General features: G+C 65.0%; 55 protein-coding genes and 2 pseudogenes (2 of these 57 only partly in view). 38 read left to right on the forward strand and 19 right to left on the reverse strand.

Going from position 1 to position 56,319, the window contains the following annotated elements:
- The 3 genes in view from MUK72_RS06455 to pyk are tightly spaced (at most 52 nt apart) and all read left to right on the forward strand, a layout consistent with a single transcriptional unit that may run on beyond the window.
- A protein-coding gene (locus MUK72_RS06455) for a 2-oxoacid:acceptor oxidoreductase subunit alpha (RefSeq protein ID WP_244704966.1) crosses the window boundary here: on the forward strand, positions 1–543 show its 3' portion. It extends 1,353 nt beyond the left edge of the window; only the last 543 of its 1,896 coding nucleotides appear in the window; its start codon lies beyond the left edge, outside the window; its stop codon occupies positions 541–543.
- Positions 544–546: 3 nt separating this feature from the next.
- Positions 547–1,494: a thiamine pyrophosphate-dependent enzyme gene (locus tag MUK72_RS06460; protein ID WP_244704968.1), complete on the forward strand. Its 948-nt coding sequence runs from the start codon at positions 547–549 to the stop codon at positions 1,492–1,494.
- 52 nt (positions 1,495–1,546) lie between these two features.
- A complete protein-coding gene (gene pyk / locus MUK72_RS06465; RefSeq protein WP_244704970.1) occupies positions 1,547–3,301 on the forward strand; it encodes a pyruvate kinase in 1,755 nt (584 codons plus the stop codon).
- A 105-nt stretch (positions 3,302–3,406) separates the two neighbouring features.
- Here pyk and MUK72_RS06470 read toward each other — a convergent pair whose 3' ends face one another.
- Positions 3,407–4,300 (reverse strand): NAD(P)-dependent oxidoreductase, encoded by an 894-nt coding sequence (locus MUK72_RS06470; RefSeq protein WP_244704972.1) that lies wholly within the window; start codon positions 4,298–4,300, stop codon positions 3,407–3,409.
- Positions 4,301–4,502: 202 nt separating this feature from the next.
- Between MUK72_RS06470 and MUK72_RS06475 the strand changes: the two genes are divergently transcribed.
- Both MUK72_RS06475 and MUK72_RS20195 read left to right on the forward strand, forming a co-directional pair.
- A complete protein-coding gene (locus MUK72_RS06475; RefSeq protein WP_244704974.1) occupies positions 4,503–4,949 on the forward strand; it encodes a peroxiredoxin in 447 nt (148 codons plus the stop codon).
- A gap of 173 nt (positions 4,950–5,122) precedes the next feature.
- A complete protein-coding gene (locus MUK72_RS20195) occupies positions 5,123–5,254 on the forward strand; it encodes a hypothetical protein (protein WP_280518318.1) in 132 nt (43 codons plus the stop codon).
- A gap of 60 nt (positions 5,255–5,314) precedes the next feature.
- Here the strand turns inward: MUK72_RS20195 and MUK72_RS06480 are convergent, their stop codons facing one another.
- Positions 5,315–6,592 carry a M20 family metallo-hydrolase gene (locus MUK72_RS06480; protein WP_244704976.1) on the reverse strand — a complete coding sequence of 426 codons (1,278 nt, stop codon included), beginning with the start codon at positions 6,590–6,592 and terminating at the stop codon, positions 5,315–5,317.
- Between the two features lie 119 nt (positions 6,593–6,711).
- Positions 6,712–8,076 (reverse strand): cytosine permease, encoded by a 1,365-nt coding sequence (locus MUK72_RS06485; RefSeq protein ID WP_244704978.1) that lies wholly within the window; start codon positions 8,074–8,076, stop codon positions 6,712–6,714.
- A 191-nt stretch (positions 8,077–8,267) separates the two neighbouring features.
- Between MUK72_RS06485 and MUK72_RS06490 the strand changes: the two genes are divergently transcribed.
- Positions 8,268–9,644 carry a dihydroorotase gene (locus MUK72_RS06490; protein WP_244704980.1) on the forward strand — a complete coding sequence of 459 codons (1,377 nt, stop codon included), beginning with the start codon at positions 8,268–8,270 and terminating at the stop codon, positions 9,642–9,644.
- Positions 9,645–9,801: 157 nt separating this feature from the next.
- Here the strand turns inward: MUK72_RS06490 and MUK72_RS06495 are convergent, their stop codons facing one another.
- Entirely contained in the window at positions 9,802–10,218 is a 417-nt protein-coding gene (locus MUK72_RS06495; protein WP_004055326.1) for a DUF3830 family protein, read from the reverse strand.
- A 238-nt stretch (positions 10,219–10,456) separates the two neighbouring features.
- On the opposite strand from MUK72_RS06495, the pseudogene MUK72_RS06500 reads away from it, so the two are divergent.
- The 3 genes and pseudogenes from MUK72_RS06500 to MUK72_RS06510 form a co-directional block, all read left to right on the forward strand.
- Positions 10,457–11,035 (forward strand): annotated as a pseudogene (locus MUK72_RS06500) (malate synthase); the annotation flags it as partial.
- Between the two features lie 48 nt (positions 11,036–11,083).
- Positions 11,084–11,914, forward strand: coding sequence for an IS5 family transposase (locus MUK72_RS06505; RefSeq protein WP_244699519.1), 831 nt, complete (start codon positions 11,084–11,086; stop codon positions 11,912–11,914).
- 211 nt (positions 11,915–12,125) lie between these two features.
- Positions 12,126–12,896: pseudogene (locus MUK72_RS06510) on the forward strand (malate synthase); the annotation flags it as partial.
- 134 nt (positions 12,897–13,030) lie between these two features.
- Here the strand turns inward: MUK72_RS06510 and MUK72_RS06515 are convergent.
- From MUK72_RS06515 to MUK72_RS06540, 6 genes are all read right to left on the reverse strand, one after another.
- Positions 13,031–13,477 (reverse strand): universal stress protein, encoded by a 447-nt coding sequence (locus tag MUK72_RS06515; RefSeq protein ID WP_244704982.1) that lies wholly within the window; start codon positions 13,475–13,477, stop codon positions 13,031–13,033.
- A gap of 95 nt (positions 13,478–13,572) precedes the next feature.
- Positions 13,573–14,943 carry a uracil-xanthine permease family protein gene (locus tag MUK72_RS06520; RefSeq protein ID WP_244704984.1) on the reverse strand — a complete coding sequence of 457 codons (1,371 nt, stop codon included), beginning with the start codon at positions 14,941–14,943 and terminating at the stop codon, positions 13,573–13,575.
- Positions 14,944–15,156: 213 nt separating this feature from the next.
- On the reverse strand, positions 15,157–15,507 hold the full coding sequence (gene uraH / locus MUK72_RS06525) for a hydroxyisourate hydrolase (protein WP_004055321.1): 351 nt from the start codon (positions 15,505–15,507) through the stop codon (positions 15,157–15,159).
- Positions 15,508–15,511: 4 nt separating this feature from the next.
- On the reverse strand, positions 15,512–16,492 hold the full coding sequence (gene pucL / locus MUK72_RS06530; RefSeq protein WP_004055319.1) for a factor-independent urate hydroxylase: 981 nt from the start codon (positions 16,490–16,492) through the stop codon (positions 15,512–15,514).
- A 262-nt stretch (positions 16,493–16,754) separates the two neighbouring features.
- Positions 16,755–17,258: a 2-oxo-4-hydroxy-4-carboxy-5-ureidoimidazoline decarboxylase gene (gene uraD / locus MUK72_RS06535; RefSeq protein WP_004055317.1), complete on the reverse strand. Its 504-nt coding sequence runs from the start codon at positions 17,256–17,258 to the stop codon at positions 16,755–16,757.
- 866 nt (positions 17,259–18,124) lie between these two features.
- A complete protein-coding gene (locus MUK72_RS06540) occupies positions 18,125–18,883 on the reverse strand; it encodes an IclR family transcriptional regulator (protein WP_004055316.1) in 759 nt (252 codons plus the stop codon).
- Positions 18,884–19,182: 299 nt separating this feature from the next.
- Here MUK72_RS06540 and MUK72_RS06545 point away from each other — a divergent pair, with 299 nt between their 5' ends.
- On the forward strand, positions 19,183–20,883 hold the full coding sequence (locus MUK72_RS06545; protein ID WP_244704986.1) for a thiamine pyrophosphate-binding protein: 1,701 nt from the start codon (positions 19,183–19,185) through the stop codon (positions 20,881–20,883).
- 48 nt (positions 20,884–20,931) lie between these two features.
- Positions 20,932–21,903, forward strand: a complete 972-nt coding sequence (locus MUK72_RS06550; RefSeq protein ID WP_004055313.1) for an NAD-dependent epimerase/dehydratase family protein — start codon at positions 20,932–20,934, stop codon at positions 21,901–21,903.
- 18 nt (positions 21,904–21,921) lie between these two features.
- On the opposite strand, the gene MUK72_RS06555 is transcribed toward MUK72_RS06550, so the two are convergent.
- Positions 21,922–22,521, reverse strand: a complete 600-nt coding sequence (locus tag MUK72_RS06555) for an HD domain-containing protein (RefSeq protein WP_244704988.1) — start codon at positions 22,519–22,521, stop codon at positions 21,922–21,924.
- A 1-nt stretch (position 22,522) separates the two neighbouring features.
- Positions 22,523–23,254, reverse strand: coding sequence for an EthD domain-containing protein (locus tag MUK72_RS06560; RefSeq protein WP_244705290.1), 732 nt, complete (start codon positions 23,252–23,254; stop codon positions 22,523–22,525).
- Positions 23,255–23,401: 147 nt separating this feature from the next.
- Here MUK72_RS06560 and MUK72_RS06565 point away from each other — a divergent pair, with 147 nt between their 5' ends.
- The 5 genes from MUK72_RS06565 to MUK72_RS06585 all read left to right on the forward strand — a co-directional run bounded on the left by MUK72_RS06565 (position 23,402) and on the right by MUK72_RS06585 (position 30,183).
- The gene (locus MUK72_RS06565) at positions 23,402–24,670 is read left to right on the forward strand and encodes a M24 family metallopeptidase (protein WP_244704990.1); all 1,269 of its coding nucleotides are present in this window, start codon (positions 23,402–23,404) and stop codon (positions 24,668–24,670) included.
- An 86-nt stretch (positions 24,671–24,756) separates the two neighbouring features.
- Positions 24,757–25,761 (forward strand): LLM class flavin-dependent oxidoreductase, encoded by a 1,005-nt coding sequence (locus tag MUK72_RS06570; protein ID WP_244704992.1) that lies wholly within the window; start codon positions 24,757–24,759, stop codon positions 25,759–25,761.
- 1,106 nt (positions 25,762–26,867) lie between these two features.
- A complete protein-coding gene (locus MUK72_RS06575; protein ID WP_244704994.1) occupies positions 26,868–28,250 on the forward strand; it encodes a dihydroorotase in 1,383 nt (460 codons plus the stop codon).
- Positions 28,251–28,335: 85 nt separating this feature from the next.
- The gene (locus tag MUK72_RS06580) at positions 28,336–28,809 is read left to right on the forward strand and encodes a VOC family protein (RefSeq protein ID WP_244704996.1); all 474 of its coding nucleotides are present in this window, start codon (positions 28,336–28,338) and stop codon (positions 28,807–28,809) included.
- A gap of 144 nt (positions 28,810–28,953) precedes the next feature.
- Positions 28,954–30,183 carry an amidohydrolase family protein gene (locus MUK72_RS06585; RefSeq protein WP_244704998.1) on the forward strand — a complete coding sequence of 410 codons (1,230 nt, stop codon included), beginning with the start codon at positions 28,954–28,956 and terminating at the stop codon, positions 30,181–30,183.
- Here MUK72_RS06585 and MUK72_RS06590 read toward each other — a convergent pair.
- Complete coding sequence (locus MUK72_RS06590; protein ID WP_244705000.1) at positions 30,177–31,493, reverse strand: polysaccharide deacetylase family protein; 1,317 nt, start codon at positions 31,491–31,493, stop codon at positions 30,177–30,179. The two genes, MUK72_RS06585 and MUK72_RS06590, sit on opposite strands and share 7 nt — an antisense overlap.
- Positions 31,494–31,691: 198 nt before the next feature.
- Here MUK72_RS06590 and MUK72_RS06595 point away from each other — a divergent pair, with 198 nt between their 5' ends.
- Complete coding sequence (locus tag MUK72_RS06595; RefSeq protein WP_244705002.1) at positions 31,692–32,615, forward strand: thiamine-phosphate synthase family protein; 924 nt, start codon at positions 31,692–31,694, stop codon at positions 32,613–32,615.
- A 595-nt stretch (positions 32,616–33,210) separates the two neighbouring features.
- Positions 33,211–33,819: a hypothetical protein gene (locus MUK72_RS06600; RefSeq protein WP_244705004.1), complete on the forward strand. Its 609-nt coding sequence runs from the start codon at positions 33,211–33,213 to the stop codon at positions 33,817–33,819.
- 72 nt (positions 33,820–33,891) lie between these two features.
- Here the strand turns inward: MUK72_RS06600 and MUK72_RS20200 are convergent, their stop codons facing one another.
- Positions 33,892–34,023, reverse strand: a complete 132-nt coding sequence (locus MUK72_RS20200; protein WP_275039127.1) for a hypothetical protein — start codon at positions 34,021–34,023, stop codon at positions 33,892–33,894.
- 358 nt (positions 34,024–34,381) lie between these two features.
- Between MUK72_RS20200 and MUK72_RS06605 the strand changes: the two genes are divergently transcribed.
- From MUK72_RS06605 to MUK72_RS06645, 10 genes are all read left to right on the forward strand, one after another.
- Positions 34,382–34,780, forward strand: a complete 399-nt coding sequence (locus MUK72_RS06605; protein ID WP_244705006.1) for a high-potential iron-sulfur protein — start codon at positions 34,382–34,384, stop codon at positions 34,778–34,780.
- 75 nt (positions 34,781–34,855) lie between these two features.
- Positions 34,856–36,142: a right-handed parallel beta-helix repeat-containing protein gene (locus tag MUK72_RS06610; protein WP_244705008.1), complete on the forward strand. Its 1,287-nt coding sequence runs from the start codon at positions 34,856–34,858 to the stop codon at positions 36,140–36,142.
- A 1-nt stretch (position 36,143) separates the two neighbouring features.
- A complete protein-coding gene (locus MUK72_RS06615) occupies positions 36,144–36,635 on the forward strand; it encodes a hypothetical protein (RefSeq protein ID WP_244705010.1) in 492 nt (163 codons plus the stop codon).
- Between the two features lie 219 nt (positions 36,636–36,854).
- On the forward strand, positions 36,855–37,757 hold the full coding sequence (gene cbiB, locus MUK72_RS06620) for an adenosylcobinamide-phosphate synthase CbiB (protein WP_244705013.1): 903 nt from the start codon (positions 36,855–36,857) through the stop codon (positions 37,755–37,757).
- Positions 37,748–38,494 (forward strand): adenosylcobinamide-GDP ribazoletransferase, encoded by a 747-nt coding sequence (cobS, locus tag MUK72_RS06625; protein ID WP_244705015.1) that lies wholly within the window; start codon positions 37,748–37,750, stop codon positions 38,492–38,494. The genes cbiB and cobS overlap by 10 nt, the downstream gene beginning before the upstream one ends.
- Positions 38,494–39,033 carry an NTP transferase domain-containing protein gene (locus MUK72_RS06630; RefSeq protein WP_244705292.1) on the forward strand — a complete coding sequence of 180 codons (540 nt, stop codon included), beginning with the start codon at positions 38,494–38,496 and terminating at the stop codon, positions 39,031–39,033. The genes cobS and MUK72_RS06630 overlap by 1 nt, the downstream gene beginning before the upstream one ends.
- Positions 39,030–39,158 (forward strand): hypothetical protein, encoded by a 129-nt coding sequence (locus MUK72_RS20205; protein WP_280518319.1) that lies wholly within the window; start codon positions 39,030–39,032, stop codon positions 39,156–39,158. The genes MUK72_RS06630 and MUK72_RS20205 overlap by 4 nt, the downstream gene beginning before the upstream one ends.
- Positions 39,148–40,155, forward strand: coding sequence for a threonine-phosphate decarboxylase (locus tag MUK72_RS06635; RefSeq protein ID WP_244705017.1), 1,008 nt, complete (start codon positions 39,148–39,150; stop codon positions 40,153–40,155). Before MUK72_RS20205 ends, MUK72_RS06635 begins: the two co-directional genes overlap by 11 nt.
- Positions 40,148–40,870, forward strand: a complete 723-nt coding sequence (locus tag MUK72_RS06640; protein WP_244705019.1) for an adenosylcobinamide amidohydrolase — start codon at positions 40,148–40,150, stop codon at positions 40,868–40,870. The genes MUK72_RS06635 and MUK72_RS06640 overlap by 8 nt, the downstream gene beginning before the upstream one ends.
- 48 nt (positions 40,871–40,918) lie before the next feature.
- Positions 40,919–41,617, forward strand: coding sequence for a cob(I)yrinic acid a,c-diamide adenosyltransferase (locus MUK72_RS06645; RefSeq protein WP_244705021.1), 699 nt, complete (start codon positions 40,919–40,921; stop codon positions 41,615–41,617).
- A 42-nt stretch (positions 41,618–41,659) separates the two neighbouring features.
- Here MUK72_RS06645 and MUK72_RS06650 read toward each other — a convergent pair whose 3' ends face one another.
- Entirely contained in the window at positions 41,660–42,628 is a 969-nt protein-coding gene (locus MUK72_RS06650; RefSeq protein ID WP_244705022.1) for a M48 family metallopeptidase, read from the reverse strand.
- Positions 42,629–42,757: 129 nt separating this feature from the next.
- On the opposite strand from MUK72_RS06650, the gene MUK72_RS06655 reads away from it, so the two are divergent.
- From MUK72_RS06655 to MUK72_RS06665, 3 genes are all read left to right on the forward strand, one after another.
- The gene (locus tag MUK72_RS06655) at positions 42,758–43,342 is read left to right on the forward strand and encodes an LOG family protein (RefSeq protein ID WP_244705024.1); all 585 of its coding nucleotides are present in this window, start codon (positions 42,758–42,760) and stop codon (positions 43,340–43,342) included.
- A gap of 275 nt (positions 43,343–43,617) precedes the next feature.
- A complete protein-coding gene (locus tag MUK72_RS06660) occupies positions 43,618–44,730 on the forward strand; it encodes a FecCD family ABC transporter permease (RefSeq protein WP_244705026.1) in 1,113 nt (370 codons plus the stop codon).
- Positions 44,731–44,882: 152 nt separating this feature from the next.
- Positions 44,883–46,196: an ABC transporter substrate-binding protein gene (locus tag MUK72_RS06665; protein ID WP_244705028.1), complete on the forward strand. Its 1,314-nt coding sequence runs from the start codon at positions 44,883–44,885 to the stop codon at positions 46,194–46,196.
- Positions 46,197–46,211: 15 nt separating this feature from the next.
- Here MUK72_RS06665 and MUK72_RS06670 read toward each other — a convergent pair whose 3' ends face one another.
- Together MUK72_RS06670 and MUK72_RS06675 are read right to left on the reverse strand one after the other, a co-directional pair.
- Positions 46,212–46,490 (reverse strand): DUF7521 family protein, encoded by a 279-nt coding sequence (locus MUK72_RS06670; protein WP_004053397.1) that lies wholly within the window; start codon positions 46,488–46,490, stop codon positions 46,212–46,214.
- Entirely contained in the window at positions 46,487–46,858 is a 372-nt protein-coding gene (locus MUK72_RS06675) for a winged helix-turn-helix domain-containing protein (protein ID WP_244705030.1), read from the reverse strand. Before MUK72_RS06675 ends, MUK72_RS06670 begins: the two co-directional genes overlap by 4 nt.
- 282 nt (positions 46,859–47,140) lie before the next feature.
- Here MUK72_RS06675 and MUK72_RS06680 point away from each other — a divergent pair, with 282 nt between their 5' ends.
- The 3 genes from MUK72_RS06680 to MUK72_RS06690 are packed head-to-tail and all read left to right on the forward strand — an operon-like array spanning position 47,141 to position 49,828.
- Complete coding sequence (locus MUK72_RS06680; RefSeq protein WP_244705032.1) at positions 47,141–48,562, forward strand: cytochrome ubiquinol oxidase subunit I; 1,422 nt, start codon at positions 47,141–47,143, stop codon at positions 48,560–48,562.
- The gene (gene cydB, locus MUK72_RS06685) at positions 48,555–49,556 is read left to right on the forward strand and encodes a cytochrome d ubiquinol oxidase subunit II (RefSeq protein WP_244705034.1); all 1,002 of its coding nucleotides are present in this window, start codon (positions 48,555–48,557) and stop codon (positions 49,554–49,556) included. Before MUK72_RS06680 ends, cydB begins: the two co-directional genes overlap by 8 nt.
- A complete protein-coding gene (locus tag MUK72_RS06690; RefSeq protein ID WP_244705036.1) occupies positions 49,556–49,828 on the forward strand; it encodes a hypothetical protein in 273 nt (90 codons plus the stop codon). Before cydB ends, MUK72_RS06690 begins: the two co-directional genes overlap by 1 nt.
- Positions 49,829–49,853: 25 nt before the next feature.
- Here the strand turns inward: MUK72_RS06690 and MUK72_RS06695 are convergent, their stop codons facing one another.
- Positions 49,854–50,975 carry a ferritin-like domain-containing protein gene (locus MUK72_RS06695; RefSeq protein ID WP_244705038.1) on the reverse strand — a complete coding sequence of 374 codons (1,122 nt, stop codon included), beginning with the start codon at positions 50,973–50,975 and terminating at the stop codon, positions 49,854–49,856.
- A gap of 242 nt (positions 50,976–51,217) precedes the next feature.
- On the opposite strand from MUK72_RS06695, the gene MUK72_RS06700 reads away from it, so the two are divergent.
- The 4 genes from MUK72_RS06700 to artA all read left to right on the forward strand — a co-directional run bounded on the left by MUK72_RS06700 (position 51,218) and on the right by artA (position 55,643).
- Entirely contained in the window at positions 51,218–52,054 is an 837-nt protein-coding gene (locus tag MUK72_RS06700) for an NOP5/NOP56 family protein (protein WP_244705041.1), read from the forward strand.
- Positions 52,041–52,670 (forward strand): fibrillarin-like rRNA/tRNA 2'-O-methyltransferase, encoded by a 630-nt coding sequence (locus tag MUK72_RS06705; protein WP_244705043.1) that lies wholly within the window; start codon positions 52,041–52,043, stop codon positions 52,668–52,670. The genes MUK72_RS06700 and MUK72_RS06705 overlap by 14 nt, the downstream gene beginning before the upstream one ends.
- A gap of 180 nt (positions 52,671–52,850) precedes the next feature.
- Positions 52,851–54,623: a DUF7282 domain-containing protein gene (locus MUK72_RS06710; RefSeq protein WP_244705045.1), complete on the forward strand. Its 1,773-nt coding sequence runs from the start codon at positions 52,851–52,853 to the stop codon at positions 54,621–54,623.
- A gap of 45 nt (positions 54,624–54,668) precedes the next feature.
- On the forward strand, positions 54,669–55,643 hold the full coding sequence (gene artA, locus MUK72_RS06715) for an archaeosortase A (RefSeq protein ID WP_244705048.1): 975 nt from the start codon (positions 54,669–54,671) through the stop codon (positions 55,641–55,643).
- Here the strand turns inward: artA and dph5 are convergent.
- Positions 55,635–56,319 carry the 3' portion of a diphthine synthase gene (gene dph5 / locus MUK72_RS06720; RefSeq protein ID WP_244705050.1) on the reverse strand. It continues 71 nt past the right edge of the window, so the window shows 685 of its 756 coding nt (coding positions 72–756); its start codon lies beyond the right edge, outside the window; its stop codon occupies positions 55,635–55,637. The genes artA and dph5 overlap by 9 nt on opposite strands.

The following is a 56,319-nucleotide window of genomic DNA, read 5'->3' on the forward strand; positions in this document are numbered from 1 at the left end:
GGACGCTTTCTGGCGACGGGCAACGAGCACACCCCACAGGGCCACATCGAGGAGAGTCCGGACAACCGCGTCGCGCAGGTCGATCGGCGCACGCGCAAACTCGAATCCATCCGCAGCGACCTGGACGAACAGGAGCATTCGAATCAGACGTACTACGGGCCGGAGGATGCCGAGCACGGCATTATGGTCTGGGGAAGCCAGCAGGGTAGCGTCGAGGAGGCCGTCGACCGACTGAACGAGCAGGGCGAGTCGGTGAAGATGCTGGGCGTGAGCGACATGATGCCCTATCCCAAGGAGGACGTGACGGAGTTCCTCGAATCGGTCGACGAGTGTCTGGTCGTCGAGATGAACATCACCGCCCAGTTCAGAGGGCTCACCCAGAAAGAACTCGGCCGCTTTGGCGAGAAGATGTCGAGCCTGCTGAAGTACAACGGTAACCCGTTCGAGCCGGCCGAAGTCGTCGAAGGGTTCGACATTCAGGTGAACGGCGGCGACGAGCCGCCGACGGCACAGACGCGGATCGAACCGGCAGCAGGTGATTAAGACATGAGCAAATCATTCAGCGCGATCGGACAGGCGGAACAGGGCGAGGAGATCGACCGGGAGGCGTTCACGCCGGGCATCGAGCCGCAGGCGACGTGGTGTCCGGGCTGTGGCGACTTCAGCGTGCTCAAGGCGCTCAAGGGTGCGATGCCCGAAGTCGGGCGCACGCCTGACGAGACCTTGTTGGTGACGGGTATCGGCTGTTCGGGCAAGCTGAACAGCTACTTCGAGTCCTACGCGATGCACTCGATCCACGGGCGTTCGCTGCCGATCGCCCGCGCGGCGAAACTCGCGAACCCGGGTCTGGAAGTGATCGCGGCGGGTGGCGACGGCGACGGTTACGGCATCGGCGGGAACCACTTCATGCACACCGCCCGCGAGAACCACGACATGACCTACATCGTCTTCAACAACGAGATCTTCGGGCTGACGAAGGGCCAGACCTCCCCGACGAGCCCGAAAGGTCACGAGTCGAAAACCCAGCCCCACGGGTCGGCCAAGGACCCGATCCGACCGCTGTCGCTGGCGCTGACGTCGGGTGCGTCGTACGTGGCGCGGACGGCGGCGGTGAACCCGCGGCAGGCGACGGAGATCCTGACCGAGGCGATCGAACACGACGGGTTCGCGCACGTGGACTTCCTGACACAGTGTCCGACCTGGAACAAGGACGCAAAACAGTACGTTCCGTACACGGACGTTCAGGACTCCGAGGACTTCGACTTCGACGTCCACGACCGTCAGGAAGCGGCAGAGATGATGCACGAGACCGAGGACAAACTCTACGAGGGCGAGGTGCTGACGGGTCGGTTCTACATCGACGAGGATCGTCGCTCGTACGGCGAGGAGAAACGCTCGACGGGCGAGATGCCCGAGGAGCCGCTGGCCGAGCGCTATTTCGACGAGGAGGCCGACTGGGAGCGCAGTTACGACCTCCTCGACGCCCACAAGTAGCGCATCCTGTCGACAGTTCTTTTATGTCCGCGCCGATAGCTTCGGGTAGAACATGCCAACGAGAAACACGAAGATCGTCTGTACGCTCGGGCCGGCGACCGCCGAGCAACCGACGATCGAACGACTCATCGAGAACGGGATGTCGGTCGCGCGGCTCAACGCGAGCCACGGCACCACCGAGAACCGCGCCGACCTCATCGAGACGGTGCGCGCAGCGAGTTCGGCCGTCGGCCGGTCGGTCGCGGTCATGCTCGACCTGCCCGGCCCGGAGATCCGCACCGCGCCGCTCGACGAGTCGATCGAGCTCGAAACCGGCACCGAGGTCCGCCTCTCGGAGGGCGAGACCGCGAGCCCCGATGCGGTCGGCGTTTCGACCAGCATCGGTGCCGTCAGCCCTGGCGATCGCGTGCTGCTCGACGACGGCCGCATCGAGACGGTCGTCAGCCGTGTCGAGGGCGAGACTGTCGTCGTCGACGTCGAGAGCGGCGGAACCCTCGGCGGACAGAAGGGGGTCAACGTGCCGGGCGTCGATCTCGACCTCGAATCCGTCACCGAGCAGGACCGCCAGGAGCTGACGCTGGCGGCGGATCACGACGTGGATTTCGTTGCGGCGAGTTTCGTCCGCGACGCCGAGGATATCTACGCGGTCAACGAGGCCCTGGAGAATCAGGGCGCGGACGTGCCCGTCGTCGCCAAGATCGAGCGTGCCGGCGCGGTCGAGCATCTCGATGGCATCATCGAATCGACCTACGGCGTGATGGTTGCCCGGGGCGATCTCGGCGTGGAGTGCCCGATGGAGACGGTTCCGCTCGTCCAGAAGCGGATCATCCAGAAATGCCGTGCGGCGGGCGTCCCGGTGATCACGGCGACCGAGATGCTGGATTCGATGACCCACGCGCGCCGGCCGACGCGTGCCGAGGCCACCGACGTGGCGAACGCGGTGCTCGACGGCACCGACGCGGTCATGCTCTCGGGCGAGACGGCCGTCGGCGACCACCCGGCGCGCGTCGTCGACGCGATGTCGACGATCGTTGGCGAAGTCGAGGCCAGCGACGAGTACACCGAACGCAACGAGCAGACCGTGCCGAAACCCGGCAGTGCCAGGACGGACGGGCTCGCTCGTTCCGCACGTTATCTCGCCCGCGATGTCGACGCGACGGCGATCGTCGCGGCGACCGAATCGGGCTACACGGCGCTCAAAGCGGCCAAATACCGCCCCGACGTGCCCGTCGTCGCCGTCACGCCGTCACGACAGGTCTGTCGCCATCTCGCGCTCTCGGCGGGGGTCGTTCCGCAGTTCGCGCCGCTCACCGAGCGCGAGAAGAGTACGGATGTCGTGGTGCAGAACGCCGTCCAGACGGCGGTCGACGCCGGCATCGTCGCCAGCGGCGACAGCGTGGTCGTCCTTGCCGGACTGATGACCGATCTCGAAGAGGCGAACACGACGAACATGCTCAAGATCCACGTCGCCGCCGACATCGTCGCCTCCGGGCGCTCGATCGTCGAGGGCGTCGCCACCGGGCCGCTCCATCACGCGGAGCACGGCGATCTCACGTCGGTGCCCGACGGGAGCGTGCTGACGCTGCCGACCGACTTCGACGACGAGTTCACCGGTGAACCCTCGTCGCTCGCCGGTATCATCAGCGGGCACAAGGGCGTCACTGGTTATCCGGCGATCGTCGCCCGCGAACTCGGCATCCCGATGATCGGCGGGGTCGATCTCGCCGACCTCCCGAAAGACGTGACGGTGACGCTTGATGCCGAGCGCGGCGTCGTCTACGAGGGCGACATCACCGGCACGCGATAGACCGTTCTCGCTCTCGAAAATCGATCGGTGACGACGCTGGTCGTCGCATCGCTTCTCGATCGTATCGATGTCGAACGAAAAATCAGGTGGTGTTTTGCTTTTCGCTCAGTCGACGCGTGCTTCCTCGCCCGCCAGGTCCTCGATGATCTGCATCACGCCGGAGTTGTCGTCGTCGCCCCGGCCGGTCGTCTCCATCGACTTGTAGAGCTCGTGGGCGATACCGGTCTGGGGCATCGGCGCGCCGAAGGCCTCGCCGGCGTCGGTCGCGATGCGGAGGTCCTTGTACTGATAGGAGGCGAAGAAGCCCGGATCGAAGTCACCCTGGATCATCGACGGTGCGCGGTTGTCGAGTGTCCAGCAGCCGGCAGCCCCACCGCTGATCGCCTCGACGACCGCGTCGAGATCCGCACCGGCCTTCTGGGCGAAGACGAGCGCCTCGCTCACGCCGACCATCTGGGCGGCGACGACGATCTGGTTGCAGGCTTTCGTCGTCTGGCCGGCCCCGCTCGGCCCGCAGTGGGTGACCGTCTCGCCCATCGCCGCGAGCAGTTCCTCGTTGGCGTCGAAGACGTCCTCGTTGCCGCCGACCATGATCGAGAGCGTGCCGTCGATGGCACCCTCCTCGCCGCCGCTGATCGGTGCGTCGAGCATCTCCGCGCCCGCGTCCTCGATCTCCGCGGCGAGTTCCTCGATGACGGTCGGCGAGATCGTCGACATGTCGATCACCGTCATCCCCTCGCTCAGCCCGGCGAGGATGCCGTCGTCGTCACGGACGATCGACTCGACGACCGGTGAGTCCGGGAGACAGGTGATCACGACGTCGACCTGCTCGGCGACCGCTTGGGGGGAGTCGGCACCCTCGCCACCGTAGTCGACGAGTTCGTCGACCGGTTCCTGCGAGCGGTTGTGGCCCACGACGTCGTAGCCCGCGTCGACGAGGTTCTTCGACATCGGGAGCCCCATGATACCCAGACCGACGAAACCGATTGTTTCGGCCATTACGTTGCACGCTCGCAGCCAATCAGTAAAATCCATCGATCTGCGTGTCGATCGACCGGGTTCGTTGCACCATTCGAAGATTTGAACATGATAGAGAAGGCCACCGATTCGTCCTCGACCGACCGTACCGACTCGTCGCCGACGCCGGCCGCGGCGAGGACGCGTCGTAAGCATTATCAGCGTCTCGCCGGTATTCGAGGCCATGCCACAGGTAGGCCAGACGGCACCGGCGTTCAGTCTGCAGAATCAGGACGGCGAGTCGGTCTCGCTCTCGGAGTTCGAGGGCCAGCGCACGGTCCTCTACTTCTACCCGAAGGCGGGGACGGAGGGCTGCACCATCGAGGCGAACAACTTCGGCGCGGCGTTCGACGAGTTCGAGCACCACGACGTGCCGGTGCTCGGCGTCTCGATGGATTCGGTCGCGGATCTCGCGGCGTTCCGCGACGACGAGGAGCTCCCGTTCACGCTGCTGAGCGACGAGGACGGTTCGGTCGCCGAGAAATACGACTCCGCCGGCGACGGCACCGCGCTCCGCAACACCTTCGTCATCGGCCCGAACGGCGACATCGAGGCGGTCTACGAGGACGTCTCGCCCGGCGAGCACGCAGAGCAGGTGCTCGACGACGTCGCCGCGCGCGAAGTGGCGTAGAGCCGCGACGACGATCGATCCGACACTCGTGTTTTTCGACGAATAACATCGGTAGCGCCCCGTCCAGCCCCTCAGCGACAACGAAACGTCTTTGAGTGATGGTTTCTCACGTGGCGTGTGAACGATACGTATTGGCATGCGGTCGTCGGCGAGACGGCCGTCCGGACCGCTGTGTGGCACTGATTCTCGAACTGATGGCGCTCTCGGTCGGCGTCGTGGTCGTACTGCTGGTGCTGACGATCGGCGTGGGCTCGCTGCCGAGCCCGTCCTCGGGCGATACGGACGTGGCCGGCGGCGGTCAGTGATCGAGGCTTCCTCTCGCGGCGCTGGTGAGTGATGTCGGACGAGAGTCGAAATCCGAGTCGCTAGGCCGATCGCGCGAGCCGGGCGATGCCGCCGGTCAGCACGCGGGTCGCGGTCGCACAGCTCTCCCAATCGGTCCATTCGAGCGGGTTGTGCGAGATGCCGTCGCGCGAGGGGGCGAAGATCATCCCCGAGTCGGTGACTTTCGCGACGTGCATCGTGTCGTGGCCGGCACCCGAGTGGAGCTCCATCGTCGACACGCCGCTCTCGGCGGCTGCCTCGTCGAGTGCGGACGTACAGCGATCGCTCATGTCGATCGGCGCGATGTCGTAGGGGCGCTCGAACGTGGTGTCGACGCCGCGCTCGGCTTCGAGGCGCGACAGGCTCGCTTCGACCTCGCCGACGATCGTCTCCATCGATTCGTAGTCGACGTCGCGGATATCGATGCCCAGTTCGGCGCGTCCGGGAACGACGTTGACCGCGTTCGGGCTGATGTCGAGCTGGCCGACCGTGCCGACGACGCTGTCGCCCTTCTCGGCGACGACATCCTCGGTCGCCTGCTCGACGTCGAGAACCAGTTCGCTCGCCGCCGCGAGCGCGTCCGTCCGATCCTTCATCGCCGCACAGCCCGCGTGGTTCGCCTCGCCATCGATCTCGACCGAACACCGGATCGTCCCGGTGATCGAACTGACGATCCCCACGGGAACGTTCGCCTTTTCGAGTCGCTTGCTCTGCTCGACGTGGACTTCGAGCCAGGAATCCCACGCGCTTGCATCGAGTTGACCGGAGCCTTTCGCACCGATCTCGTTCAGGGCATCGTCGAGCGAGATGCCGTCGTGGTCTTCGAGCGCGAGCGCGTCATCGACCGATCGCTGTCCGGTCGCCACCGCCGAGCCGAGAACGCCGTTCGAGAAGCGTGTCCCCTCCTCCTCGGTGAAGCAGACGACCTCGACCGGGCGATCGAGATCGGCGTCGGACTCCTGGAGCGCACGGACGGCTTCAAGGGCGCTGTAGACACCCAGCACGCCGTCGAAGATGCCGCCCTCGGGCACCGAGTCGAGGTGGCTTCCCGCGGCGACCGCGGCCGCGTCCGGATCGGCACCGTCGGGCACCCAGCGACCGGCGATGTTGCCGACCGAGTCGGTCCGGACGTCGAGACCGGCGTCCTCCAGTCGCTCGACGAAATACTCGCGCACCTGCTGGTTGGCCTTCGTTCCCGGGAGCACCGTCCGCCCGTGGCCCTCGCCGATCGAGATCGCGCCGTACTCGCCGTTCGTCTCGATGTCGTCGCGCAGTCGATCCTCGTCGACGTGGCGGGACGACTCTGCTGTTGCGTTCATGGTTCGCGTGTCGCTAAACCGTGATCCGGCTTGAATGTGTGGATTGTCGCGCTGATTCGCCGGATCCACCCGTCGAAGCCGGCGTCAGAAAAGTGGGTGTCGGCGGGGTTGTCGGTGGTTCAGTCGGCCGTCGGTGCCGGCGTCTCCGAGAGATATTCGGTGGTGCGCTCGTCGAGATCGAGCTTCCGGAGGACGACGTAGGTGGCGAAGCCGATCGGGAGCCCGACCATCCAGGAGAAATCGAGTAGCGCGATGCTCGCGAGCGAACCGACGAGCACGCTCGCCAGCGCCGTGATCGAGAATCCCCTGATGAACCAGAACTTTGAGTCGCGGCTCTTGTCGTAGAGCGACGGGATCGAGGCGTTACCCGAGCGGAAGACCCAGTAGTCGGCCAGCAACACGCCGAGCACCGGCCCCAGCGGGACGGCGTAGGCGTTGATCATCAGGAAGTAGATGCCACCCTCCGAGGAGAACAGCACCCACGGAAAGGTCACGACCGAGAGCACGCTCGTGATGATGAGCCCGCGCTCCCACGTGGTGCCGATGGCGTCCTGAAGGACGTGGACGGTCGGAATGAGGTTGAGCGTCAGGTTCGAGGAGGTCTGCGCGGCGAGGACGAACACCATCACCGCGACGCCGACCGTCGGGTTCGGTGCCACGTCCATGATGGCGAACACCGGGTTCTGGGTGTTCGTCGTGATCGACGTGCCGAAGATGACGCCCACGAGCGCCATGTAGAGCATCGCCGGGGCGACCCCCAGTAGATGGCCGAGGATGTGGTTCCAGGAGCCGCGTTTCTTTTCGAGATGGCGACTGAGATCGGCCGCGTTGAGCGCGCCCGTCATCGCCGTCCCGACGTGGGCCGCGACGATCGTGAGGAAGGGCAGCCCCCACGTCCCGCCGTACTCGATCGACTGCGTCGAGATGCCCTGTTTCGAGACGACCGTGAACACCGTGTACGCGAGCAGCACGATGATGACGCCGGCGGCGATCGAGTCGAACCACTTGATCGAACTGATGCCACCCCACGCGAGGGCGATGTTCAACAGCAAGAACAGTACGAAGTAGAGCCGGAGGTTGCCGACACCCCACAGCGTCTGCGTGATGCTCTGGATCGCCAGCGCGCCGATCCAGTTGCCGATCCCGAGCCAGATGATCGCGGGAAGCATGCGAACGACGTTCGGAACGACCGCCCCGCGAGTGCCGAACGCGGCCCGCGCCTGGGCGACGAACGGGATCCCCTCGTCGTAGCCCCAGCGGCCGTTGAGGACGAAGAAAATCGCCGACGTCACCGCGCCGATCGTCATCGCGGCTCCGGCCTGCACCACGTTCAACGGTCCCTGCGGGTAGACGGCGAAAAACGCCGTCGCGAACCCCTGGACGATGATGAACGACGCCCACCAGACCGGGATGTAATGGGAAAGACTCATCGAACGATCGCCGTCCGCGATCGGTTCTAGCCCTTCCGAACTCGATTCCGTCATGGTCGCTCCTCGTATGCCATTGCGTACCGTATGTCGAGAAGATCAGTAATATATCCTTTGCTGGCTTTCAAGAAAAACTCCCAAGAAAAATTTTGAACCGGTATTCGATTCGAACTTCTGCAATCAATTCGACCTACTGGCGAAATCGAACAGGCAAACGGTTTTACGTTGCTGGGTAGAATCGGTGGTCGATGCCGGTTGACACAGTAATTTCGAACGGGACCATCGTGACGAGCGAGAGCGTTTTCGATGGTGCCGTCGCGATAGACGACGGAACCATCGTCGGCGTTGGCAACGAGGAGACGCTGCCGGAGGCCTCGACCACGATCGACGCGTCGGACCGCCTCGTGATGCCTGGCGTCGTCGATCCACACGTTCACGTCGACGACCACGTTTCGCTCGATAGCTACGAATCGGCGACCAGCGCTGCCGCGCTCGGCGGCGTGACGTCGATCATCGACTTCGGCTGGCAGGCGTACGTCAGCGAGGACAGCGCCTGGGACGAGGAGAGCACGATCCGGGAGGGTGTCGAGCGCAAGCGCGAGAAGGCCGAGAACCCGGTGATCGACTTCAGTCTCCACGGCGGCTTCCTGCGCGAGGGTGAGGACGCCTTCGACGAGATCGAGGGGTTGATCGAGGACGGCATCACCTCGTTCAAGATGTACAGCACCTACGAGTTCGGCCTCTCGCACGGCTACATCCGCCGGGTGTTCGACGAGCTGGCGGATCTCGATGCCGTCGGGGTCGTCCACACCGAGGACCACAGCGTCTGTGAGTCGCTGACCGAGGAGTTCCGGAAGGCCGGACGGGACGATCCCCGCTGGCTCGCCGAGGCACGACCGGACTACGCCGAAGCGATGGCTGCCGACGACGTCGCCAGGCTCGCCAGCGAGACCGGTGCGCAGTACTACGGCTTCCACACGTCCTCCCGAAAGGCGGCGGACGCGCTCGCACGGTATCAGCGCGACGGGAGCAACATCCGTGGTGAGGCCTGCGTCCACCACACCACGCTGACGAAGGAGCTCTTCGACGAGATGGGCAACCTGCCGGAGCTGACGCCGCCGTTGCGGACCAGCGACGACAACGACGCTCTGTTCGAGCATCTCCGTGATGGTGCGCTGAGCGTCGTCTCGACCGATCACGTCGCCCAGACGCGCGAGCGAAAGGAGACCACCGAGTGGTGGGAGGATCCGTTCGGGGCCAACGGACTACAGGCGAGCCTCGCGGTGTTCCACGACGAGGCGGTGAACCGGCGCGGCTTCTCGTACCCGTTCCTCGTCCGGACGATGTGTGCGAACCCGGCACGGACGTTCGGCTTCGCCGAGAAGGGGACGCTCGATCCCGGCACCGACGCCGACATCGTCCTGTTCGATCCGAACGAGAGCTACACGATCACTGCCGAAGACAACGCCTCGGTCGCCGACTATTCGATCTACGAGGGTCGCAACGTGACCGGGCGCGTCGAAACGACGCTCGTCCGCGGCGAGGTCGTCGCCGACGACGGCGAGATCGTCGAGACCGGTCGCGGCGAGTTCGTCCCGCGCGAACGGCCCGACTGGAGCGTCTGAAGCGTCCGTCCGTCGACGGCTGATCGTTGCTCATTTTCGATGTGCCGATCACATGCATCTGCACGAGCGGTAGCGACCGGATCGAATTAATGAGACGGACCAGTAGGCCGTCGGCAAATCAAAAAAAAACGGGGACCGATGAACGCTCGCTGCCGGGTTAGACTTCGCGGATGGTGATGTCTTTCTGGCCGTTTTTGAGCGTGTCCTGTTCGAGCTCGTAGAGCTCCTGCTGGGTCGCATCGAGGTTCGCGACGTGGTTGCCAGCGAGTTCGCCGGCCGGGCTCTTGAAGCACGTCGAGCCACACGGGACGAGGATCTCCTTCTCGTTGCGGTAGCCCGGGTAGAGCAGGATGTCGCCGCGCGAGGGGTACACAGTATGATTCTCGCGGGGGACCTCCGGCAGTTCGATCTCGTCGATGTTGACCCACGTCGCGTGCCCGCTCCAGCGGACGTGCATCAGGTCCGATTCGAGCGGCAGGAAGTCGCGCATGGCCTCGACCGATTCCGGTGCCTCGTCTTCGAGCAGCTCGGCCGTGTAGACGTCGCCGCCGATGTCGAATTCCAGTTCTCCCATATCTCTGGAACCAACCGCCCCTCTGATAAGGATTGTGAATCACTGTGACTGACTCTCGCTGGATCGAGAGACAGACATCGATCGTGGGGCGATATCCCACGACGACGGTTCGTTCGACGATATCGAAACTTACACGTACTGCTCGAACCACATGATAATTGCAAGATGACTGTCACGGGCCGTCCGCTGCTGGACAGTTCTCGATCCACTGGTTACAGAGATGACCACTGATATACAGATGACAGGGAAAACTCACGACAAGCGACTCCACGAGCGACAGTTCGTGCGGACGTTTTTCACCTCGCCGACGGCGGTCGAGGGCGAGGAGGACTCGGCGAAGATGATCCGCAGCGCGAGCGAGCTGCGCGGAATGCAGGCACCGGACGTGTGGGTGCCGGACAACGAGGACGCGACCGCACCGTCGATGCGCGACGAGGGTGCAGCGAACATCGTCGAGGTGCTCTCGGAGAACGGCGACGAGTTCCCCGGCGAGATCCACCCGCGGGTGGTCTGGCATCGCGACAGCCCCGAGACGCGCCATCAGGGGCTCAAGCGGATGCTGTCGATCGCCGACCCCGAAAAGGGAGCCGTCGAGAACCTCGACGGGTTCGTGATCCCCGAGGTGGGTGGAATCGACGACTGGAAGAAAGCCGACGAGTTCATCACGATCGTCGAGCACGAGCACGGGCTCGAAGAGGGGAGCCTGGCGATGTCGGTGATCGTCGAGTCGGGCGCGGCGGAGCTCGCGATGGGCGAGCTGCGCGAGGAGATGGGTAAGCCGACCAATAATCTTGCTCTGTTGATCGCCGGTTCCGTCTGGCGATTCTATCGTTGAGTTCAGGGGAATTGGACGCCCTCTTGCGGTATGGAGCGGTTACGACAACGCGCGAAGAAGTATCGAAAACTTGCCAAAGAACACGTGGAGGATCCAGACGCGCCTGCCGTCGCCGACGAAGACGGCGACGGCGACGGCGAGCACGCTGAGTGGAACAAAATCGCGTTACTGCTTCTGCGCGAAGACATCGGAAAGCCGCTCCGTCATCTCGAAGATTATCTCAACGAGATGCCCGGGATTCTCGACGTGTTCGGGTTGGAGAAGTCGCCGGATCACACGTCGTTCTGCAATTGGGAGAAGGAGATCTCGATGCGGACGCTCCGCAGCCTGCTCCGCAGAACGGCGGAGCAGGCTGGCTTCTCGGGAACTGGAGCAATCGATGCCAGCGGCTTCCAGCGTGGTCAGGCAAGCCATCATTACCGCAAGCGGGCGGATTACTCGTTTCAGGCGATGAAAACCACGGTTCTGGTTGACACGGAGTCGTTGGTGATCAGGGACGTTCATTTCACGACGAAGAAGGCCTACGACGGGCATATCGGGTTGCAGGTCTTCCGGCGGAACGCCGGAGACCTGCGGGAACTCCTCGCGGATAAGATGTACTCGTGGAAAGAGCTTCGAGAGAAGTGTCGGAAAGAAGCCACGCGTCCGGTCATCAAGCACTGTGAGCAATCCCCGTTGCAGAAGGCTCACAACGCCCGGATCGACGATGACCTCTACAATCAGCGGTCAATGAGCGAAACCGTCTTTTCGATGCTGAAGGCAGATGATGGCGAAAATCTCCACACAAGGACGTGGCACGGGCAATTTCGAGAGCTGACTCGGAAGTGCATAATCCATAACCTCTCGCGGGCGGTCGGCTAACGCCGCCGCCCGCTCTTTCTCTGTCAGATGGTCTGAGAGGCATCACCAGCGATACGCCGATCCATCCGCCGATCTTTATCAAATCTGTTAATTCTAACCCAACCGCAAATCTATGTTTTTGCATCGTGTGTCACGTCGAATCATTGGTTAGAGCCGCTAAGAGTTGTATTCAGCTACCCCACCCCTTCGCTGTCTGTCGATCAACAGAGCAAATAATCTGGAGCGGCTGTTCATGCTGGTCGACGGCGAGGTCGACTACACGAAAGACATGCGCGCGATCACGCCCACCGGAAACCTGCCGGCGTGGCCGGAACTGCGCCACAACACCTCGCGCGGTGCGAGCGCGGCGGGTCTGATCTCGGTCGACGGTCCCTACGACGACATCCGGGACGTCGAGGGCTACCGCGAGCGCATGACCGCCAACCAGGCCAAGGGGATGCTCGGCATCTGGTCGCTCACTCCTGGCCAAGTGGTCGAGGCCAACAAGTCGGGACTGCCCCCCGAGAGTGGGCGATGGCTGCTCGACGACGGCAGCCAGCAGGTCACGCTCGAAAGCGACGGTGACACGGAAGTGTACACGGGCGATCGGCTCTCGCTGTCCGAGAGCGGCGACGGCTACACGCTGACGGTCGGGAGCGACGACCGCCATCTCGACGAGGAGGAGCTCAGCGAGGCACTGCTCGACATGGTCGAGTACGTCCCGAGCATGGACGACATCGTCGACTCGATGGAGCAGTTCGAGGAAGCTCGTGATGCGGGGACCGGTGCGATCGCGATGGAGCGCGCCGCCACCATCGAGATCGACGGCATCTCGGTCGACGTCGCGAACGACCGGATGTGGGACGAGGCGACCTATCAGGCGTCGATGACGCCCGTGAGCCTCTTCCAGGACGTCTACGAACATCGCCCGGACCAGCACGACGAGCTCGAAGAGCTCTACAGCCCCGACGTCGTCGCGCGTGCCACCGACGTCGGCAACTGAACCGGTCCGGCTTTCCTTTTCGTTCGCGATTTTCGGTGTGCGATCCTATCGACTTCTGAGAGTTATCTGCCAGGACGGCGGAGTGACTATCCGTTTTGATTCGTTCTGACGAGGAGTAGGCCGCGCGGGTCGATTCAGTCCGTACGGATCGTCACGGTCCCGTCGAACTTGAGGAGAACCGACTGGGCGAGATCGCCGAAGAGCGCCTTGCCCGTCGGCGAGCGTTTCCGGCCGCTGATGAAGATGTGGTCGCAGTCGCGCTCGTGGGCGAGCTCGAGGATCTGCTCTTCCTTGTCGCCGAGCATGCCGACGGCCTCGTACTCGACGTCGAGGCCCTCGAACATCTCGGTGCCGATGTCCTCGGCGAACTGTCGTGCGCCCTCGCGTGCCCGTTTGCCGCTGTAGCCGACGTTTCGTTCGGGGATGTCGGCCATCGAGGTGGCATATTCGCTGAACTGTTCCTCGGTCGTGACGTGGAGCAAGAACAGCTCGGCCCCGACACCTTCGGCGAGCTCGCCGGCTTCTCGCACGAGTTTCTTCGTCGATTCGGTTCCTTCGACGACCACGAGCGCTCGTTGCATGCTACGTGATCCGGGAGATGGGATGGTAAATCTACCGGTGGTGTCGTTATTTAAAATAACTGATTTCTTTGGGCCGATATCGCGATCGCCGGCGATCAGTCGTCGACTTCCGTGGCGGCGACGTCCGTCTCCGGCGAGTTGTCGACGGGGTTCGACTGCGGGAGCAGGACGTTGAGGATGAGCGCGGTGAACCCGCCCATGACGACGCCCGACCCCATCAGCGGCTGGACAACCTGGGGGAGGTTCTGCACGAGTTCGGGGCGGAAGGTGACACCCAGTCCGAGCGAGGCTGCGGCGGCGATGATGGTCGTGTTGCGCTGGGTGAGCGAAACCTCACGGTGGATGATGTTGAGCCCGCTGGTGAAGATCTGTGCGAAGAGGATGAGCGTCCCGCCACCGAGGACGGGATCGGGCACCGTCGTGATGATTGCGCCGACCTTCGGGATGAACCCACCGACGAGGAGGATCACACCACCGATACCGACGATGAATCGGCTGGCGACGCCGGTGAAACTGATCAGACCGACGTTCTGTGCGAAGGAGGTGTTCGGGAACGCGCCGAAGATGGCCGCGATGCCGCTCATGACGCCGTCACCGAGCAGCCCGCCGCGGATCTGGCTGTTCGATGCGTTCCGTCCCGTCTCGGAGACGATCGCGGAGATATTGCCGATCGTCTCCATTGCCACGATGACGTACACGGCTGAGATGGCGATGATCGCCCCCGGATCGAACGCGATGCCGAACTTCAGCGGGATCGGGACCGCGAACCAGCTCGCCTGTGCGACCGGTGCGAAATCGACCATGCCGAGGAACACCGCGACGACGTAGCCGAGGAGGATGCCGAAGAACACGCTCGCGATGCGGAGGATACCACGGAAGAACTGATTCAACGCCAGTATGACCAGGAAAACGAGCGCCGCGACGCCGAGGTTCATCAGCGAGGCGTAGCCCGCCGCACCCGGACCGGAGGACGCGCCGGCCGCGTAGTCGATCCCCGTCGGGATGAGCGTCAGCCCGATGAGCATCACGACGATGCCGTTGACCAGCGGTGGAAAGAGTGGCTTGAACCGCTCGTAGTTCGCCCCGATGAAGACCTGGAGGAGCGAGCCGACGAGCGCCGCGCCGAATATCGTCGCCAACCCGGCGTTGTCGGCGATGAGCTGCAGCGTGCCGAGGAACGCGAAACTCGTCCCCATCATGATCGGGAGTTTCGCGCCGACGGGGCCGGCGGGATAGGCCTGGATCACGCTCGCGACACCTGCGACGATGAGTGCCATCTGGACGAGGAACGTCGTCTCACCGGTCGCGAGCCCGATCGCGGATGCCATGATGAGTGGCACCGCGATGTTCCCGAGCACCATCGCGAGCACGTGCTGGAACGCCAACGGGATCGCTTCCCCAAGTGGGGGTTTTTCCTCTATATCGTAAACGACGTTCGACGCGCTGGTTTCATCTGACTGTGTCATACATTCCCTGACCATGAGTCCCGCTTACGACCACTTAACAATGATGATTTTCACGGATACGCGTTCGATCGACCGTTATCTATATGGAAAATACCTAACGGATCGCTGGCCATGGACCGTCGGCTAGCACCATCGGTGAGCACGGAGTAACGCCGGCGCTATCGGACTGTACCAGCGAAAACGCGACCGTTCGGCATGGTCGCGACTGCGTCGTTAGCTGCCGCGATACGTCGTGTAGCCGCCGGGTGAGAGCAGCAGTGGGACGTGATAGTGCTCGTCGGGCTCCTCGATGACGAACCGGACCGGCACCGTCTCCAGGAACGTCGATCCCGTTTCGCTGCGGCGGTAGTAGTCGCCGACATCGAACTGGAGCTGGTACGTTCCAGCTTCCATCTCGTCGGGTGTCAGAAGCGGCTCGTCGAGGCGACCGTCGTCGTTGGTCGTCCCGTCGGCGAGCGTTTCGGCGTCGCCGTCGGAATCCAGCCGCTGGAGCGTCACCGTGACGCCCTCGGCGGGTCCCTCCCGGCTCGTGTCGAGTACGTGCGTCGTGAGCTCTGCGGCCATCTGTTTACTGCTCTTCGAGGTCGTCGCGGTCCATCGAGAACTGCTGGTAGCCGGTCGGTCGGGCCGGCTCGCGCAGCACTCTGACGTCCTCGTCGCCGTCGATCTCCTCGCGAACGGCGATCCAGGTCTGGTTGTTGGCCTCGAAGTTGACCGATTCGAGCTGCGGGAACCGTTCGAGAACGCGCAGGCCGACCTGGTAGATAAGGTCCTGGATCGACTGCGAGTAGACCTCGTCGAACATGACGTGGGCGATGTCGCGGACCTGCTCGGGGGCGACGTAGCGCTGGGGCTCCTCGCCGAGGCAGTCTTCCGGATCCTCGTAGTTCCAGAAGATGTCCATCGAGATGTACAGCGTGCGGTCCTCGCGCTCGGGCAGTGTCGTGTGCTCGTCCTGGACGTAGTCCGTGAACGAACTGCCCTTCACCTTGACCAGCTGCAGGTCGGTGATGCCGCTGTTCTGCTCTTCGATCTGCGGGCCGTCGTCGCCGCGGGTGAGGTAGACCTCGCCGAAGCCGGACTCGTTCTGCGAGACGCGGAAGACGAGCTCGCTCGGCTCGAAGTCGCCGTCGTCGGTGGGGACGTCGAGCTCGTCGAAGGGGATCTGGTCGGCCGACAGCTGGATCGCCTCGATCTGGGGGTACTGGTCGAGGAACTCACGGCCCGTGAAGTCGAGGAACCCCTCGACCGTCGCGCCGTCGTACTCGCCCAGCTGGTACTGGACGAAGTTCTTCATCGTGTCCGTCGCGACCAGATCGGTGTTGTCGGCTTCCTTGAAGTTCTTGAAGAACTTGTCGCCCTCGAGTCGGATACGAACGTCCAGACCGAGCAGCGTGTTGTCGCGACCGTCGAACGACGATTCCGGGATCGTCCGGACGTTTTCGAGCGGCGTCGCGTAGGTTCGGTAGATACCGATTTTTTCCTTCCCGTAGTTCATCAGCCGCTCGCCCTCCTCGGGTTCGGGTTCACGGTGTTTGTTGGTCGTCATACGCAGTTGTGTGGTTATGCCACCCACTACAAAAGCTTTTATACTCGATTCATCATGAGGTTTAGGCGTTTCGCCGACCGATCCGAACCGGAGCGAAGCGTCCCGACTCGGCCTCTGAAACTACCCGTCACGCACTTCCCGATCGGCGCTGTCGGGAATCGAACGCAACGGGGCGGCCCGAACGGGCACATCGGCGAGTAAAACGAGCGCACCTCTTTCCCGTAACTTTCTCGGGCCCTCGCGACCCATACGCGAACGATTCCTAGTCCTCCACCATGTCGTCGAGGCGGAGCCGTGCGATCTCGTGGACCTCGTCGAGGGCGGTTCGGAACTCCTCGTCAGTGGTGTGTTCGACGCGCTCTTCCATCGCGCTCCGGATCGTCTCGGGCGACTCGTCGTTCACCGACATGATGAACGGGAAGCCGAATTTCCCCTGATACCGGTCGTTCAGTCGCTGAAACGCCTCGTACTGTTCCGGCGTGAGCTGATCGAGCCCGGCGGACGCCTGCTCCTGCTCGGAGGCGTCGGTCATCTCGGTCTGCTCACCGAGATCGGGGTGGGCCTTGAGCAGCTCCCGCGTGCGCTCCTCCGAGGCCTCCTCGACGGTCGCCTCGAAGGTCTCCTGCAGATCACCGACCGACGAGAACGGCTGTGCCGACCGGCTCCGCTCGGCCACCCACGGCGACGTCTCGTACACGCTGCCGAAACGGTCCACGAACGCGTCCTCGTCGAGCTGATTCGCTTCCTCCAGAGTGAGTTCGGCCATGACTGCTGCCCGTCGGCCCGCCGGCCAGTTAAAACTCACCCTTCACCAGCGAACGACGGGAGCGACATAATACAGTACCCGCACGCGTATGGGCACTGGCGTTTCGGCTTCCGATATCCACCTTCGGTTTGTGACCATGATGATGTCTCATTTCGAAACACGTGTTTCTATACCGAACTATCGTCCGGGACCGTCGCCATCACACATCCGATTTGACGTATCGAGGTCTGCTTTCGCTTACCATCCGTGTCCCCGATGTCTTTGAACGTGAGGTATCGAGTCGAAAAAAGCGAACCACGCCGATGAAGCTCTCGAACCTGCTTTCTCGGTCGTCCGAACACGCCACTGCGTGCGTGATGGCGACGCCGATGCGGATTGCTTTCTGCACGACGACATAGCTGAGGAACCAACTATCAGTTCAGATAGCCTTCTTTTCGGAAATCGAAACACCGATCGTGACGGCCGAGTCGTGTCCCGCTCAGTTTCGGATGCTGGTCGTTCCCATGAATCAACCCGTGTCTCGGCCGTTCACGACTGTTCGGCAGTCGATCGTAGAGTGTACTGTCGCGGATCGATGCCCGCCATCGCCCGTCTTCGGTCGAAACGACTCCCTTGCCGCTGTTTTCACTGTTCGAAGCCAGGTCGTGATCCGAAAGTGAGGAGGTACGGCTGTGGAAGACGCGGGGTGGCTTTTTCGCACTCCTCGAACACTATGACAGCATGACTGTCGTCATAGAACTGCGCGTCATCGGGTGGGGGGGGGGGGGAGGAGAGGTAGGGGGAATCGTTCCGTCGTTCGGTGTTTTGCGGCGTCATCACCGTCGTCATCGACGTCTGCGGAACATCGGATGTCTGTACCGGCTTGGCTATCCGTGCGAGAGGTTTATCTCGATTTCGTTGACCGCACCGAGGAGCAGTTCGGGGAACTCCTCCGTCAGCGTCTCACCCGCCAGCCGGTTGGCCGGCCCGGAGATGCTGAGCGCGCCGATGGCGACGCCGCGATCGTCGGCGATCGGCGCACCGACCGCGTACAGGCCCGGAATGGACTCTTCTCGGTTGAACGCGTAACCCCGTTCCCGAATTCGTTCGAGATGCTCGAACAGTTCGTCGCCGTCGGTGATCGTGTCGTCGGTGCGAGTGGGCAATCCGTAGCGATCGACGATGTTGCCGACGTGTTCGAGCGGACGGTGGGCGAGGATCGCCTTGCCGGCCGCGTGCTGGTGGAGATAGCCGACGTCGCCCTCTCGGCTGTCGGTGCGGACGGACTGTGCCCCGCTCGCGCCGTAGAGATGGATGCTGCGTCCGTTTTCGGCGGTCATACACCACACCTTCTCCCCGGTGCGATCCGCCAGCTCGTCGACTTTCGCGTGCGCTTCGTGATACAGCGGCCGCCCGTTTCGCGCATCAAGACCGAGATCGAGGAATCGGAGCCCGAGCGAGTACCCATCGTTCTCGACGAGATAGCCACGCTGCACCAGCGTTCCGAGATGGCGATGGACGGTGCTTTTCGCCCGATCGAGATCGGCGGCGATCTCGCTCACGCCGGCGTCGTCGTGTTCGGCGATGTATTCGACTATCTCGAACGCCGTCTCGACCGTCGTCACCGGATTGGCCACCTCGTGCATGCTTGCTACTGTATCTCATCCGAGTTAGTTCTGTTCCCGTGAGCGAAACAGGTATTCGGATGGTCGGTAATCGAGTTCGTCAACGTCACTGTGGTTGTTCCCGACAGTTCCACGTCCGACGATTCACCGCTGGAGCTGCTCGATCCGCCGACGATACGGATCACCACACCGACCGATAGAAGGAAGTCGTTCCGTGCGAAGTTTGGTGTACTGTCACATGCATCGATGTCGATCCGGTTTCGCGAGCGCGAATACACACTCACCGGCTCGATACCCGCTGTGGACAGCCATTCCCAGTTATGACAACTGTCAGTACGGAGCTCGTCCGGACGCTGGAACGCCTCGACGTCGAGTATCTCTTCGGCTATCCCGGCGGGCGAGCCATCGAACTCCTCGAAGCGCTCGCCGAGTCGACCATCGAGGTCGTGCGTCCGCGCGACGAGCGCGAAGCGAGCGTGATGGCCGAGATGCACGGCCGCCTCCACCGCAAACCGGGCGTTCTCACCGGTCAGGGGCCCTGGATCGGCTCGATCGGCGCGATCGGCCAACTTGAGGCACGCCTCGGTTCCTCGCCGATGGTCGTGCTCACGGAAGCCTCCGAACGCGGCGAGTATTCGACGCTCGCGCCCTACCAGCAGGCCCGCGGCGACTACGGCGGGTTCGCACTGCCGAAGATCCTGGATGGCATCGCCAAGGAGTGGTGGTTCCCGCGGACGGCGAAAGAGACCCTCAGAACCACACAGCTCGCGTTCAAACACGCGACCGCCGGCCGGCCCGGTCCCACCGCGGTGATTCTCGACGGTGACGCCGTCACCGCCGAAATCCCAGAAACTGACGAGCCACCGACGCTCTGGCCGCCCGAAGAACAGGTCAGAAACTGGGAATCGCGCCCGACGGAGAGCGATGTCGAGCGCGCGGGCGAGCACCTCGCCACGGCCGAGCGATCGGCGATCATCGCGGGCAACGGTGTCCACGCGGCGGGAGCCTACGACGAACTCGAAGCCGTCGCCGAGCGCTACGAGGCGGTGGTGACGACCTCCTATCTGGGGAAATCGACCATCGCCGAGACGCACCCGCTCGCGGCGGGCGTCATCGGCTCGTTCGGTCACGAGGGCGCGAACCGGGCCGTGAGCGAGGCCGACACCCTCCTCGTGGTCGGCTGCCGGCTGAACCCGATGGACACCAACTGGGGTGCCGCGTCGTTCGTCCGGCCGGACGAGCAGACGATCATTCATGCCGATATCGATAGCCGCAACGCGGGCTGGGTCTACCCCGCCGACGTCGGGCTGATCGGCGACGCAAAGCGGGGTTTGAGCGCGCTCGACCGCGCCGCCGAGGCGTACGCACCGGGCAACGATTGGGCACGCGAGCGCGCCCGCGATGCTCGCGAGTCGTTCCGGGTAGCCGAATGCGACTCCGACGCCGAACCGATCAAACCACAGCGTGCGGTCACCGCGATCGACGGGATCGTCGACGAGAACACGCTCGTCACCGCCGACTCGGGCAACAACCGGTTCTGGTTGCTCAACTACCTCCAGACGCCTGCACGGCGAACGTACTTCGGCAGTGGCGGCGTCGGCGGGATGGGCTGGGGCGGTCCCGCGGCCGTCTCGGCGGCCATCACCACCGATCGGGACGTGGTCGCGGTCGCGGGCGACGGTGGCTTCGCGATGACGATGACCTGCGTCGAGACCGCGGTCGAATACGGCGTCGCGCCGACGTTCGTCGTCCTCAACGATACGGGTCTCGGGATGGTCCGCCAGATGGACGATTCGATCCCGGGCGTCGAGTTCCACGACACCGACTTCGTCCGGGTCGCCGAGGGGTTCGGCGCAGAGGGAACGCGCGTACGCTCGCCCGCGAATCTCGACGAAACGCTCGCCACGGCGAAAGCGGCCGACGTCCCCACGGTGGTCGACGTACGTATCGATCCCGACGAGGAGATGGCCGAGAAGCTCCAGTCGTCGTTCTACGAGTCGGTCGGCGGCCTCCACGAATAGTTCAGGGCGGCGGAACGCTTTTGCTGAACTCGTGCGACTGTCGAGGGGATGGGAGCCAACGAGACCGTCCTCGTCACAGGTGGCACCGGCTTCATCGGCGCGTACGTCGCGCGGACGCTCGTCGAGCACGGCCACGAGGTGATCGCCTACGATCGCTCGACGGACCCGCGAATCCTCGAAAAACTCGACGTCGCCGATCGGGTCACGATCCGCCGTGGCGACGTGAGCGACCCCACGGACGTGGTGAACGCGGTCGCCGAGACCGGTGCGACCCGGATCGTCCATCTCGCTGCACTGTTGACGAATGCGGTGGAATCGAACCCCCGGGCCGCCCTCGACGTCAACGTCCAAGGAACGAGCAACGTCTTCGAGGCGGCGCGCGCCCTCGATCACGTCGAGCGCGTCGCGTGGGCCTCCTCGGCGGCGATCTACGCTCCGCCCGCGAACTACGACGACGGCGGCGACTGGTGGGTCACCGAGGACGATCTCGTGGCTCCTGATACGCTCTACGGCGCGACCAAGGAGTACAACGAGCACCAGGCGCGCGTCTATCACGAGGAGCATGGCGTCGACCACGTCGCCATCCGACCCACGATCGCGTACGGTCCCTACCGCGAGACCGGTGGGTCGGCCTTTCTGGCGAATATCATCGAGAAACCGGCTCTCGGTGAATCGTTCGCCGTCGACTACGGCGATCAGGAAGTCGACTGGCAGCACGTCGAGGACATCGCGCAGGCATTCCGGCTGGCGACGTTCACCCCCGAAGACGATCTCTCCCGGCGCGTCTACAACGTCCGGGGCGAACTCGCCTCGGTTCGGGAGGCCGTCGACACGGTCCGGGAGATCATCCCCGATGCCGACATCGAGGTGAGCGACGAGGGTGAACTGCCGTGGACCCAGCGCCTTGATATGAGTGCTTTCCAGGAAGACACGGGTTACGAGGTCGAACACGATCTCGAAACCGGCTTCCGCAAGTACATCGACGTGCTCCGCGAGGAGCACGGGCTCGACCCGCTGTGAGGCGACCGTTTCGCCGGCTCAATCCGTCGTCTGGCTGTACTGCTCGACCCATTCCTGCAGAGTGATGCCCATCGCGGCCTGGGTGATGGCGTTCGAGGAGGCGGCGTTGGCGCTCTTGACGAGTTCGGCCTCCAGCGTGCGTTCGGGCACTTCGCCGAGGAAGTGGGGGATCGCGCGCTGAACGGTGAGAGGGACGCCCACCTCGTGGGCGAGCGCGTAGCCCGAGATCGAGTGGGGAATCACCCCGGAGGCGTAGCGCTCGCGATCGGTTCCCGCGAGCAGTTCGCTATCCACGTGATCGACGTATTCGTAGCATTTCCCGACGTCGTGGAGCAGGCAGGCCGCGACGACGACATCGATGTCGGGGTCGGCGTCGTGGAAATCGCGTTGCACCCGTGCCGATTCGAGTGCGATCTTCGTCACACCACGGACGTGCTCGACGTTCGAGACCTCGTGGATGTTCCACGCGTACGGGATGTCGCCGATCTCCCGCCAGCCACCGCGTTCGAGGCCGAGAATCCATGCTTTGACGACTCTTTCACGGAGGTCGTCGCTCGCGATCCGGTCGAGTTCCGGAAACGCCTCCCGAACCTGTTTCTCGTGATCCGTCTCAACCATCTCAGTAGCCCTCGACGTCGATTTCGTTCTTCCAGACTTTCTCTTCGCCGATGAAGCGGGGACGACGATCGATATCCAGGAAGCTATCCACGTCTTTCCGGGCCTTAGCGGCGACATCCTGTGTCGGGTCGTAGTCACGGCTTCCCCCGCTTCCGAGGGCTTCGTGGAGGTCGTTGAGCGATTCGAAGTAGAGTTCGGCAACGCCATCGAACTCGGCGTTATCCGGATCGGTGGGATACACTGTCTGATAGCGGACGACACCCTCGATGTTCTTTGCCAGCGGCGAGTGGGTTTCCTCCCAGTGCCCCCGAAATTCGTCGTGGTTCATTCCGTCCTTCCGAACGAGGAATGCCGAGTGTTTGTAGAGTCCATCGGTCTTCCCATCGACCTCGTCCTTCCAGACTCTCTCCTCGCCGATGAACCGCGGTCGACGTTCGACATCGAGGAATTCGTTCACGTCCTTCCGAGCCTCTGCCGCAACCTCTCGGGACGGGTCGTAGTCACGACTTCCCTCGCTGCCGAGGGCTTCGTGGAGGTCGTCGAGCGACTGGAAGTAGAGTTCGGCGATACCGTCAAATTCGGCGGTGTCGGGATCGGTCGGATAGACCGTCTGATAACGGACGACGCCCTCGATGTCTTTCGCCAGCGGTGAGTGCGTTTCTTCCCAGTGTTCGCGAAACGCGTCGTACTCCATCCCGTCCTTGCGGACGAGCAATGCGACGTGTTTGTACATCTCGTTCGTGGTTCGTCGGCTCATGCGATAAATCATCGGGACGGTTGGGTGAAGGTGGCTGGAGGAAGGGGGGGGGGGGGTCACCGTGGTGTGTCGTAGCTTGCCGAAACAACGAAGTTTATGTGTCGACTGGCGGAGGATTTCGGTATGTACGAGCGCGATTTCATGGAAGGGACGCGGGGGACTCAAGCCGTGGACTGGGAGGAGCGCATCGACGTCAAGCGCCTGCGCGAAGAACGCTACGAGAAGGCGCTGAAGCGACTCCAGGACTCGAAGCTCGGCTCGATGCTGCTGGTCTCGGACCCGAACATCCGATACGTGACTGGGCTCGCGATGACTGGCGGGAGCGGGGCGGATCACTACACCCTCCTCACCGAAGACGGCGACGTGATCCACTGGGACACCGCCGATCACGCCTCGAACCAGCGGTTCAACTGCCCCTGGCTCGACGACATCCGCTACGCCGCGCCAGGACTGGGCAACGTCCCGCGCGCCTCGGGCCGCGACTCCGCGCGCGAGTTCCTGACCGAAAAGATGGCGAGTCTCGTCCAGGAAGCGATGGCTGAGTACGGCGTCGCGACGGAACCGATGGGGATCGATGTCGGCAACACGGGACTGATCGATGCGTTCGAATCGGACAGCGTCGAGGTCCGCACGACGGAGTGCGTCGATCTGATGCACGATGCCCGGAAGGTCAAAACGAGCGACGAGATCGAGTGTCTGCGGATGGTGGCGGCGATCTGCGAGGCGGGATTCCAGCAGATCACCGAATCGGCGCGACCCGGCAAGCGCGAGTCGGAGGTCTGGGGCGACGCAGTGCGCGAACTCTGGCGACACGGCGCGATGGCCCAGGGTGGCTACGTGACCAGCGGGCCGAACACGTGGCCGAAACATCAGGCCAACACTACTGACAGACTAATCCGACCGGGTGACATCGTCTACGCCGATTTCTACAACATCGGTTATCTCGGCTATCGCTCGTGTTACTATCGCACCTTCTCGATGGGCGAACCCACGCAGGCCCAGCGCGACGCCTACGAGACTGCCCGGGACAACCTCTACGACGTGCTCGAACGGATCGAGCCGGGTGCGACGACCGACGAGATTGCCCAAGGGTTCCCGGACATGGCGGGCGAGCACGCCGACTGGTACGACGCCGACGAGCACTGGCAGATGACGACGAACCACTGGGCGCACGGGCTGGGCCTCCAACTCTACGAGGTGCCGCTGATCTGGCGCGGTCTCTCGCTAGACCACCCGATCGAGATCGAGGAGGGGATGACGATGGCTGTCGAGACGATGGAGCCGGCCGACCGCCAGGGCGTGCGCGTCGAGGAGATGGTCGTCGTCCGCGAGAACGGCGTCGAGATCCTGAGTCAGTGGCCCGTCGAGGAGATCACCCGCATCGACTACTGACTTGCTCCGGATCCTCCCGAGCCGGTTGGGATCCTTGGACACTCACTCGGGGATAGTGCTTTGAGGCCCGGGTGCACACTCCCGATATGAAGCTCGGGACCGGACTGTTCACCGGCCAGCGGCGACCCGACGACGACCGCTCGATGAGCGAGCTCTACGACGAAATCCTCACGCTGGGGCGAGCGATCGACGACGCGGGTCTCGACAGCGCGTGGGTCTCCGAACACCACTTCGCCGGGGACGGCTATCTCTCGGGAACGATGCCGACGCTCGGCGCGCTCGCGGCCGCGACCGACGAGGTCGAGATCGGGACGTGCATCGCGCTCGCGCCGCTGTACGACGGTGTCCGGTTGGCCGAGGACGCCGCGACGGTCGACCTCCTCGCCGATGGACGGTTGACGCTCGGGCTCGCCATCGGTTCGAACCCCGACGAGTTCGAGCAGTTCGGCGTCCCGCGCGAGGAGCGCGCCGAGCGCCTCGCCGACCAGGTGAATCTCCTCCGGGCGGCGTGGTCCGCCGGCCCGCTCGACTACGACGCCGACTTTCACGACGTCGTTCCCGACGTGAGCGTGACGCCGAAACCCGATGGTGATGTGCCGATACTGCTCGGCGGTGCGGCCAAACCGGCCGTCCGCCGCGCTGCCCGGACCGCTGACGCCTGGTGTGCCCCCTCGAAACTCTCACTTTCAGGCATCGAAAAACGTGTCGACGACATCCGTAACGTCCGCGAGAAAGACGGTATCGACGGAGAGTTCACGGTGTACGCACTCGTCCACGGCTGGGTCGACGATTCGCGCGAGGCGGCGTGGGAGACGATGAAACCCGGCTACTTCTACCTCCAGCGGCGCTACGCCGAGATCTTCTCCGGCGAATCGGTCGACGAACTCACTGCCGAACGAAAGCAGGAACTGAAAGAAAACGCGGTATTCGGTACAACCGAACAGGTCGCTACAGAGCTGGAGCGCTACCGCGCGGCCGCCGGTGACGATGTTCATATCATCTTTCGCACCTATCATCCTGGCATCGGCACCGATGCGATGGTCGACTGTATCGATCGGCTCGGTACCGAGGTCGCGCCGATGATCCAGTAAGAAGGATTCGTGACCGGGTCTCTGGGCAGTTATGGAGGTTCTATCGCTTGTACAGGACAGGTCTTGGCGGTCTGATCGAGCAAGAAAGTAGGTAGGAAGCAGATGGAGAAGATTTCTGCCGCTGATCGGCAGTGCGATGCACGGTAGTAGTCTCTGTTCGTCTCGATATCCGACCACCGCACCATATTTCCCGGGATCGATGGTTCTGTGATGGATGAAGTCGTGTGGTCGCCGATCTCTCTTGCCAATGTTCGTCGACAGTAGCGGCGACAGACGTGTGTGCGACAGCGGCGTAATTGCTCTCGAATAACGCGGTTAAGATGCGACGGGAATGGATCGAATCAAGCGATCGTAATTCGTCGAAACCAATCATATATCTGTTAATATTGCCATTTCTGCAGAGCGAGCGATCGGTATGCTGAACTTTCACAAATATATGTTTTGATGGAGGATGCAACAAATATATAATATATGTCAGATACTGCGGGCGGTGATACGAACGTCTGTGGCCGGCAAGTGGTGCCCATCGCTTTCTGGGTAGTTCAGGCAAGCATCGTGGCCAGTAGACGGTCGCGTTCCGGGGTGCACGAGATCCGACATCAGCTGCCCTGTATGATTTTTGGCCGTGTTCGACTGTCCATCGCAGAAATCAGCGTGCTTGGCAGAGAGCAAAAGCTATAAATTAGGGTAGACTAATCTATCTCTTAGGGGGTGAAAAACACGACCAGAAACAGTGGAGTGGTGGAGGCACGCGACGGGGCGATCCGTCGTGTACTCCCGACGTAATGGTACTCTCCGTTGCTACACGCCGGCCCTGGTGAGTTCCTGTATCCACTTGGGCCATGGGCATTGGTGGTTCTACCATGCCACTCGTGCGGATTTATCGATACGTTGCGAACGCATAGACGTTTTCAATATCGATCCTCCGACCGAGATGACTTCACAGATAAGCTATAGCATCAGCCAAACACCTGTTTTCTTATATTTTCTATCGGCCAGTTCATAGCACGGCCGTGGTACCGCTTGCGTCTACGACTGCTGCGCAGGTCCTTACCGGATCGCCAAAAGCCAGCGTGTTCAAGTGACGGTGCGTCGTTGGCTGTCGCGTGACCGTCGATCTCGTCATCGCGAATGGGACGCTGGTAACGCCCGATCGACTGCTCGATAGCGCCATCGCCGTCGACGACGGCGAGATCGCCGCGGTCGGCGACGAGCGAACGTTGCCCGCTGCCGACGAGCGGGTCGATGCCTCGGGGCTCCTGGTGTTACCGGGCGTCGTCGATCCGCACGTCCACATCGACGGCTATCTCTCGCTGGACACGTACGAGGCAGGAACGAGTGCGGCCGCGCTGGGCGGGATCACCAGCTGCATCAACTTCGCGTGGGAAGCCTGGACCGGGGATCTGAGCATCTGGGACGAAGAGGGCACCCTGCTCGAAGCCGTCCATCGTCAGAAGGAGAAAGGCCAGAAATCACTGATTGACTTCAGCCTGCACGGAGCGATCACGCGCGAGGATCCCGCAGTGTTCGACGAGCTGGAGGACGTGATCGACGAGGGTGTGACGTCGGTGAAGATGTTCACCGCCTACGAGATCGGGCTCTCGAACGGGTTCATCGATCACGTCTTCGAGCACGTCGCCGATCAGGATATCGTCGCCGTGCTCCACACCGAGGATGCTTCAGTTTGCAACCGTCTCGAAGCCCGACTGAAAGCCGAAGGAAAGAGTCACCCACGACACTATCCACAGTCGCGACCGGACTACGCCGAGGCGATGGCCGCCGAGAGCGCCGTCCGCATGGCCCAGGAACAGGGTGCGAAATACTACGGCATCCACACGACCAGCGAGAAGGCCGCTGATGTCCTCGGCCGCTACCAGGACGACGGGAGCAGGGTTCGCGGGGAGACCTGCACCCAGTACACGACACTCGACGAATCGGCCTACGAGGAACAGGACAGTCTCCCGATCATGGCACCGCCGCTGCGGACGCCCGCCGATCAGGATGCCTTGTTTGAGCACTTGTACAACGGCGCACTGAGCGTCGTCTCGACCGATCACAACGCGTTCACGCGCGCGGACAAGACCGTCGAGAACTGGTGGGACAGCTCGTTCGGTGCGAACGGACTCCAGACCAGTCTTCCAGTATTCTACGACGAGGCTGTGAATCGGCGTGGCTACTCCCCATCGTTCGTCGTCCGGATGATGTGCGCGAACCCCGCCCAAACGTTCGGATTCACGGAGAAGGGAACCCTCGATCCAGGAACCGACGCCGATATCGTCCTGTTCGATCCGGACGAGAGCTACACGATCACGGCCGCGGACAACGCCTCGATTTCGGACTACTCGATCTACGAAGGACGCGAGGTCACTGGACGCGTCAAGCGGACCTATCTCCGTGGTGAGCCGATCGCCGACGACGGCGAAATCGTCGCCGATCCCGGCTACGGGGAGTTCGTCGCCCGCGAGCGACCCGACTGGGAAGCCGAATAGCAGCCGTCATCGCCTTCCTCGATCGTCGATCCGGGCGGGTCGATCAAGCACAACCCATTAGTCACCGTTTGGCAGAGATATCACGATGGATTCGATAGCGTTCACTCACGCGAGCATCTCCGCGCACGACCTCGTGGAATCGGTCCGGTTCTACACCGACGTGTTCGGCATGGAGCACATTCCGTCGCCCGATCTGGCCGTCCCGGTCGAGTGGCTCCAGTGTGGCGACAAACAGCTCCACCTGTTCGAGCGGCCGGTCGAAGCCCCCGAATACCACCATTTCGCCGTCCATGTCGACGACTTCGAGCGCGTCTACCGCATCGCCCTGGAACGCGACCTCTTCGACGAGTATTCCGCCGACGGCGTGCCGGCGATCTACGAGCTTCCTGGCGGGGCGCTCCAGACGTACATCCGTGATCCGAGCGACAACCTGGTCGAGGTCGACCGTCCCGACATGGAGGGGCTGGACCCGGAGATCGCGGCGGCCGTGGAGAAACGCTCTGAAACCGTTTCTCAATCCGAAGAGGGTCTCCGATCGTCGCTCTATACGGATCCCTGACGCTCGCCAGCGATCGGATCCTGGATCCACTCGCGGCTGCGATCCCACGATTGATGCGAATACCCCACCACTCACGAACATGGATTCCTCGCGGAGATCGGCCTCGACGCGACCGATCTCCCTGCCCCCCCACCACTCACGAACATGGATTCCTCGCCGACACTCGTCGTCCGCAACGCCTTCCTCTCGGGGAACGACGCGACCGTCGACATCGCGGTTGACGACGGTCGGATCGCGGCGATCCGCCCGGAGATCGAAACACGTGGCGAGACTGAACTCGATGCCGAGGGAAACCTCGTCTCGCCGGGGCTCGTCGACGCGCACGTCCATCTCGACATGGCGTTCTCGGCGTCCGGCGATCGCCGCCCGCGGTACAACGAGGGCGGAGCTAACCGGGCAGAGACGATCGAACGCACGGCGACGTACTTCGCCGGGGCGGACCACGACGAACTCGTGGCGAACGCCCGCCGCGCGGCCGATCAGGCGATTGCCAACGGCGTTCTCCATCTCAGAACGCACGCCTACGTCGATGGGACGGTCGGAACGGATGTCGTCGAGGCGGTCTCGACGGTCCGAGAGGCGATCGGCGACCATCTCGACATCGAGATCGTCGCGTTCCCGCAGTACGGCGTCCGCCGTGACGACGGCTCCGCCGAAGCCGTCCGCGCGGCGCTCGACGCCGGGGCCGATCTCGTCGGCGGGCTCGATCCCGCGACGCTCAACGGCGACCGCGAGGAGACGGTCGCCACGTGGTTCGAGATCGCCACCGATCACGACACGGATCTCGACATTCACATCCACGAGCGCGGCGCGACCGGGATGCGGACGCTCCGCCGCCTCGCCGAGGCGACGATCGAGCACGACTACGAGAACCGGGTCACGGCGAGTCACGCGTACGCTCTCGGCGACGCCGCGAGCGACCGAGCACCCGACTGGGAGGGCCGACTCGGCGACGCGATGGAGACGTTCGCTGCGGCCGGGCTCGATTTCATCACCTGCTATCAGAGCACGCCACGAGGCATGCCGATCCGTCGGTTCCACGACGCGGGGCTCACGATGGCCCACGGCACCGATCAGGTCCACGATCTCTGGGGAGCCCACGGCAACGTCGACGCGCTCGAAGCGATGCTTGTCGAATCGCTCACACTCGATGGCTATTCGACGAACAAGGGGTTGGGCACCCTCTGGAATCTCGTCACCGAACAGGGAGGAACGCTCTTGGATCTCGACGGCTACGCGTTCGCTGAGGGGACGCCGGCAAACCTCATCGTCCATCACGACCCGTCGCCGCAGTGGGCGATCACGACCAACCGAACGCCACGGTACGTCGTGAGCGCGGGCGAGGTCGTCGCCCGCGACGGAACCCTTCAGTAGGGCTGCGCGTCCGCGAGCGCCGACGGCAGGACGACGTCCACGTCCGCCTGCTCGATGTAGCGGAGTTCGTCACGGAACGCCGCGGTCGACAGCCGGGCTTGCCCGATCGTGTGGAACATGACGGTCGTGACGCCGCCGAACCCGGCGGCCATGTCCACGGCCTGTCGCACTTCGTTCGGGTTGTCGCCGTTGATCCGTGGCACCCACGTCGGCTCGGTGATCGCCCACGGGGCCGGCGAGGAGCCACCGCCGAACGCCAGCTCGTGAAAGCGCCCCGCCATGTCGAGCACCCCCTCGTCGAAGTCGCCGAACGGCCAGATCAGCGTCTCGCCGCCGTTGTCGAACCCCTCGTCGATCAGCCACTGTTGCGAGCGCTCGATGGCCTCCCGTTGTCGTTTCCGCGACAGCGTCGGCAGCGGTGCCTCCTCGAACTGTGGGTGGGAGGCCATCTCCCAGCCGTCGTCGGCCATCGTGTGGAGCTGCGATCGGGTCGCGCGGATCTCGTTGCCGACGAACCACGGGATCACGCCGACGACGCCGGGATAGCCGAACTCGTCCATGATCGGCTTGGCCGTGTCGAACTGCGTGTGGTGGCCGTCGTCGAACGTGAGGATCACCGCACCGCGCCGCTGTGGCAGTTTCCGAAGGCGCGGTGCGCCCACGCGCAGCGTGAGCGGTTTCTCGTCGCCGGTGTACGATCTGATCGCCAGCCCGCGGACGTCGGTCAGGTCGGGCGCGCCGGTGACCGACGACGGCGCGAAATCGACCCGGACGGTGCCCTCCTTTCGCTTGAGATAGCGCTCCATCGAGAGGCGGTTGTCCGCATCCGGCGCGAGCAGCTGGAGTTCGATCGTCTCCTCGGCCGCACGATCGAGACGGACGCCGAACGACAGCGCCGCGTTCGTCAGATCGATCGGCCGATCGAACGAGGCCCGCATCGCCGTTCGCTCGACATCCCCCGACGAGACGAGCTCGACGCCCGTGTCGCCGCCCGGACCGTGCCAGTCGGTGGACGAAACCGATCCGTTGGTCGCCGTCCACTCGCCGAGTCCGGAGTCGGCCGACAGCGGCGTGCCGCTCGCCCACGCTGCCCGCCGCAGCTTGGAGCCGGGATCGTCACGATCCGCTCCGCCCGTCCGCCCCCGATTCCGGTTCCCGGTGGTGGTCGACGGCTGCTGGCGGTCGGTCTCGTTCGGTTGGCCGTCGTTCGGTCCGGCCATCGAACCGAGAATGGTCGTACAGCCCGACCCCAGCGCGGTCGCGGCGGCACCGAGCATCGTCAGCATTCGTCGTCGGCCGGGGTCAGTCACTCACCGATGTTCTCTCGAATGCAGCATATGGGCTTTGGTCTTCCGCCGACTAAATCAATGGTGACAAGAGAGAAGAACGAACGCGCCATTCGTGCAGATAATGCAGCCTATCCGTGAGCCCGGTACGGGTGACGGAGTGCGATCGTCAGCGGACGGTGATGACCACGATTTATACACGCCGTCGTCCGACGATGTCGCATGTCACTGCGCCTCCCGAGCGAGATCGTGGTCGAGCGGTTCCTCCCGACCGCTCGGTCGATGTTGGCGAGCGAACTCGCCGAGCGTGATTTCACCCAACAGGAGATCGCCGATCGATTGGGCGTGACTCAGGCCGCCGTCAGCAAGTCACTCGGCGGCGACGGCGCTGTCGAGGAGCGGTTCCGGGAGAACGAACGGATGCAGGCGACGATGGCGCGGATCGCCGACGGGTTCGCCGCGGACACGATGAGCGGCTACGAGGCGCTCGCGGAACTGCTCGAACTGATCCGCGCGTTCGAGGATCGCGGCCCCATCTGTGCCGTCCACGAGGAGGAGATGCCGGCGCTCGACGGCCTCGGCTGTGATCTCTGCGTCCGCGGGAGCGACGACGGCGTGCTCGCCGAACGCGACGTCCTCAGAACCGTCCGCACCGCCGTGCGCCGCGTGACGAACACGCCGGAGATCGCCGCCCACGTCCCGAAGGTCGGCACGAACGTCGCCACGGCGCTGCCCGAAGCGCCCGATACGACCGCGGTCGCGGCCGTCCCCGGGCGCGTCCACGCGGTCGGCGGGCGCGTGCTCGTTCCGGCACAGCCCGAGTTCGGGGCCTCACAGCACGTCGCCGAGACCCTGCTCGCCGCGATGGCGATCGACCCCTCCGTTCGGGGCGCGCTCAACCTCGCCACCTCCGACGCGCTGCTCGCGGCGGCCGAGGAACACGGCATCGACCCACTGCGATTCGACGCGGATTACGAGAACCGCGCCGAACACCTCCGCGAGCGCTTTCGCGAGCGCGGGGCAGTCCCGCGAGTCATCTACCACGAGGGCGCGTTCGGCATCGAACCCGTGACTTACCTCCTCGGCGCGGACGCGATCGAGGCCGCCGCACTCGCCGGCGATCTCGTCGCGGCCGCCGATGGCTGACGGATTCGACGGTGCGTCCTGATCGGCGATCACCGTCCTGCGAAAACCCGTCGTCGTTTCGGTAGGCACCGTCGATGCCGAGCAGGGATCGTGAATCCGTCCGATCAGTAGAGCGCTCGCTCAGTCCTCGACCTCGCCGTCCTCCCAGCCCTCGGAGAACACCCGATCGTCGTCGACGCCCAGACCGTCGAGTTCGTCCTTCGTGCCGACGACCATTCCCGGAACGCCACAGACGTAGAAATCCCTGTCGAGGTCGTCGAGGTGGCCTTGGATGTGGACGGTCGGGCCCGCCCAGTCCTCGTCGGAGAGCGAGTAGACGACCGACAGCTCGTCGTGTGCTGGCCAGGCTCGAAATCGAACGGCTCCTCGGCCTCGACGACGAACTGTTTCACCCGCGGGGTCATCCGATGGATCGACGTGATCGTCGCCTCGAAGGGCATGTGCACGGGTCGGCCGCCACCGTCCTAAACGGCCGGCTTGCAGTATATCGTGACGATCACGCCGCCGGATCCGATCGGTGAAACACCCGCAACTACGTCTGACAGCTGAACTGTTCAGGCCAATACCATTAAGGCGATATCGGACACGGGAGGGTATGGCAACAGTAACTGAACCGACGTCGTCCGTCGAGGAGATCCGTTTCGTCGTGGGGGCCGCGGGGTCGCGCTACGCGTTCACCGCCGCGGGATCGATTCTCGGACTTCCCGTCGTTGCCTTTCTCTCCGGGAGCGAAACGCTGCTGTTCTACGTCCACGTCGGGCTCGGGGCGTTCTGGTTCGGGCTCGACTATTTCTTCCGGTACGTGATGGCTCCCGCGCTCGACCGGGCCGGCCCCGAGACGGCCGCCGCGGTCATCCCGCATCTCACGCCGAAGATCATGGTCGTCGGCGAGTCGCTGACGATCGGGACGATCGGGTCGGGCATCGCGCTCGCGTACCGTCTCGGCTACTGGTCCTCGCCGACGATCTATCTCTGGGGCGCGCTCGGCGTGACGGGCGTCATGCTCCTCATCGCGTTCGGCCCGCTCCACTCGCTGCAGACCGCGATGCTCGTCGAACTGGCCTCGCCCGATCCCGACGGCGGGCGCGTCGGGCGGCTGAACGACCGCGCGCTGCGCTGGCTCATGGGGATGACCGGTCTCATGCTCGTCGTCATCGCCATGATGACCGGTCTTCGTGGCCTCCTGCCGGCTGCCGGTGGCTGAACGACGCACGTGACTGTATCGAGAGAAAAACCCGTTCCCCTCACGGTGAGGGGACGGGACGCCCGCGGTGGCTTACGGGCCGGGTGTCGGCGACGGGTCGCCGCCACCGTTCAGGATGCGGTCGATCACCTCGTTGAGATCCGGCGCTCTCCCCGTACCGGAATCGTCCCGGCGCTGTCGTAGAGGCATGACTAGTCCCTCCATATGACAGTAGATCACACGGTGGGATAACGGTTGGGACGAGACGCGACAGGCCGACCCGGATCCGGGCCCGAACTGTGGTTCGATCGACTTCGACGACGCTCGTCGGCGCGGCGTCCGGACTGCTCTCTCGATCGACTGTACGAAACGTTTTCGTGGATGGGCAGTCATTCACACTCACAGATGCGCTCAGTGTCCGTCGATCGAACGGTCGGAAAAAATATCACTGCTGCTCCGAGCCGGCGTTCGTATCGCGATCGAGCGAAACGAGCGAGGGATTGCCCGACGACCACTCGTCGACAGCCATCGTCGAATCCACACGGGATGGATTGGATGGGGCACACGAGGGGTGAGCTCCGACATGGACGATAGACGGACGTTCCTCCGGCTGATCGGTGGGGGCTCGACCGCCGTACTCGCCGGCTGTCTGGGGTCCGACGCGGGCCAGTCCGGGGATGCGGACGCGACCACTGCCGACGACGATGTCTCGACCACCGCTCGCACCGGCGGAACGACGAACGGCTCCGTGCCGGCACGCTACGAGACGGCGACGGGTCTCAGCGATCGCCAACGCGATCCGTCGTCGCTCACCGCCAAGGACACCGTCGCCTACCAGTCGACCCCGAAGGATGGCCAGGGCTGTTCCGGCTGCCAACATTTCATCCCGGCGAAAGGGGACGACGAACTCGGTGCGTGCGTGCTGGTCGAGGGACGCATTCATCCCGACGGCTGGTGCAAGCTCTTCTCACCCACCGGCTGACAGTCGCCGTTCGGTAGCTGTGGCGGGGGAACTGTTATTACCGTTCGTTCGTGAAATATACGATCGGTGGTAGCGATGACCGATGACACGAAACGACACCGACGCGAGGTCCTGAAGCTCGGGGCTGCAGCGGGTGCGGCGGGGACGGTCGGTCTCGGGCGGATGGCCGTCGGCGCGGGCGATTCCCACACTACCCCGGCGGCGCTTCCCGACCGGGACCCGCCCCGCGAGTACGAGAACTATCGGACACGCCGCGTCCCAGAGGATCACGACACGATCCAGGCGGCGGTTTCGGCGGCGAACCCTCGCGATCTCGTGCTCGTCGGCCCGGGGCGCTACACCGAGGAAGTCCGGGTGCTCGACACGCCCAATATCACGATCCGTGGGCGCGACCGGAACCGAGTCGTCCTCGACGGCGAGGGGACGCGATACAACGGGATCATCGCGCTGGCCGACGGCGTGGTGATGGAGAACCTGACCGCGACGGGCTACGCGTACAACGCCTTCTACTGGACCGGCGTCGATGGCTACCGGGGGAGCTATCTCACAGCGGTCAACAACGGCGATTACGGACTGTACGCGTTCGATTCGGTCAACGGCCGCTTCGAACACTCGTACGCGGCCGGCCATCCCGATTCGGGCTTCTACATCGGCCAGTCGAACCCCTCGCACGCACGCGTCGAGAACGTCGTCGCCGAGCGCAACGGGATCGGCTACTCCGGCACCAACGCCGGCGGCAACCTCGTTCTCAGAAACTCGGTCTGGCGGCACAACATGGGCGGCATCGTCCCGAACACGCTCGATTCGGAGGCGCTCGCGCCGCAGTCGGCCATGCGTATCGCGAACAACGAGGTCCACGACAACAACAACGCCGACGCGCCGGCGAAGGCGTTCGGCTACGCGGCCTTCGGCACCGGGATCAACGTCGCTGGCGGGCGGGACAACGAGATCGTCGACAACGACGTCACTAGCCACGTCAACTTCGGCATCGGTGCCGTTCCGATGATCGATGCGAACCTCTGGCGACCGGGCGGCAACCGTGTCCGGGACAATCGCGTTGCGGACTCCGGCCGGGCCGATCTCGCGCTTGGCGCACCCGCCCGCGACGGCAACCGCTTTGCGAACAACGACGTGTCGTCGTCCAGACCGGGCAGCCTCACCGACGACGGCATGCTTGGCGATCTCATGACCGACATCGGCGACCCATGGATGACGCTCTCGCTCGGCAAGCAGTATCTGCAGGCCGAACTCGGCGAGTACCCCCACGGTGACTGGCGTGACGGCCCCGATCCACCCACGCGAAAACCGATGCCGAACCCCGAACGCCCGCCGCGCGAGGCCGTCGGGCCACGGAGGGATTGAGATGGCAAGCGATAGCCGAACCGACGACGCTGGCGGGCGCTCGCGGTCGGTTCGCCGTCTCGTCGGTGGCCAGCGTCATTCGGCCCGAACGACCGCCCTCGCCGTCGTTCTCGCGCTGCTCTGTGGCGCGTACGCCGCGTGGCTGCTGGCGGATTTCGGGCTTCGCTGGCCCGCCCTGCTCGCCGTCGCGGTGCTCGCCGGTGTGTTCTTCTACTCCCGGCGGACGCCGGCAGCGATGCTCGTGAGTGGGTTTTACGCCCTTGCCGTCCTCGTCGTGCTGACGCCGATCGTCCTCGATCTCGCGTTCGTGTTCGCCGCCGACGGCTACGGGATCACCCCGTGGCCGTTCGTCCTCTCGCTCGCCGACCTCGTCTTCCTCGGCGTGTTCGTCGTCCTCGCGCTGGTGCTGTCGGCCATCGGGGTCGTGATCAGTCGTCGAGTCGACGCCGGCAACGAGACCGATAGCGAGGACGCTGCCGTCTCGGAGGGCTGAACGACGGGACTGTCATCCCGACCACGACACCGAACTGGTGGCGTCGTGCCGGCACTGGGAATTTCCACCGTCTCCGCAGCGGATCGCGCCACACGACCCAGCAGACACATATTTACCCGGCGCACTACCACCGTTCGACCAGACGACGATGTCAGGCGTCGCCCCGGACCCACGCGTTCGACCGTCACACGCCGATCGACCGGGTTCGCCGGAGGGACGATGGGGGCGGTAGCGGTGGCGGCGCTCGGAACCGCAGCCGTACTGGATCTCGTTTTCGAGGAATTTCCACGTCGAATCCATCCGGTTGCGCTGTTCGGACGGCTCGTCGGCCAGTTTGATCGGTCGTGGTCTCACCCGAAGTCGGTCGGTGCGGTCGTCGCCCTGGCGCTGCCGCTCGGGGCGGCCGCGATCGGTGGTGGGCTCACGGCTCTCGCCGACTCTTTGCATCCACTCGTCGGCGGGCTGGTCGTGGCGCTCGCGTTGTTCGCGACGACGAGCCTCCGGATGCTGCTCTCGGTGGCCGCCGACGTCGTCGGAACGATCGAGACCGACCCCGAAAGAGCCAGGACGACGATACGGGGGCTCGTCGGCCGCGACACGGCGACCCTTTCGGCTGGCGAACTCCGCAGCGCGGTCGTCGAGAGCATCGCCGAGAACCTCGCCGACGGGCTTCTCGCACCCCTCCTGGCGTTCGCACTCGGGGTGCAGCTCTCCCTCCCGGTGGCGGTCGCGGCCGCGATCTGGGTGAAGGCGGTCAACACGCTCGATTCGATGCTCGGCTACCGCTCGAAGCGGGTCGGCTGGGCGAGCGCCCGCCTCGACGACGCCGTCATGTGGCTTCCGGCCCGACTGAGTGCTGTGCTCGTCGCGCTCGCCGGCGGTTCGCCGATCGCGCTTGCCCGCGCGCGCCGATGGCACGGTGAGCCCTCCTCGCCGAACTCCGGCTGGCCGATGGCGGCGATGGCCGCGGTGCTCGACGTCGAACTCCGCAAGCCCGACGCCTACGTGTTGAACCCGGATGCTGGACTCCCGACGACGGCGGACGCGCGCCGTGGACTGCGAGTGATCGCCCTTGCGGGAGCGGTGGCCGTGCTGCTCACGGGGGTTGCCGCGTGGTGCTAAGGGCGCTCCGAGGTGCCCTCGGGTTCCTCTCGCGACTGCCCGTCGGCCACGATGGCGATTCCTGGGAGGCGTTCCGCGCTACGCCGGTGAGCATGCCACTTGCGGGCTACGTCGTCGGTGCGTTCCTCTTGCTCCCGATCGCACTCCCGGGACCAGCGCCGACGATCGCGTTCGCCTTCGTCGTCGCCGTCTATCTCGTCACGGGGATCAACCACATGGATGGCGTCATCGACCTCGGCGACGCGCTCGTCGTGCACGGCGGGCCGGACGAGCGCCGCGCGGTGCTGAAGGACACCGATGTCGGCGCTGGCGGTGCGCTCGCGGTCGCGATCGTGATCGCCGGGCTTCTCGCGGCCGGACTCGCACTCGCGGCGCTCCCGCTGCGGGCCGCGCTGCTCGTCGTCATTGCCGAGGTCGGGGCGAAGGGCGGGATGGCGCTGCTCGTCTGTTTCGGATCGGCACCGCACGACGGTCTCGGTGCGTCGCTCACCGGACGTTCCGGGTCGCGTTCGGCACCACTCGTCGTCGCGAGCACCGTTCCGGCAGCGATCCTGACCTGGCCGCGGATCGAGATCGCCGGGGCGATGCTTCTCGCGGCCGCACTCGTCGCGCTCGGCTCGCTGCGCTTGGCGCGGACGGCTCTCGGCGGGGTGAACGGCGACGTCCTCGGTGCGACGAACGAGATCGCCCGGATCGTCGCGCTGCACGTGGGGGTGATCGCGTGGACGCACTGGTGATGTGTGGCGGTCGCGGCACGCGACTCGACAGCGACGTTGAGAAACCGCTCTACCAGATCGGCGGTCGACCGATGCTCGATCGCGTGCGCGGGGCGCTCGCCGACAGCCACATCGAAGCCGTCAGCCATGTAGTCTCGCCGCACACGCCACAGACACGCGACCATCTCGATCACGACGTCATCGAGGCTCCCGGCGATGGCTACGTCGCCGACCTCCAGTACGCGCTCGAACGGAGCGATTCACCGGTGCTCACCGTCGCGACCGATCTCCCGCTGCTCGACGGTGCCGCCGTCGATCGCGTGCTCGATCGCCACGCTACCGGCTCGCTCACGGTCGCCGTCCCCGCTGCGTGCAAACGACGACTGGGTGTCAGCGTCGGAACGACGATGGCGGTCGACGGCGAAACGGTCGCACCGTCCGGGATCAATATCGTCGCGGAGGACGGAGAGGACGAGACGATCGTGATCGACGACGAGCGGTTCGCGGTCAACGTGAACCACCCGAGCGACGCCGCGGTCGCGGAGGCACTACTGCAATGAACACGACAGCCACGACGACGGACGATCGACGAACCGCCGAGCGAACCGTAATCATCGAGAGCGAATCGGACGATAGCGGTAGTGATCGTCGCGGCCGTAACCGGGAGGAACGACGTGCAGCCTGAGACGGTGCGGGAGGTCGGTCGGGTGCCACACGGCAGCAGCGACGACCCCGATATCGTCGATTTCAGCGCGAACACCAATCCCCGTGTCCCGGACGGGATCGAGGAGATCTATCGTGAGGCGTTCGCCGATGCGCGCTCGTATCCGGCCGAACCACCCGAAGAGTATCGCGCGACGGCGGCCGCCTACGTCGGTTGCGAACCGGCACAGGTGATCCCGACGCCGGGCGGGCTCGCCGCGATTCGAGCGACGATCTCGCTCGCCATCGAGCCGGGCGAGTCGGCTCTCGTTCCATACCCGAGTTTCGCCGAATACGGGCGCGAAATTCGTCTGCACGACGGCGATCCTGAACTCGTCCCACAGGCGGAACTGCTCGACGCCGACCCGACCGATCACGCGCTGGCCGTCGTTTGCAACCCGAACAACCCGACCGGCAACGCCTACGATCCCGACCGACTCGACGCGTTCGCCGAGCGCTGCCGAGCCGCCGGAACGACGCTACTCGTCGACGAGGCGTTCCTCGGCTTCACCGATCGGCCGTCGCTCGCGGGCCGCGAGGGGATCGTCGTCGCACGCTCGCTCACCAAACTGTTCGGGCTGCCCGGCCTTCGCGCCGGTTTCGCGGTCGCGACGGGTGCGCTCGGTTCGGCGCTGCGGAACGCCCGGCGGACCTGGAACATGGGTGTGCCGGCGCTCGCGACCGGTTCGTTCTGCATGACTCGGGACGAGTTCGTCGTCGACACCCGCGAGCGAGTGTCCGCCGAGCGCGAGCGGATGACGAAGGCACTCGGATCGAAATTCGACGTCCATCCCTCCGACGCACCGTTCGTCCTGCTCGACGTCGGCGACCGCTCGGTCGACGGACTGCTGGACCGAGCGCGCGAGCACGGTCTCACCATCCGCGACGCCACCACCTTCCGCGGGCTCGACTCGCACGTCCGCGTCGCCGTGAGACTCCCCGAGGAAAACGACCGCCTGTTGGAGGCGCTCGGTGTTTGAGGCGACGACGGCCGACGGCGTGTTCGGCCTTCGTCGGCCGGGCGCGCGCTGGCTCTCGACGGGCTGGAACGGCGGGTTTTCACGGGCCGACGCCGCCTACAACGTCAGCGTGCCCGAAGGCTGGGAGCGCACGGATCTCGATTCCTACATCGACGAACGTCGGGAGCGAGCCGGGTTCGAGGTTCCTGGTCCGGCGCTACTGACCGGCGTTGAGCTGCAACACCTGCGGGGTGCGCGACTCGATCCCGTCGTGGCCTACGCGACCGTCGGGCTGTCGAACCCGGCGACGCTGCCGATGACACCGAGCGGGGCAGCCGACGAGTCGGTCGATAGATCGGCCAGCGAACCAACGGACGAATCACCGCCCGTCGGCACGGTGAACCTCGTCGTCGCCACGACCCGGGATCTGGAGCGGGCGACGCTCGCGAGCCTCCTCGGTACCGTCGTGGAGGCGAAGACGGCGACGCTGCTTCCGACGACTGGGTTTTCGGGAACGACGAGCGACGCGGTGATCGTCGGTAGCGATGCCACGGGTGAGCCGGCGTCGTTCGCGGGCAGCGCGACCGTGGTCGGTGCCGCCGCGCGGGCGTGCGTTCGCGACGCGATCCGGGCGAGTTTTCGCTCGCGATACGCCGATCGGGAGGTTCCAGGATCGGTCGCCGATGCCGACCACGGCGTCGTGACCGATCGCCGTGCGGACGTCTTCGAGCTCTGAATCGAGACGAGCAGAACCGTTAGGGAGGCGGCCCGCACACGAGAGTCAATGAGCGACGGCGAGGATGACGGCGACCGTGAGGCACAGCACGGACGGACGCCGGGGCGTGGAGTGTCGCCGGCCGCCGAACCCATCGAGCCGGCAGCGCCCGACGAATTCGGGCTGGTGCAGGTCTGGTGGGGCGACGGGAAGGGGAAGACGACGGCGGCGCTGGGGATGGGGTTCCGGGCGGCCGGCCACGGCTACCGGGTCCACATGCTCCAGTTCATGAAGGGTGGTGCCGCGAGCGTCGAGGCGACGCGCGGCGAGTACAATGCTATCGCCGCGATCGAGGGGTTCAGCTACGAGAACTCGGGCCATTACGGCTGGCACGGCTTTCTGGATGGGTCGGCCGACGACGAACACGCCGCGCGGGCACGCGGTGCACTCGAACGCGCCCGCGACCTGCTCACTGGGGCGGACGACGCCGATCTGACGTCACCGCTCGCGCTCGATGGGCCGCCGGAGGACGGCGTCCACATGCTCGTTCTGGACGAGATCCTGTACGCAGCCAATCAGGGGCTCGTCGAACCCGACGAAGTCGTCTCGCTCGTCGAATCGAAACCCGACGCGCTCGAACTCGTCCTCACGGGTGGTCACGAGGAGCCCGCCTACATCGTCGACCGTGCCGATCTCGTCACGAACGTCCGCAAGGAGAAACACCCGTTCGACGCGGGCCATCGCGCCAGGAAGGGCACCGAATACTGACGGCGAACGTGCCTTTTCGGCTCGATTTCCATTCCGTTGGTGTCAGTCGATATCCACGCGATGCCATCCGGTCGATCCCTCGCTCCCGGCGGCGTTCGCGGCCTCGCGGACGCGTTCGACGCGTTCGTCGGTCGGCGGGTGGCTCGCGAGCGCGCGTTCGGTCGGCGAGCGTTCGGTCTCCCGATCGCGCGACGGCAGCAGCCAGCCGAGCAGTCCCCGATCGGGTTCGTTCGCCCGCTGGATCTTCTGCAGCGCACGCGCGAGTGCAAGCGGATCGTCGAGCACCGCCACCGCCCGCCGATCGGCCGCGTACTCGCGACGGCGCGCGTACGCCTGGAGGGCGAGCGTCGGCGCGACGAGCAGACTCTTCACCAGTCGTTGCAGGCCACTCCGCAGCCCGCTGCCAACGCTGTCGGGGCCACGCATCGGCCGGCCGACGATCAGCGAGAGCCCCCAGCCGATCAGCGAAACGACGATCACGAGCGGGACGAGCAGGATCAGGAGGAGCGACGTCACCGTCCGTAGCAGGCTCGTCGCCAACGTCCGCAGCAGGCTGTCGTAGCCTTCGAGATGGGCGAACTCGTGGGCGAGCACGCCTTCGAGTTCGGTCGGCGTCAGGAGTCGCACGAGCGACTGGTCGACGACGAGCGTGTCGCTGCCGAGCGCGAATGCGTTCGGCTGGCCGAGCCGTCCGAGATAGATCTCCGGGCGGTCGATCTCCATCCGTTGGGCCAGGCGATCGACGCTCGCGTGGATCTGCGGCGCACGTGACTGCGTGAGCGGGGTCACGTCGAGGCGCGAGAGCAGTCGTTTCGAGTTCGTCCGATAGCCGAGATAGCCGAAGAGGAGCGCGAACCCGACGGCGACGAACAGCACCGAGGGGAGCGCGCCGTCCGCGAGCAGCGCACCGAACAGTTCCGAGCCGACGAGGACGCCGATGCCGGCGAGGGCGAGCAGCCACACCCCCGCCAGCACGGCGACCCCGCGCGGGCGACGGGACGACACTGACATGCCTCTCAGTACGTGCTGCGCACGCAAAACAGTTACCGAGCGTGGAGTGTGAAGCGTGTCTGCATGCACAGGACGGAGACGGCGATCCCGAATCACACGCTACTTCGCCGTGCGGCGAGGAGGCGAGATATGGATCGGATCTGTGTCTACTGCGGGTCGAGTAGCGGCGCGCGATCGGCCTACCGTGATGCCGCGGCGCATCTCGGACGGACACTCGCCGAGCGCGACCTCGGACTCGTCTACGGCGGTGGCGACGTCGGACTGATGGGGACGGTCGCCGACGCGACGCTCGAAGCGGGCGGCGAGGCCCACGGTGTCATCCCCGACGGCCTCCGCGAGCGCGAGATCGCCCACGAGGGGCTCACCGAACTCGATGTCGTCGATTCGATGCACGAGCGCAAGCGGCGGATGGTCGATCTGGCCGACGGGTTCGTCGCCCTCCCCGGCGGCTACGGCACACTCGAAGAGTTCATGGAGGTACTCACCTGGACGCAGCTCGGCCTCCACGCGAACCCCTGCGGGCTCCTCGACGTCGCGGACTACTACGCTGAGCTGGCGACGTTCTTCGATCACCAGCGCGAAGAGGGGTTCGTGAGCGCCGACCACCGCTCGATCGTCCTGATCGAGGACGATCCCGTCGAACTGCTCGATCGGTTCGCCGACTACGAGGCACCGCCGCTGAAGAACGTCCTGGATAGTCCCGACGAGGCCTGATTGCTTCCTCCTAGCCCGCCCGGTGACTACCGGATCGATCGATGGAACGAAACCGATATATGGTTTTAGGCTGGCCTAATTCACATGCAACACGAATCGGCGGCATATGGAGGTTCGGTGCAAATCGGCGAGAGAGCCACAGTGGGGAACGATTTCGACCCGAGCGCGACATTATGGCTGAATCCATCTCTCCCCGCTGAGAACGAACCCGTCGATCGCGACCGTGATACAGGAACCGCTGTCGGGCACATCTCCGTCACGGCGGGGCACTGATCGTGGCGAGCGAATCCGCCACCGACTCCGCTCGCTCCACACGCGAGCGCTGGCTCGGCTGGATCGACGGCTCGCTGCTCACGCTCGTCGCCGCGAGCGTCGCCATCACCGTGGTGGCCGGCCTGCTCCAGGTGAGCTTCGGCGCGTACTCGATGTCGATCGCACAGGCCTGGCAGGCGGTGTTCAACCCCGATGTACTACTGAATCCGCAGGCACTCGAAGCATTCTTCCTGGGCGGCGAGATCCCCGAGATGGGTCGACGGAGCCTGATCGTCTGGAACATCCGCCTGCCGCGCGTGCTCGTGGGCGCGTTCGTCGGGATGAACCTCGCCGTCTCGGGCGCGATCTTTCAGGCCGTGACGCGCAACGAACTGGCGAGCCCGTTCATCCTCGGCGTCTCGTCGGGTGCGGGCCTGATGATCCTGCTCACGCTCGTCGTGTTCTCCGGGCTGTCGGCCGTCCTGCCGCTGATTGCGGCCATCGGCGGCGCGGTCGCCTTCCTGATCGTCTATCTCATCGCCTGGAAGAACGGCACCTCGCCGATCCGGCTCGTTCTGGCGGGCGTGATCGTCAGCACGGTCTTCGGCTCGCTTCAGACGGGGATTTTCTTCTTCGCCGACGATCTCGGAGTGGTCCAGAGCGCGATTGCCTGGACGACCGGCTCGCTCACCGGTACTGACTGGGAACAGGTCCGGATGATACTGCCCTGGACCGTCGTCTCGATGGCGCTGGCGCTGGTCAGTGCCAGACAGCTGAACGTGCTCCTGCTCGGCGAGAGCACCGCGAGATCGCTCGGCATGAGCGTCGAGAAAGTCCGATTTGCCCTTTCAGGTGTCGCCGTTCTCGCCGCAGCAGCGAGCATCGCCGCCGCGGGCATTGTCGGGTTCGTGGGACTGATCGTCCCGCACATGGTCCGGAACATCGTCGGGAGCGACTACAAGAAACTCGTCGTCGGCTGTCTGTTCGTCGGGCCGGCGCTGATGGTCGCCGCCGATGTCGGCGCACGGCTCCTGTTGAGCCCGGTCCAGATCCCGGTCGGCATCGTCACCGGACTGATCGGTGGCCCCTATTTCCTCTATCTGATGCGCAAACAGGACAGTCTGGGCGCGATCTGAGCCGTCCTCGTTCTACCCGCCGCGGTATCGACGCCGCTATCGACTGAAAGCGTTTTCCCGTCGCCTTCGCCGTTTTCCGACTTCCACTCGTCATGTTTTTAGGCTGACCGAAAAACCGAAACGCATAACATGTTTTAGGCTGGCCTAAATATATGGCGCACGACGATCCGACGGATGATGGACTGACGCGGCGAGACTGGATGAAACGCGGCGGCATCGCGGTCGCCAGTGGGCTGGTGGCTGGCTGTACCGCATCGAGCAGCGGGGGTGGCGGTAGCAACGGAAGTGAGGCCGGAAACGGGAGCGGAGCCGACGATCGGATCCAGTCCTCGACCGGAACGAGCGCCCAGGGAGGGACGACCCGGAGCGGATCGTACTCGGTCGCCATCGAACCGGTCGGCAGCGTTGAGTTCGAGCGACCGCCCGAGCGCATCGTCGGTGGCTGGGGGTTCGTCGCCGACGTGCTGATGGCGCTCGGCCATGCCGACAGCATCGTCGGACTCGCACGCCCGGGCTTCTGGTATCAGGGGTTCTACGAACTCCTCCCGTCGGTGAAGCCCCGCAACGTGGACGAGATCCCGAACACGGTGAGCAAGAGCTACAGCGTCAAACAGGAACTGCTCTACGAGCTCGATCCCGACCTGCTGGCGACCGACCCGAACCGGTTCATCGCGTCGTATCAGCTCGAACCGTCGAAGGTCTCGACGCTGGCGACGGACGTCGCGCCGTTCTTCGGCAACCTGAGTCGGTCGAAGCGCGCGCCGAGCTGGTCGAACTGGCCCGATGGGAAATCCTATCGCTACTACTCGATCCCGGAGTTCGTCGAGCGCTACGGGCGCGTCGTCGGCGAGCGCGAACGGGCGAGCGCGATGATCGATCTCTACGAGCGCACGATGGACGACATCACCTCGCGAGTGCCACCGAAGGACGACCGTCCCAGCGTCGGCCTGCTGAGCGCGTTCACGAACCCGGAGAACAAGGGCTACTTCGGCGTCATCGACCCGATTCCGGAGATCGACAAGACCTACGAGCTGAAACAGTACGGCGATCTCGGCGTCGTCGACGCGTTCGCTGACGAGTACGACAGCGAGAACGCCCATTACGATCTCAAGCTCGGCATGGAGGGGCTGCTCGACGTCGATCCCGACGTGCTCGTCTTCGACGAGGCGGTGAACGCGCTCGGCGGGAACAACGTCTACGGTAACGCCGACGCGTACGAGGGGATGCTCGAACTGCTCCGCACCGATCCCGTCGGCAAGCAGCTCGCCGCAGTCGAAAACGACCGGCTCTACCCCGGCGGAACGGGCTCGCAGGGCCCGATCATCAATCTCTTCCAGACGGAGATGCTCGCCAAGCAGCTCTACCCTGACGAGTTCGGCGCGTGGCACGGCCTCGGTGAGATTCCCGAAAACGAACGATTGTTCGACCGCCAGCGCGTGGCCGACATCATCAATGGAACTCTGTGACTGGGTTCGGCGGACTCATTCGACGTAGAGCGAGTAGACGATCGCCGCGAAGCCGAACGCCGTGAGGACGCTGTTGATCAGTACCCCGGTACGGAGTCCGACGCCGAGCAATTGGTGGGCGATCCCCGCGAGAAAGGCACCGACGGTGACGATGCCGAAACCGACCGCGAGCGCGCGGAGCGACGGCGAGCCGGTCCGCCGATGGGCTCGGTAGGCGATGTAGGCGATGGCGGTGCCCAGAACGAAGATCACGGTCTTGCTCACGACGATCGCGATCGATAGGGCTTGACTCACAGCTCGTCACCCATCTCGGACCACATGTCGGCGAGCCGTTCGTCGACAGTGCGTGCCGGCCGATCGACCGTCACGTCGACCCCGTCGTCGGTGATGGTGATGTCCAGCCCGTCCGCGTCGCGCTGGTAGCGCGTGATGCGCCCCCGCTCGGGATGGACGTCGTGGAACTCGCGGACGAGCGTGGCCCGGCTCACGAGATCCAGCTTGCGGTACACCGTCGATTCGGCGATGTCACAGGCATCGCTGAGTTCCTTTGCGGTCATGGGTTGGGAGGCCTCCCGGAGAATGGCTCGGCAGTCGGGATCGTCGAGCGCGTCGAGAACGACCTGCACCGGCGTATCCCCGTCGTCCGGCGGTGCAGGTCCCATTGTCGATCCGTGGCTCGCGGTCGGAATAGGCTACCCGATTCGCCGATCCGGATGGGTGGTTCGTCCACATCGAACTGATAACCCTGGCCTAATGTCTAACAATTGTGCACACGACTCACGACAGCGACCGTCTCGTTTCCCACGGAATGGGAATCGCCCGTCAGTTGACCCCCCTGTATCACCAACTGTCGATCATGAACGCGTCTCGAACCGCCCCCACGTGGGGATCACCGACCAGCGACCGCCGACACGCCTCGACGCCGCAGCCGCGGGTGAGCCACGATGGTTGATCCAGTCATCGCGAGCCGGCTCCAGTTCGCGCTCACCACCATCGTCCACATCATCTTCCCGGTGGTGAGCATGGGGCTCGCACCGTTCCTCGTCTACTTCACGTGGAAGGAGGTCAGAACAGGAAAAGCCATCTACGAGCAGCTCCGGCGGTTCTGGACGAAGATCTTCGCCGTGAGCTTCGCCGTCGGCACGGTCACGGGGCTGGTGCTCGAATTCGAGTTCGGCACCAACTTCGCGGCCTTCTCGACGATCGCCGGCGAGCTGTTCGGCGGCCCGCTCGCGCTCGAAGGGATGATGGCGTTCATGCTCGAAGCCACCTTCCTCGGGATCTTCGTCTTCGGGCGCGAGCGCGTCTCGAATCTGGTCTATTTCGTTTCGAGCGTCGCCGTCGGGCTCGGAACCTGGCTATCGGCCACCTGGATCCTGATCGCCAACTCCTGGATGCAGACCCCGCGCGGGTTCGAGATGGTGATGGAGAACGGTCAGTCGGTCGTCAATCTCGTCGATCCGATCGCCGCCTACCTCAACCCGCGCTTCCCGTGGATGTTCGTCCACATGCAGAACGCCGCCGTCGAGTCCGTCGCACTCCTGATGGCCGGCATCGCGGCCTACTACGTCTTCCGCCATCACGTCTGGGAGAACCCGATCCAGCATCCCGAGTTCTGGGAGAAGACGCTCAAGGTGGCGCTCGTCGTCCTGCTCATCACGGCCCCGATCCAGGCGATCCAGGGCGACGCCTACGGCCGCCACGTCGCCGACACCCAGCCCCAGAAGTTCGCCGCGATGGAGGCGGTCTGGGAGACCGAATCCTACGTGCCGGAGTATCTCATCGCCGTGCCGACCGATCTCGACAGCCTGTTCGACCCGCGGGCGAAGGAGCTGTTCGGCATCGGTATCCCCGGGATGGCGTCGTGGCTCGCCAGCGGCGGGAACGCGGAGGCGACGATACGCGGGCTAGAGTCCTTCTCGACGGAAGCGCCACCTGTCGCGATCGTCTTCTGGGCCTTTCGCATCATGGTCGCGCTCGGCTTCTGGTTCATCCTGCTCGCGCTCTGGGGGGCCTACCGCTGGTGGCGCGGCGAGCTGCTGGAGGACGATCTCCTCCACAAGGCGCTGATGGGCTCGTCGCTGCTCGGCTTCCTCGCCGTCGAGGTCGGCTGGATCGTCACCGAGGTCGGCCGCCAGCCGTGGGTGATCCAGGGCGTGTTGAAGACCACCGACGGCGTCTCGCCCGGCCTGACGGGTGCCGAGGCGACGTTCACGCTGGCCGGCTTCGCCGGCGGTTACGCGCTCCTGTTGCTCCTCTACACCTACGTCGTCGTCCGTCTCATCAGGAGTGGCCCACCGTCACGCGACGAACTCGCCGCGGTCGAATCGCCGGCGACGGAGGAGGCGGTGAGCGTCGATGATTGAACTCGCCACGCTCGCGAGCGAGCCGCTGTTCGGCCTGCCGCTCGCCGAGCTGTGGTTCGCGCTCGTCTTCTTCATCTTCGGGACATTCCTCTTCCTCGACGGGTTCGATTTCGGCGTCGGTGTGCTGTTCGCGACCCGCAACAGTGAGCACGAAAAGGAGCGACTGCTCGACGCCATCGGACCGTTCTGGGACGGCAACGAGGTCTGGCTGGTCGTCTTCGGCGGGGCGCTGTTCGCGGCGTTCCCGTCGATCTACGCGAACCTGTTCAGCCGGCACTACCTGCTGATGTTCGCCATCCTCGCCGCGCTCGGACTGCGCGGGCTCGCCCCCGAGATGTACGAACAGCGCGACGACGCGACCTGGAAGACGTGGTGGGGCCGGGCGTTCGTCGTCGGCAGTCTCGCGACGCCGTTCCTGATCGGCCTGTTCGCGGCGAACTGGCTGCTCGGCGCGACGACGATCGTCACGCTCCCGGGCATCGTCGTCGGGCTCGCGGTCGTCGCGCTGACCGTCGTCGACGGCGTCGCCTTCTTGCGGCTGAAGACGCGCGGCGAGCTGCGCGAGAGCCTCGCGACCGACGGCTATCGCGCCCTCGCCGCCTATCTCGCGCTTGTCGTGATCGCGATCGGCGCGCTCTACGCAACGACGCCCGGGCTGCGCTCGGCACTCCTCTCGCCGCTCGTCGTCGGGCTGGTCGTCGTCACGCTCGTTCTGGCGGGCGGGTACGCGCTCGCGACCGCGCGCGACCGCTACTACCTCGCGTTCGTCGCCGTGGCGGGGCTCGTCTTCAGCCTCGTGGGCGTCGTCGCCGGATCGATGTACCCGCTGATCGATCGGGCGAGCGGTCTCACGGTCCAAGACGCCATCGTCTCGACGCTGCCGCTCAACGTCATGACGATCGGTGCGGGACTCCTGCTCCCGCTGATCTTCGTCTACTTCGGCGTGCTCTACTCGGTGTTCAGCGGCCCGATCGAGGCGGGTGAGTCATACTGATGGATCGCGACGACCGGATCTCCGACGACGGTTCCCAAACCGAGGAAGAGACGTCAGATGACCCGTCGACGCCGAACCTGCTCTCGCGGATCCTGGTGACGTGGATCGAACTCACCGTCGTCGCGATCACTGGCGGGCTGGCTGGGGCGTCGATCGGCGGTCCGGTGGGGTTCATCCTCTCGCTCGCCACGGCGCTGCTCACCGTCGCGATCGTATTCCACAACGTGAACGAACTCGTCAAAGAATGGCTGCGTTTCGGGCAGGGCGTGTAACCCTGCTATCGGCGTCGGGGCGCGCTCACTCGACGGTGATCGACGCGTCGTCGACGACCGCCTCGCCGTCCTGCGTGTAGGCTCCGTCCGCCTCGCCGCCCGAGGTGATGAAGTCGTAGGTGCCGTTGCCGTTGGTGTCCTTGTGGGGCATGGCGATCAGCGTCTGGTCTCCCTGCAGGCTCGACTGGTCGTAGTCGCCGCCGGGGACCTCGGCGTAGAGCGGGATCTCGATGTCCATCGCCGTGCCGGCGTCGTAGGCATCGGAGACGCCGATGACGCTGCCCGCGACGTTGCCGTCGAGCAGGCTGCTGTCGTGGATGGCGACGAAGCCGCCGTCCGGTAGTGCTGCCGAGGCGACCGTAACGCTCGATCCGTCCGAGTGCTGGTCGTCGAACGTCGCCGACGCCATGTCGGGAGCGTCCTCCTCGCTGACGATGAACTGCTTGGCGATCGGCAGGACTTCGTCCATCGTCCGCGCGGGGTTGAACGCGTTGGGCGCGGGCCGCTGGAGGTTCAGCAGCTGGAAGTAGGTTTGGTGGTTGGCCTCCACACTGTGGATCGACAGCGCCGGCGGGATGATGTCCGGGTTGGAGATGAGCGGTGCCGCGCCGGCGTAGGCGGAGACGCCGACGGCTTCGAGGCGGTCGGCGACCGCGATGAACTCCGTGATCGACGAGTACGGGAACTCGTAGTTCGCGGGCTTGACGGGCGTCCCGCCGAGGTCCTTGATCGTTTTGCTGAGCGCGTCGACGTGGGCCTCCTCGTGGTCACGGACGTCCTGGATCTGCTGATAGACCGAATACTGTAGCGTCTCCCGGTCGAAGTAGTTCGCGACCTCCGAGCGCTCGACGTCGTTCTCCGAGTAGTTGTCGAGGAAGTCGTTGTAGTAGGCCGCCTCCAGATGCTCGAGCGTGAGCGCGTAGTTCAGGACGTCGATGTCGCTGACATCGTCGCCACCACTGCTGTCGCCGTTACCGTCGTTGGCGGCCGCGACGCCGCTGCCGACCGCGCCGAGTGCGGCCGTGCCGACGCCGACCTTCGCCGCATCGCCCATGAATCCGCGCCGCGAGCGTAGTTGATCGCTTACCTGTCCAACGAAATCGAGAACGCCGTCCGAATCCTCTCGGATAGTATCGTCATCTGTCATGGTACTCTCGTGCGTCGCCGCACGGACTATTGTTCGCCGACATCCCTTATGAACGTATGCCAGAAATGGACCCAAATTCGTTCGTGTTCCGTCAGTAGAACGTATCTCACCGGTACGAACGACCAATGCGTGTTGTACGATGATCATCGATGTACGCCACCATCGCGCTCGACGGTCCGTGGGTCGTTGTTCGACGTGGCGCGTACCGGACCCCTTTTCGCCGCCGGTCGGTTACGGCGGCCATGAGCGAGGGATGGTTCGCCGGTCTCGCGACCGATCAGGTGGGTGCGGAGCGCGTTCGCGAGGGGAGCGCCGATGCGCCGGATGCATGGCCCGACCGGGCGATCGAGGCGGGCGTCGTCACGAGCGAGGAGGCGTACTACGACCGCCTGCACGAGGCGACGACTGCGGCGGCTCGCACGGCGATGGAGGAGCGCGAGCGTGCCGACGATCAGCAGGTGATCCACGCCGTGCGCGCGATGGACGACGCCGGACGGATGGCGAACGAACTCGCCGAACGCGTCGCCGAATGGGCCGGGAGCCGCGACGCAGCATCGGGGACCGGTATCGACTACTGCCGTGAGCTCGCTGCCACCGATCCCGCGGAGCCGGCCGACGAACGGCTGGTCTCCCTCGCCGAACGGGCGATCGAGCTCGACGACGAACGCGACGCGCTCGAACGGTACGTCGAGCGAGTGGTTAGGGACGCCGCGCCGAACCTCGCGGCGCTCGCCGGGCCGACGCTCGCGGCACGGCTGCTCGCGCTCGCCGGCGGGCTCGACTCGATGGCGAAAACGTCGAGCAGCACGGTGCAGGTCCTCGGCGCGGAGGAGGCACTGTTCGCCCACCTTCGCGGGCAGGCCCCCTCGCCGAAACACGGCGTCATCTACGTTCACGAGTACGTTCGCGGCACGCGCCCCGAGAAACGCGGTTCGGCGGCGCGCGCACTCGCCGGCAAGCTCACGATCGCCGCACGGATCGATCACTACGCCGGCGATCGCAGACCGTCGCTCGAAGCCGATCTCGACGAACGGATGCGCCGGATCCGTACCGGCGGGGAGGACGATGGCGCTGCCTGACGGGGTGCAGTACCGCACGTTCGACGGCGAGGAGCGCCTCGCCACCCGGGGCGAAGCAGTCTACGGCGAGCCGGTCGTCGACGGCTGGCGGGCGTGGGACGCTCACCGCTCGAAACTCGGCGCGATGTACGAACTCGGGATGGAGCCGGGGCTCGACGCCGGCGATCGCGTGCTCTATCTCGGCGCGGCCAACGGTACGACCGCCAGCCACGTCGCCGACGTCGCCGGGCCGACCTACGCCGTCGAGTTCGCCGCCCGGCCGATGCGCGATCTGCTCTCGGTCGCCGAGACGCGCGGGAACCTGTTTCCGCTGCTCAAGGATGCTCGAAATCCGGAGACCTACGCCCACGTCGTCGAGAATGGTCTCGATCTGCTCGTTCAGGACGTCGCGACGCGCGGGCAGGCACGGGTCGCGCGGGCGAACCAGCGATTCCTCCACGACGACGGCCGCCTCTGTCTGGCGATCAAAGCCAGAAGCGAGGACGCGACACGCGAACCGGACGATGTCTTCGCCGACGCGCTCGACGATCTCCGCGAAGGGTACGAGATCCTCGACAGCCGCCGGCTCGACCCGTTCCACGCCGACCACCTCGCGGTCGTCGCCACGCCACGTTGAGCGATCGATGTCGCCGGACGGAACGCCTTCCACCACAAAGCACTTATAAGGGGAGTCTATCCTTTCAGCCATACGCCGAGCAACGATGCCAGGTCAGCATGCCCGCTTCCGGTCAGCGCACCGGGATCCCTCGATAGCCCATCCCGTATCGCCGACGAGTACGGAGTACCGACAGCGTGCGTGGCGATCGTGACCGACCGCTCCGGACTCGTCCTCGTGGTGGTCGTGGTTCTCGCCGCGTTCGTCGGTGCGATGCCAGCGGCGGCACAGGATGTCGGCAATGCGACCGATCGCCCGACGGCATCGTTCAATCAATCGACGGTGAACGAACAGCGCGGCGACATCGCCGCGATCGAACTCGATCTCTCCGGAGCGACGAACGCGACCGTTTCGGTCGGCAGCGAGGCGGTCAACTACGCGGCGAACGTCACCGTCAACGACAGCAACGGTGACGGGCGTGTGACGCTGTTGATGAATACGTACATCGCCGGTCTGGACACCAATAACTCGGTGTACGGAGCCACCGCGGGCGATGCGGTCGTCGGCACGAACCGGACGACCGCCCCGCTCGATAGCCCGCTGGAGACGAGTCAGTACAACCTCTCGGTGGCGGTCGACGACCGCCGGACCGACACGGCCACGCTCGCGCTCACCGAGCGCACGGCCGGCGAGCTCATCACCTGGACCGCACCGGCAGCGAGCTTCGACAACGCGACGAACGCGAGCGAGGTCGCCGCCGCCGTCGACAACGGCCGCATCACCGCGTCCGATTCGGTCGCCGTCGGCGACGTATCGGTCAACCAGATCAAGCTCTCGGGGATCTACGGCGCGCTCGCGGTTTCGAACGTCACGGAACTGCTCCGCAGCGGTGAGCTGGATTTCAGCATGGTGCAGACGAACCCATCGACGAACCGCCCGCCGAAACGCCTCGATCTGAACCGAAGCCTCGCGAACGACTCGATCCGCGTGGTGCCCGACCCGCGCAACGACGTGCTCTACGTCAACGTCGACACGAGGGCGGCGGTGTTCGACAACGGAACGCTCTCGGCCGGCGATCGCTTCGAGAGCACGCTCACCATCGACGGCGAGAGCACGCTCGCCGACGCCGACGAGTCGGTGAGTGCGAACGTCACGTTCGTCGGCACCGAGGTCGGTCTCGCCGACCCGTCGCTGGCCGCCGGTCCGAACCAGACCGTCTCAGGCACGACGAGCGTCGCGCCCGGTAGCGAGGTGAGGGTCCGCATCCAGCGCAACGGCAGCAGTTCGATCGTCAAGACCAACACGACGCGGGTGAAGCCGAACGGCTCGTTCGACACCTCGTTCAACCTCTCGTCGGTCGCGCCCCGGAGCACGGTCACCGTGCAGGCCGAAGGACCGCTCGGCACCGGTGATCGGATGAACACGACCGTCGGCCCGTATCGGCCGAGCGGCACGCCCGACGGCACCGCAGCGCTCGCGGTCCCCGACCAGACCACCACCGGGGAAACGGTGACGGTCAGGAACGCAACGCTGCCCGATGGCGGCTTCGTCGTGGTCCACGCGGCGAACGCCTCGTCGGACCCGCTGGGAAGCGTCCTCGGCGCGTCGAGCTATCTCGAAAACGGCACCACCGAGAACGTCACCGTCTCGCTCTCCGAGCCGCTGGCCGAAGACACGCGCGTCGTCGTGATGGCCCATACCGACAGCAACGACAATCAGGTGTACGACTTCAGCAGCTCCAACGGGGGCGAGGACGGGCCGTACACGATCAACGGAAGCGCCGTCACCACGGGCGCGCAGTTGGCGATCGTCGAGACGACGACCATCGAAACGACGACCGCCGAAACCCCGTCGGGAACCACGGCAGCGACGGCGGACGCGAACGGGACGACCGACGGGAGCGGTCCCGGGTTCGGGATCGTCGCTGCGCTGCTCGCGCTCTCGCTGGCCGGGCTGGCGTGGCGGCGGCGCTGAGGCCAACGGCAAAAGCTATACTGCCGATCGTCGTAGAGTCGGCGAATGATCGACGGACTGCTCGCCGCGCTCGCGTGGTTCGGCCAGTTCTCCGATCCGCTGGCGTGGCTGTCCGTACTCGCCTTCAGCGCCGGCGGCGTGCTCTCGTGGCGTGACAGCCGCTTCGCCCGGCCGGTGACGGTCGCCGCGTGGCTGCTGTTCGCCGTCTTCTGGCTCTCGGTGTTCCATCACTTCGCGTTCGTCCAGAAGAGCTTCATCGAGGGGATCGGAGTGCTCGTGGCGATCCCGGCGAGCGTCTACGCTGGCCTCCTGCTCGCCCGCGGACGTGACTCGCTGTTCGTACTCTCGCGGGCGGTCGCCGCGATGGGCATCATCTTCTTTCCGTTCGAGACGATCACCGCCCTTCAGGAGTTCCTCATCGAGAGCGTGACGAGCCAGACCGCCTTTCTGATGGAACTCATCGGCGCGGAGCCGACGGTCGTCTCGGGGGCGATGGTGCCGGACGGAACCTACCCCGCCTATCAGAGCACGTTCTGGTTCGCCGACGGCGGCCACACGATCACCTACACCATCCTGATCGCCTGCACCGGCATCGGCAGCATGGCCATCTTCGGCGGGCTGATCGCCGCGACGTCGGCCCCGCTCTCGCGCAAGCTCCGCGCGCTCGCCGTCTCGATCCCGGTGATCTACGCGCTGAACCTCGTCCGCAACGTCCTCATCGGGCTCGGCTTCGGCCTCCAGAAGTTCCACGTCTTCCCCGACATCGTGATGGGTCTGTTCGGCGCGAGCGACCCGTACAAGGTCTCGTATTTCATCGTCGATCGCGTGCTCGCACAGAGCCTCTCGGTGCTGGCGCTCGTCGCCATCACGTGGGTCGTCGTCCGCGAACTCCCCGAGATCATGGTCGTCATCGAGGACGTGCTGTTCATGGCCACCGGCACGGAGTACGACCTTCAGGATGCGATCGGGACGACGGTTCGCGCCGACGGCGGCGTCGCCGAAACCGAGGACTCAGAGTAGCTCGGGCGGTGCGTCCGCGAGCGCTTCGAGTGCCTCGCGTTCGAGATGGTGGAGTTCGCCCGGAAGGACGAGCAGATGGAGTGGGTCGCCGAACTCACCCTCCGCGAGCGCCGACAGTCGGTCGGCGACCACGAGCGGCTCGGGACTGCCGGCACGGGCGACGACGACTCCCAGCCCATCGAGTTCGGGCGCGAGCCGCTCGGCGGCGACGTCGGCGCTCATGTATCGCTCTTCGGTGGCCTTGATATCGAGATAGCAGAGCGTGTGGAGCCCACGATCGCGGTTGTCTTCGATGGTCCCGACGACACTCTCGGGGACCGGTCGATCACGGTAAGAAAAGGGGATCGTCGTCGCCTTGCCGAAGCGATAGTTCTGGAGGCCGGTGAGCGAGCCCGCGGCGGTCTGAGCGGTCGTTCCGTGGACGATCCGCGTCTCGATGTCACGCTCGTGGGCACGAAGCCGGAGATCCGTGTGCGTCGTCGAGACTATCGGATCGCCAGCGACGAGAAACACTGTCGAACCAGTTTCGGCCGCATCGAGGATCGGTGCCGGCTCCTGTTCGACGCCCGCCCGATCGCGGACGTCGATGGCGACCTCGTGGTGGGCTTCGAGCTCTTCGATCGTGGTTCCGACGAGCCGGCTGGTGTAGAACTCGGCGAAGACCCGGTCAGCGTCC

The organism is Halococcus dombrowskii (assembly GCF_022870485.1).
Taxonomy (GTDB): Archaea; Halobacteriota; Halobacteria; order Halobacteriales; family Halococcaceae; genus Halococcus; species Halococcus morrhuae.

What these genes read in the sequence shown, in the direction of transcription:
- MUK72_RS06460 (WP_244704968.1), top strand. Translation starts at nt 547, where the DNA reads ATGAGCAAATCATTCAGCGCGATCGGACAGGCGGAACAGGGCGAGGAG.
- pyk (WP_244704970.1), top strand. Translation starts at nt 1,547, where the DNA reads ATGCCAACGAGAAACACGAAGATCGTCTGTACGCTCGGGCCGGCGACC.
- MUK72_RS06470 (WP_244704972.1), bottom strand. Translation starts at nt 4,300, where the DNA reads ATGGCCGAAACAATCGGTTTCGTCGGTCTGGGTATCATGGGGCTCCCG.
- MUK72_RS06475 (WP_244704974.1), top strand. Translation starts at nt 4,503, where the DNA reads ATGCCACAGGTAGGCCAGACGGCACCGGCGTTCAGTCTGCAGAATCAG.
- MUK72_RS06480 (WP_244704976.1), bottom strand. Translation starts at nt 6,592, where the DNA reads ATGAACGCAACAGCAGAGTCGTCCCGCCACGTCGACGAGGATCGACTG.
- MUK72_RS06485 (WP_244704978.1), bottom strand. Translation starts at nt 8,076, where the DNA reads ATGACGGAATCGAGTTCGGAAGGGCTAGAACCGATCGCGGACGGCGAT.
- MUK72_RS06490 (WP_244704980.1), top strand. Translation starts at nt 8,268, where the DNA reads ATGCCGGTTGACACAGTAATTTCGAACGGGACCATCGTGACGAGCGAG.
- MUK72_RS06495 (WP_004055326.1), bottom strand. Translation starts at nt 10,218, where the DNA reads ATGGGAGAACTGGAATTCGACATCGGCGGCGACGTCTACACGGCCGAG.
- MUK72_RS06505 (WP_244699519.1), top strand. Translation starts at nt 11,084, where the DNA reads ATGGAGCGGTTACGACAACGCGCGAAGAAGTATCGAAAACTTGCCAAA.
- MUK72_RS06515 (WP_244704982.1), bottom strand. Translation starts at nt 13,477, where the DNA reads ATGCAACGAGCGCTCGTGGTCGTCGAAGGAACCGAATCGACGAAGAAA.
- MUK72_RS06520 (WP_244704984.1), bottom strand. Translation starts at nt 14,943, where the DNA reads ATGACACAGTCAGATGAAACCAGCGCGTCGAACGTCGTTTACGATATA.
- uraH (WP_004055321.1), bottom strand. Translation starts at nt 15,507, where the DNA reads ATGGCCGCAGAGCTCACGACGCACGTACTCGACACGAGCCGGGAGGGA.
- pucL (WP_004055319.1), bottom strand. Translation starts at nt 16,492, where the DNA reads ATGACGACCAACAAACACCGTGAACCCGAACCCGAGGAGGGCGAGCGG.
- uraD (WP_004055317.1), bottom strand. Translation starts at nt 17,258, where the DNA reads ATGGCCGAACTCACTCTGGAGGAAGCGAATCAGCTCGACGAGGACGCG.
- MUK72_RS06540 (WP_004055316.1), bottom strand. Translation starts at nt 18,883, where the DNA reads ATGCACGAGGTGGCCAATCCGGTGACGACGGTCGAGACGGCGTTCGAG.
- MUK72_RS06545 (WP_244704986.1), top strand. Translation starts at nt 19,183, where the DNA reads ATGACAACTGTCAGTACGGAGCTCGTCCGGACGCTGGAACGCCTCGAC.
- MUK72_RS06550 (WP_004055313.1), top strand. Translation starts at nt 20,932, where the DNA reads ATGGGAGCCAACGAGACCGTCCTCGTCACAGGTGGCACCGGCTTCATC.
- MUK72_RS06555 (WP_244704988.1), bottom strand. Translation starts at nt 22,521, where the DNA reads ATGGTTGAGACGGATCACGAGAAACAGGTTCGGGAGGCGTTTCCGGAA.
- MUK72_RS06560 (WP_244705290.1), bottom strand. Translation starts at nt 23,254, where the DNA reads ATGTACAAACACGTCGCATTGCTCGTCCGCAAGGACGGGATGGAGTAC.
- MUK72_RS06565 (WP_244704990.1), top strand. Translation starts at nt 23,402, where the DNA reads ATGTACGAGCGCGATTTCATGGAAGGGACGCGGGGGACTCAAGCCGTG.
- MUK72_RS06570 (WP_244704992.1), top strand. Translation starts at nt 24,757, where the DNA reads ATGAAGCTCGGGACCGGACTGTTCACCGGCCAGCGGCGACCCGACGAC.
- MUK72_RS06580 (WP_244704996.1), top strand. Translation starts at nt 28,336, where the DNA reads ATGGATTCGATAGCGTTCACTCACGCGAGCATCTCCGCGCACGACCTC.
- MUK72_RS06585 (WP_244704998.1), top strand. Translation starts at nt 28,954, where the DNA reads ATGGATTCCTCGCCGACACTCGTCGTCCGCAACGCCTTCCTCTCGGGG.
- MUK72_RS06595 (WP_244705002.1), top strand. Translation starts at nt 31,692, where the DNA reads ATGTCACTGCGCCTCCCGAGCGAGATCGTGGTCGAGCGGTTCCTCCCG.
- MUK72_RS06600 (WP_244705004.1), top strand. Translation starts at nt 33,211, where the DNA reads ATGGCAACAGTAACTGAACCGACGTCGTCCGTCGAGGAGATCCGTTTC.
- MUK72_RS20200 (WP_275039127.1), bottom strand. Translation starts at nt 34,023, where the DNA reads ATGGAGGGACTAGTCATGCCTCTACGACAGCGCCGGGACGATTCCGGT.
- MUK72_RS06605 (WP_244705006.1), top strand. Translation starts at nt 34,382, where the DNA reads ATGGACGATAGACGGACGTTCCTCCGGCTGATCGGTGGGGGCTCGACC.
- MUK72_RS06610 (WP_244705008.1), top strand. Translation starts at nt 34,856, where the DNA reads ATGACCGATGACACGAAACGACACCGACGCGAGGTCCTGAAGCTCGGG.
- MUK72_RS06615 (WP_244705010.1), top strand. Translation starts at nt 36,144, where the DNA reads ATGGCAAGCGATAGCCGAACCGACGACGCTGGCGGGCGCTCGCGGTCG.
- cbiB (WP_244705013.1), top strand. Translation starts at nt 36,855, where the DNA reads ATGGGGGCGGTAGCGGTGGCGGCGCTCGGAACCGCAGCCGTACTGGAT.
- MUK72_RS06630 (WP_244705292.1), top strand. Translation starts at nt 38,494, where the DNA reads ATGTGTGGCGGTCGCGGCACGCGACTCGACAGCGACGTTGAGAAACCG.
- MUK72_RS20205 (WP_280518319.1), top strand. Translation starts at nt 39,030, where the DNA reads ATGAACACGACAGCCACGACGACGGACGATCGACGAACCGCCGAGCGA.
- MUK72_RS06645 (WP_244705021.1), top strand. Translation starts at nt 40,919, where the DNA reads ATGAGCGACGGCGAGGATGACGGCGACCGTGAGGCACAGCACGGACGG.
- MUK72_RS06650 (WP_244705022.1), bottom strand. Translation starts at nt 42,628, where the DNA reads ATGTCAGTGTCGTCCCGTCGCCCGCGCGGGGTCGCCGTGCTGGCGGGG.
- MUK72_RS06655 (WP_244705024.1), top strand. Translation starts at nt 42,758, where the DNA reads ATGGATCGGATCTGTGTCTACTGCGGGTCGAGTAGCGGCGCGCGATCG.
- MUK72_RS06665 (WP_244705028.1), top strand. Translation starts at nt 44,883, where the DNA reads ATGGCGCACGACGATCCGACGGATGATGGACTGACGCGGCGAGACTGG.
- MUK72_RS06675 (WP_244705030.1), bottom strand. Translation starts at nt 46,858, where the DNA reads ATGGGACCTGCACCGCCGGACGACGGGGATACGCCGGTGCAGGTCGTT.
- MUK72_RS06680 (WP_244705032.1), top strand. Translation starts at nt 47,141, where the DNA reads ATGGTTGATCCAGTCATCGCGAGCCGGCTCCAGTTCGCGCTCACCACC.
- cydB (WP_244705034.1), top strand. Translation starts at nt 48,555, where the DNA reads ATGATTGAACTCGCCACGCTCGCGAGCGAGCCGCTGTTCGGCCTGCCG.
- MUK72_RS06690 (WP_244705036.1), top strand. Translation starts at nt 49,556, where the DNA reads ATGGATCGCGACGACCGGATCTCCGACGACGGTTCCCAAACCGAGGAA.
- MUK72_RS06695 (WP_244705038.1), bottom strand. Translation starts at nt 50,975, where the DNA reads ATGACAGATGACGATACTATCCGAGAGGATTCGGACGGCGTTCTCGAT.
- MUK72_RS06700 (WP_244705041.1), top strand. Translation starts at nt 51,218, where the DNA reads ATGAGCGAGGGATGGTTCGCCGGTCTCGCGACCGATCAGGTGGGTGCG.
- MUK72_RS06705 (WP_244705043.1), top strand. Translation starts at nt 52,041, where the DNA reads ATGGCGCTGCCTGACGGGGTGCAGTACCGCACGTTCGACGGCGAGGAG.
- artA (WP_244705048.1), top strand. Translation starts at nt 54,669, where the DNA reads ATGATCGACGGACTGCTCGCCGCGCTCGCGTGGTTCGGCCAGTTCTCC.